The sequence below is a fragment of the Marinobacter sp. V34 genome (assembly GCF_055524115.1).
The window spans coordinates 1-57,671 of record NZ_JBUPZY010000015.1 but is presented as its reverse complement, the minus strand read 5'-3'; the positions used below and the strand labels follow the sequence as shown (position 1 = coordinate 57,671).

The 57,671-nt window shown below is 57.7% G+C and carries 47 protein-coding genes and 2 pseudogenes (1 of these 49 running past the window's edge); 29 read left to right on the top strand and 20 right to left on the bottom strand.

From position 1 onward, the window contains the following. The 5 genes from AC0B60_RS19190 to AC0B60_RS19170 form a co-directional block, all read left to right on the top strand. On the top strand, positions 1-1,104 hold the 3' portion of the coding sequence (locus AC0B60_RS19190) for a marine proteobacterial sortase target protein (protein WP_465087492.1). Its footprint begins 1,062 nt before the window's first position; only the last 1,104 of its 2,166 coding nucleotides appear in the window; the start codon falls outside the window, past its left edge; it ends in the stop codon at positions 1,102-1,104. Continuing rightward, positions 1,101-1,712: a class GN sortase gene (locus tag AC0B60_RS19185; RefSeq protein WP_465087491.1), complete on the top strand. Its 612-nt coding sequence runs from the start codon at positions 1,101-1,103 to the stop codon at positions 1,710-1,712. The genes AC0B60_RS19190 and AC0B60_RS19185 overlap by 4 nt, the downstream gene beginning before the upstream one ends. Before the next feature lie 47 nt (positions 1,713-1,759). Then, positions 1,760-2,470 carry a lysophospholipid acyltransferase family protein gene (locus tag AC0B60_RS19180; RefSeq protein ID WP_465087490.1) on the top strand — a complete coding sequence of 237 codons (711 nt, stop codon included), beginning with the start codon at positions 1,760-1,762 and terminating at the stop codon, positions 2,468-2,470. Between the two features lie 103 nt (positions 2,471-2,573). Further along, the gene (locus tag AC0B60_RS19175; protein WP_465087489.1) at positions 2,574-2,816 is read left to right on the top strand and encodes a GlsB/YeaQ/YmgE family stress response membrane protein; all 243 of its coding nucleotides are present in this window, start codon (positions 2,574-2,576) and stop codon (positions 2,814-2,816) included. Between the two features lie 2 nt (positions 2,817-2,818). Then, complete coding sequence (locus AC0B60_RS19170) at positions 2,819-3,220, top strand: MAPEG family protein (RefSeq protein ID WP_465087488.1); 402 nt, start codon at positions 2,819-2,821, stop codon at positions 3,218-3,220. 54 nt (positions 3,221-3,274) lie between these two features. Here the strand turns inward: AC0B60_RS19170 and AC0B60_RS19165 are convergent, their stop codons facing one another. After that, positions 3,275-3,721: an OmpA family protein gene (locus AC0B60_RS19165; protein ID WP_465087487.1), complete on the bottom strand. Its 447-nt coding sequence runs from the start codon at positions 3,719-3,721 to the stop codon at positions 3,275-3,277. 334 nt (positions 3,722-4,055) lie between these two features. Here AC0B60_RS19165 and AC0B60_RS19160 point away from each other — a divergent pair, with 334 nt between their 5' ends. Continuing rightward, on the top strand, positions 4,056-5,504 hold the full coding sequence (locus tag AC0B60_RS19160) for a rhomboid family intramembrane serine protease (protein ID WP_465087486.1): 1,449 nt from the start codon (positions 4,056-4,058) through the stop codon (positions 5,502-5,504). Between the two features lie 126 nt (positions 5,505-5,630). Here AC0B60_RS19160 and AC0B60_RS19155 read toward each other — a convergent pair whose 3' ends face one another. Beyond that, positions 5,631-6,944: a hypothetical protein gene (locus tag AC0B60_RS19155; RefSeq protein WP_465087485.1), complete on the bottom strand. Its 1,314-nt coding sequence runs from the start codon at positions 6,942-6,944 to the stop codon at positions 5,631-5,633. A gap of 260 nt (positions 6,945-7,204) precedes the next feature. Here AC0B60_RS19155 and AC0B60_RS19150 point away from each other — a divergent pair, with 260 nt between their 5' ends. Then, complete coding sequence (locus tag AC0B60_RS19150) at positions 7,205-9,034, top strand: ABC transporter ATP-binding protein (protein ID WP_465087484.1); 1,830 nt, start codon at positions 7,205-7,207, stop codon at positions 9,032-9,034. 202 nt (positions 9,035-9,236) lie between these two features. After that, positions 9,237-11,996, top strand: coding sequence for an aconitate hydratase AcnA (gene acnA, locus AC0B60_RS19145; RefSeq protein ID WP_465087483.1), 2,760 nt, complete (start codon positions 9,237-9,239; stop codon positions 11,994-11,996). Positions 11,997-12,054: 58 nt separating this feature from the next. Here the strand turns inward: acnA and AC0B60_RS19140 are convergent, their stop codons facing one another. From AC0B60_RS19140 to AC0B60_RS19130, 3 genes are read right to left on the bottom strand one after another with little or no spacing between them, the layout of a single operon-like run. Continuing rightward, a complete protein-coding gene (locus tag AC0B60_RS19140; protein WP_465087482.1) occupies positions 12,055-13,974 on the bottom strand; it encodes an ATP-binding protein in 1,920 nt (639 codons plus the stop codon). A 6-nt stretch (positions 13,975-13,980) separates the two neighbouring features. After that, positions 13,981-16,425 carry an ATP-binding protein gene (locus AC0B60_RS19135; protein WP_465087481.1) on the bottom strand — a complete coding sequence of 815 codons (2,445 nt, stop codon included), beginning with the start codon at positions 16,423-16,425 and terminating at the stop codon, positions 13,981-13,983. Further along, complete coding sequence (locus AC0B60_RS19130; RefSeq protein WP_465087480.1) at positions 16,422-18,230, bottom strand: ATP-binding protein; 1,809 nt, start codon at positions 18,228-18,230, stop codon at positions 16,422-16,424. The genes AC0B60_RS19135 and AC0B60_RS19130 overlap by 4 nt, the downstream gene beginning before the upstream one ends. Positions 18,231-18,336: 106 nt before the next feature. Between AC0B60_RS19130 and AC0B60_RS19125 the strand changes: the two genes are divergently transcribed. Genes AC0B60_RS19125 through AC0B60_RS19100 form a run of 6 tightly spaced genes read left to right on the top strand, consistent with a single transcriptional unit; the run spans position 18,337 to position 23,239 of the window. Next, positions 18,337-20,034: a diguanylate cyclase gene (locus AC0B60_RS19125; protein WP_465087479.1), complete on the top strand. Its 1,698-nt coding sequence runs from the start codon at positions 18,337-18,339 to the stop codon at positions 20,032-20,034. An 11-nt stretch (positions 20,035-20,045) separates the two neighbouring features. Then, on the top strand, positions 20,046-21,191 hold the full coding sequence (locus tag AC0B60_RS19120) for a response regulator (RefSeq protein WP_465087478.1): 1,146 nt from the start codon (positions 20,046-20,048) through the stop codon (positions 21,189-21,191). After that, positions 21,184-21,579, top strand: coding sequence for a response regulator (locus tag AC0B60_RS19115; RefSeq protein WP_465087477.1), 396 nt, complete (start codon positions 21,184-21,186; stop codon positions 21,577-21,579). Before AC0B60_RS19120 ends, AC0B60_RS19115 begins: the two co-directional genes overlap by 8 nt. A gap of 2 nt (positions 21,580-21,581) precedes the next feature. Next, a complete protein-coding gene (locus AC0B60_RS19110; protein ID WP_465087476.1) occupies positions 21,582-21,902 on the top strand; it encodes a DUF2288 domain-containing protein in 321 nt (106 codons plus the stop codon). Positions 21,903-21,920: 18 nt separating this feature from the next. After that, positions 21,921-22,292, top strand: coding sequence for a PA4575 family protein (locus AC0B60_RS19105; RefSeq protein ID WP_465087475.1), 372 nt, complete (start codon positions 21,921-21,923; stop codon positions 22,290-22,292). 35 nt (positions 22,293-22,327) lie between these two features. Continuing rightward, positions 22,328-23,239 carry a LysO family transporter gene (locus AC0B60_RS19100; protein WP_465087474.1) on the top strand — a complete coding sequence of 304 codons (912 nt, stop codon included), beginning with the start codon at positions 22,328-22,330 and terminating at the stop codon, positions 23,237-23,239. A gap of 4 nt (positions 23,240-23,243) precedes the next feature. Here AC0B60_RS19100 and AC0B60_RS19095 read toward each other — a convergent pair whose 3' ends face one another. Further along, positions 23,244-24,452 (bottom strand): HD-GYP domain-containing protein, encoded by a 1,209-nt coding sequence (locus AC0B60_RS19095; protein WP_465087473.1) that lies wholly within the window; start codon positions 24,450-24,452, stop codon positions 23,244-23,246. Further along, positions 24,449-25,258 (bottom strand): TatD family hydrolase, encoded by an 810-nt coding sequence (locus AC0B60_RS19090; RefSeq protein ID WP_465087472.1) that lies wholly within the window; start codon positions 25,256-25,258, stop codon positions 24,449-24,451. The genes AC0B60_RS19095 and AC0B60_RS19090 overlap by 4 nt, the downstream gene beginning before the upstream one ends. A gap of 118 nt (positions 25,259-25,376) precedes the next feature. On the opposite strand from AC0B60_RS19090, the gene AC0B60_RS19085 reads away from it, so the two are divergent. Together AC0B60_RS19085 and AC0B60_RS19080 are read left to right on the top strand one after the other, a co-directional pair. Next, on the top strand, positions 25,377-26,648 hold the full coding sequence (locus AC0B60_RS19085) for a D-amino acid dehydrogenase (protein WP_465087471.1): 1,272 nt from the start codon (positions 25,377-25,379) through the stop codon (positions 26,646-26,648). Next, positions 26,645-27,892 (top strand): methyltransferase, encoded by a 1,248-nt coding sequence (locus AC0B60_RS19080; protein WP_465087470.1) that lies wholly within the window; start codon positions 26,645-26,647, stop codon positions 27,890-27,892. The genes AC0B60_RS19085 and AC0B60_RS19080 overlap by 4 nt, the downstream gene beginning before the upstream one ends. Positions 27,893-27,897: 5 nt before the next feature. On the opposite strand, the gene AC0B60_RS19075 is transcribed toward AC0B60_RS19080, so the two are convergent. Both AC0B60_RS19075 and AC0B60_RS19070 read right to left on the bottom strand, forming a co-directional pair. Next, positions 27,898-28,380, bottom strand: a complete 483-nt coding sequence (locus tag AC0B60_RS19075; protein WP_465087469.1) for a hypothetical protein — start codon at positions 28,378-28,380, stop codon at positions 27,898-27,900. A 22-nt stretch (positions 28,381-28,402) separates the two neighbouring features. After that, complete coding sequence (locus tag AC0B60_RS19070; protein ID WP_465087468.1) at positions 28,403-29,413, bottom strand: LacI family DNA-binding transcriptional regulator; 1,011 nt, start codon at positions 29,411-29,413, stop codon at positions 28,403-28,405. A gap of 258 nt (positions 29,414-29,671) precedes the next feature. Here AC0B60_RS19070 and AC0B60_RS19065 point away from each other — a divergent pair, with 258 nt between their 5' ends. From AC0B60_RS19065 to AC0B60_RS19045, 5 genes are all read left to right on the top strand, one after another. Continuing rightward, entirely contained in the window at positions 29,672-30,730 is a 1,059-nt protein-coding gene (locus AC0B60_RS19065) for a sugar phosphate isomerase/epimerase family protein (protein WP_465087467.1), read from the top strand. A gap of 13 nt (positions 30,731-30,743) precedes the next feature. After that, the gene (locus AC0B60_RS19060; RefSeq protein ID WP_465087465.1) at positions 30,744-31,916 is read left to right on the top strand and encodes a Gfo/Idh/MocA family protein; all 1,173 of its coding nucleotides are present in this window, start codon (positions 30,744-30,746) and stop codon (positions 31,914-31,916) included. Next, positions 31,909-33,435: a sugar ABC transporter ATP-binding protein gene (locus tag AC0B60_RS19055; RefSeq protein WP_465087463.1), complete on the top strand. Its 1,527-nt coding sequence runs from the start codon at positions 31,909-31,911 to the stop codon at positions 33,433-33,435. Before AC0B60_RS19060 ends, AC0B60_RS19055 begins: the two co-directional genes overlap by 8 nt. Next, positions 33,432-34,418 carry an ABC transporter permease gene (locus tag AC0B60_RS19050; protein ID WP_465087460.1) on the top strand — a complete coding sequence of 329 codons (987 nt, stop codon included), beginning with the start codon at positions 33,432-33,434 and terminating at the stop codon, positions 34,416-34,418. Before AC0B60_RS19055 ends, AC0B60_RS19050 begins: the two co-directional genes overlap by 4 nt. A gap of 85 nt (positions 34,419-34,503) precedes the next feature. Further along, positions 34,504-35,472: a substrate-binding domain-containing protein gene (locus AC0B60_RS19045; RefSeq protein ID WP_465087458.1), complete on the top strand. Its 969-nt coding sequence runs from the start codon at positions 34,504-34,506 to the stop codon at positions 35,470-35,472. A gap of 82 nt (positions 35,473-35,554) precedes the next feature. Here the strand turns inward: AC0B60_RS19045 and AC0B60_RS19040 are convergent, their stop codons facing one another. Beyond that, on the bottom strand, positions 35,555-36,763 hold the full coding sequence (locus AC0B60_RS19040) for an OmpA family protein (protein ID WP_465087455.1): 1,209 nt from the start codon (positions 36,761-36,763) through the stop codon (positions 35,555-35,557). Positions 36,764-36,910: 147 nt separating this feature from the next. Continuing rightward, positions 36,911-39,241: an ATP-dependent helicase gene (locus AC0B60_RS19035; RefSeq protein WP_465087452.1), complete on the bottom strand. Its 2,331-nt coding sequence runs from the start codon at positions 39,239-39,241 to the stop codon at positions 36,911-36,913. A 188-nt stretch (positions 39,242-39,429) separates the two neighbouring features. Between AC0B60_RS19035 and AC0B60_RS19030 the strand changes: the two genes are divergently transcribed. The 3 genes from AC0B60_RS19030 (at position 39,430) to AC0B60_RS19020 (ending at position 42,740) form a co-directional block, all read left to right on the top strand. Beyond that, positions 39,430-39,810, top strand: a complete 381-nt coding sequence (locus tag AC0B60_RS19030) for a DUF2237 family protein (RefSeq protein ID WP_465087450.1) — start codon at positions 39,430-39,432, stop codon at positions 39,808-39,810. A gap of 4 nt (positions 39,811-39,814) precedes the next feature. Next, a complete protein-coding gene (locus tag AC0B60_RS19025; RefSeq protein ID WP_465087448.1) occupies positions 39,815-41,971 on the top strand; it encodes a tRNA(Met) cytidine acetyltransferase TmcA in 2,157 nt (718 codons plus the stop codon). 73 nt (positions 41,972-42,044) lie between these two features. Further along, positions 42,045-42,740 (top strand): ankyrin repeat domain-containing protein, encoded by a 696-nt coding sequence (locus AC0B60_RS19020; RefSeq protein WP_465087446.1) that lies wholly within the window; start codon positions 42,045-42,047, stop codon positions 42,738-42,740. Positions 42,741-42,759: 19 nt separating this feature from the next. Here AC0B60_RS19020 and AC0B60_RS19015 read toward each other — a convergent pair whose 3' ends face one another. Continuing rightward, complete coding sequence (locus tag AC0B60_RS19015) at positions 42,760-43,863, bottom strand: enoyl-CoA hydratase/isomerase family protein (RefSeq protein WP_465087444.1); 1,104 nt, start codon at positions 43,861-43,863, stop codon at positions 42,760-42,762. A gap of 136 nt (positions 43,864-43,999) precedes the next feature. On the opposite strand from AC0B60_RS19015, the gene AC0B60_RS19010 reads away from it, so the two are divergent. After that, positions 44,000-44,338: a c-type cytochrome gene (locus tag AC0B60_RS19010; RefSeq protein ID WP_465087443.1), complete on the top strand. Its 339-nt coding sequence runs from the start codon at positions 44,000-44,002 to the stop codon at positions 44,336-44,338. 12 nt (positions 44,339-44,350) lie between these two features. On the opposite strand, the gene ppnN is transcribed toward AC0B60_RS19010, so the two are convergent. Then, positions 44,351-45,745, bottom strand: a complete 1,395-nt coding sequence (gene ppnN / locus AC0B60_RS19005) for a nucleotide 5'-monophosphate nucleosidase PpnN (protein ID WP_465087442.1) — start codon at positions 45,743-45,745, stop codon at positions 44,351-44,353. A 162-nt stretch (positions 45,746-45,907) separates the two neighbouring features. Here ppnN and thiI point away from each other — a divergent pair, with 162 nt between their 5' ends. Further along, positions 45,908-47,362: a tRNA uracil 4-sulfurtransferase ThiI gene (gene thiI / locus AC0B60_RS19000; protein WP_465087440.1), complete on the top strand. Its 1,455-nt coding sequence runs from the start codon at positions 45,908-45,910 to the stop codon at positions 47,360-47,362. Between the two features lie 3 nt (positions 47,363-47,365). Here the strand turns inward: thiI and AC0B60_RS18995 are convergent, their stop codons facing one another. Beyond that, positions 47,366-48,379 carry a histone deacetylase family protein gene (locus AC0B60_RS18995; RefSeq protein ID WP_465087439.1) on the bottom strand — a complete coding sequence of 338 codons (1,014 nt, stop codon included), beginning with the start codon at positions 48,377-48,379 and terminating at the stop codon, positions 47,366-47,368. A 171-nt stretch (positions 48,380-48,550) separates the two neighbouring features. Between AC0B60_RS18995 and AC0B60_RS18990 the strand changes: the two genes are divergently transcribed. Then, positions 48,551-50,005 (top strand): NAD-dependent succinate-semialdehyde dehydrogenase, encoded by a 1,455-nt coding sequence (locus tag AC0B60_RS18990; protein ID WP_465087437.1) that lies wholly within the window; start codon positions 48,551-48,553, stop codon positions 50,003-50,005. Here AC0B60_RS18990 and AC0B60_RS18985 read toward each other — a convergent pair. Both AC0B60_RS18985 and AC0B60_RS18980 read right to left on the bottom strand, forming a co-directional pair. Then, a complete protein-coding gene (locus AC0B60_RS18985; RefSeq protein ID WP_465087436.1) occupies positions 50,002-50,433 on the bottom strand; it encodes a phosphate ABC transporter substrate-binding protein in 432 nt (143 codons plus the stop codon). The two genes, AC0B60_RS18990 and AC0B60_RS18985, sit on opposite strands and share 4 nt — an antisense overlap. A gap of 14 nt (positions 50,434-50,447) precedes the next feature. Beyond that, a complete protein-coding gene (locus AC0B60_RS18980) occupies positions 50,448-51,632 on the bottom strand; it encodes a hypothetical protein (RefSeq protein WP_465087435.1) in 1,185 nt (394 codons plus the stop codon). A 359-nt stretch (positions 51,633-51,991) separates the two neighbouring features. Here AC0B60_RS18980 and uvrD point away from each other — a divergent pair, with 359 nt between their 5' ends. Further along, the gene (uvrD, locus tag AC0B60_RS18975; protein ID WP_465087433.1) at positions 51,992-54,157 is read left to right on the top strand and encodes a DNA helicase II; all 2,166 of its coding nucleotides are present in this window, start codon (positions 51,992-51,994) and stop codon (positions 54,155-54,157) included. 80 nt (positions 54,158-54,237) lie between these two features. Next, positions 54,238-54,864 carry a tyrosine-type recombinase/integrase gene (locus AC0B60_RS18970; protein WP_465087432.1) on the top strand — a complete coding sequence of 209 codons (627 nt, stop codon included), beginning with the start codon at positions 54,238-54,240 and terminating at the stop codon, positions 54,862-54,864. Between the two features lie 100 nt (positions 54,865-54,964). Here AC0B60_RS18970 and AC0B60_RS18965 read toward each other — a convergent pair. The 4 genes and pseudogenes from AC0B60_RS18965 to AC0B60_RS18950 all read right to left on the bottom strand — a co-directional run. Next, positions 54,965-55,287 (bottom strand): annotated as a pseudogene (locus AC0B60_RS18965) (ectoine synthase); the annotation flags it as partial. Between the two features lie 280 nt (positions 55,288-55,567). Further along, positions 55,568-56,014: pseudogene (locus AC0B60_RS18960) on the bottom strand (IS1595 family transposase); the annotation flags it as partial. A 203-nt stretch (positions 56,015-56,217) separates the two neighbouring features. Then, positions 56,218-56,661 carry a MarR family winged helix-turn-helix transcriptional regulator gene (locus AC0B60_RS18955; protein ID WP_465087431.1) on the bottom strand — a complete coding sequence of 148 codons (444 nt, stop codon included), beginning with the start codon at positions 56,659-56,661 and terminating at the stop codon, positions 56,218-56,220. A 403-nt stretch (positions 56,662-57,064) separates the two neighbouring features. After that, a partial coding sequence (locus AC0B60_RS18950) for an alpha/beta fold hydrolase (RefSeq protein WP_465087429.1) occupies positions 57,065-57,671 on the bottom strand: 607 nt, incomplete at its 5' end.

Genomic DNA, 57,671 nt, shown 5'->3' with positions numbered 1-57,671 from the left:
CTGGTGTTCGTGATCGACACTTCCGGTTCCATGGCTGGCGAGTCGATCCGTCAGGCCCGGCAGGCGTTGCTGCGGGGGTTGGACACACTCGATGCCGATGATCGCTTCAACGTTATCCAGTTCAACAGTCAGACCCACGCCCTGTTTATGGAAGCGGTTCCCGCCAGTGGCAATAACATTGCCCGGGCTCGTCGTTACGTGAAAGGGCTGAATGCCGATGGCGGTACCGAGATGGCCCCGGCGCTGGATGCCGCGCTCGAGACGGCCGGTGATACGGCTGGTGATAGCGGCGACGAGTCCCACGCCAGGGTCAGGCAAGTGGTGTTTATTACCGATGGCGCCGTCGGCAATGAAAGTGCCCTGTTCGGAAGAATTCGTGATGGGCTGGGCAGCAGCCGGCTGTTCACCGTGGGCATCGGTTCTGCTCCCAATATGCACTTCATGCGGGAAGCCGCACGCTATGGCCGCGGGACCTACACTGCCATCAGTGACCTATCGGACGTGGCCCGCCCGCTGGACGAGCTGTTCGGTAAGATGGAGGCGCCGGTGCTGACTGATATCGCGGTCAGTTGGCCGGACCAAACGGCTGCAATCGAAGCCTTCCCTGACCGAATTGGCGATCTATTCAGGGGGGAACCCATGGTGCAGGTTGTGCGTGGCCTGCCGGCTGAAGGCGCGCTCGATGTTTCCGGGCGTCTTCCGGATGGCAGTCGATGGCAACAGTCGCTGAGCCTCGAACAGGCCGCCAACGGCAAGGGCCTGCATCGCCACTGGGCAAAACGGAAAATCGATAGCCTGATGGATAGTGGGCTGACCGGCCAGATTGATGACGATGCGGGGCAGCAAGTGACCCGTCTGGGGCTGGAACATCAGTTGATGACAAAGTACACCAGCTTTCTGGCCCAGGACAAAACCCCTTCCAGACCGTCGCAGGAGGCCCTGGAAACCGACAGCGTGCCCACACTGCTGCCCGCCGGGAGCCAGGGCACCATGTTGCGATACCCCCAGACCGCAACCATGTCTCCCCTGCTGATCGCTATTGGCCTGATTGGGCTGATGTTCTCGGCTGCGATCACGCTCCTGAAGCGGAGGGTGTACCCATGAACCGATTAATCCTCCTGTTGGCGACAACGTTTGCGACTGTCCTTGCGGTTGGCCTGTGGATTCCATTCAAGGCCCTCGTGGCGCAGGAGCTTCTGGAGCTGGCTTGGGCCGAAAGCCAGGCACGGCAGCAGGAAACCCGGCCCTGGCCCTGGGCAGATACCTGGCCAGTGGCCCGTTTGATGGTGCCTGAAACCGGTCAGTCACTGATTGTGCTGGACGGAGCTCACGGCGAGAGCCTGGCCTTCGGGCCGGGGCAGGTGGTGGGGAACGACGGCCGGGCGGGCCCGGTGGTAATTGCGGGCCACCGTGATACGCATTTCCGGGGGCTGCAGCACCTGGAAACCGGCAGCCGGGTAAAGTTGCAGGATCGCGATGGCGACTGGCGTTCATTCCGGGTGGACCGTATCCGCGTTGTCGATAGTCGGCACGAGCAGATCAATACCGCGCAGTTGCCCAGGGATTCGCTGTTGCTGGTGACCTGTTACCCGTTTGATGGCCTGGAAAACAATGGTCCGCTACGCTATGTGGTGGAGGCCACAGCCGAGTCCCTGGTGACGGCCGATAAGACCGTTAACGTGCTGGCTCGGGAGACTGTTGCCGGAACCTGATTTTGGCGTACACTTGTGCGCCAAAAATTGCATCAGGATTGTTTTTAATGGGAATGCCGAGAAAGTTGCTGGCCTGGCTGATGGTGCCGGTCATCTGTCTGTTCGCACTGGTTCTGTATGTCGCCCGGCCATTTAATCCGGACAATAACCGCTTGCTGGCACGAACGATTGCCCGCGTCGGTCGTTTGCTCCTGGGTATGGAGCGCCCTCTGGAGGGGGTCGACAACATGCCGAAGGACCGGCCCACGGTTGTTATTGCCAATCACCAGCACAACGATGATCTGTTCGTGATGGGGGATTTGCTGCCACCCCGCACGGTGACGGTGGGTAAATCGTCGCTGATATGGATCCCGTTTTTTGGCCAGGTGTTCTGGCTCGGAGGCAATGTCATCCTCAACCGGGGTCGCTCTCACAAGGCTGTTGCGGTGATGCAGGCGACCAGCGAGGCAATCAGCCGTGACCGCAAGAGCCTCTGGGTATTTCCGGAGGGCACCCGCAGCCGCGGCCGGGGCCTGCAATCGTTCAAGAAAGGTGCTTTCCACGCGGCCGTTGCCTCCGGTGCGCCCATCACCATGGTCTGCGCCAGCCAGTATTATGATCGTACCCTGGGATGGTCCGGTCGTCGCGAGCCGGTTGCCATTCGGGTGCTCCCTCCGATTGAAACCGCAGGGCTCACGGTTACGGATATTCCCCAGTTGATGGCCCAGTGCCGCGAGCAAATGGAAGCAACCATCGCAGACCTCGAACCAACCCTCTGAACGTGTCCCACGAAACTGCCTGCTTCCTTACGGAAGTGCTTGAAGCGCCGAGTAAAACAGGGCAGTCTTTCGGGGACTGTTTCGCTGCTCGGAGATGCATGCAATGAACCTTATTCTGTTTCTGATTATTGGTGGTGTGGCCGGTTGGTTGGCAGGCCTGATCATGAAGGGTCGTGGCTTCGGCGTACTGGCCAACATCGGTATCGGTATTGTCGGGTCCGTTCTGGGCGGTTTCGTTTTCCGACTGTTGGGCCTGGCTGCGCAGGGGGCCATTGGAGAACTGGTTACTGCCACGGTGGGTGCGGTGTTGCTGCTTGCCGTTGTTAGCGCGATCAAGAAGGGCTGATTATGATCGTACCTGTCTCTGCCGTTTTTGCGGCCGTTCTCGGCCTGCTGTTGCTGGTGTTGTCGGGGATGGTCTCCCGTTTCCGTCTGAAGTATAAAAAAAGTCTGGGGGTCAACGACGACCAGGACTTCCAGGCGGCTGTCCGTGCTCAGGCGAATCTGGTGGAATACGCCCCCCTGGGGCTGGTAATGCTCGCGATTGCTGAGTTGAACGGCGTTCCCAGCGGGCTGGTGTACTGGACGGGGATGGCCTTTGTGGTGGGGCGTGTGTTGCATGCCTTCGGCATGATCAATGGCCGGGGTGGCCCCCATATTGCCCGTATGACAGGTATTCTGCTGACCTGGGTTGGCATCCTGGCCATTGCTGTATTGCTGCTCTGGAACGTGTTCCAGGTCTACGGCTGAGTCTCCCGCGGGGGCGACGCGGCCCCCGGATCTCTCATTTGTAAGGCAGGGCTCCTAGAGCGCCCGTGCCATTTCCATGGTGACATATTCCAGTTCCAGCCGGCGGTTGGCGGCGTGGTCTTCCGGGCGCGCCAGCGGGCGATCACTGCCCCAGCCACTCACCAGAACCTGGCTTTCTCTGACGCCTTCGCGAACCAGAAGTTTGGCTGCGCTGCTGGCCCGCAGGCGGGACAGGAAATGGTTGTATTCACTGACGCCGAAATTGTCGGCATGGCCATGGATTCGCACTGAAACCCCCGGGTTGTGTCTCAGGTAGAGCGCGTGCTGACGCAGGATGGCCAGATCCTGCTCATCCAGGCGGTGCTTGTTGAAGCCGTAGTGGAACCGCAGCCGGTGTGGTTTGCGGGGTGTGTCGTCCGATGCCAGTGAGGGCATTGGCAAGCCTGATTCGATGGCCGCTCTGGCAAGTAGATCCGGGTTGTCCAGTATGAGTACAGTCATGGCAGTTTCCTTGGTTGCACGTCCTGTTTTTCTTATTGTCCCGGCAACTATTAGCTGTGGCCGAGACAACGGCAATTGGCGATTGGTCGAAACCCATACTCCGTGCTCGTTTCGAGCATCGTGCGATTCGCCCCTTTGCGGCTGCCCTGATTGAATGTCATTTGTATGACCATCGTGTGACAACCGCAGAGTAGCCTGTTTGTGGTGCCGCGCACAGTTTGTTTTGCCCGTGGCCGGCTAAACCGCTTCAGAATCCATTACAACGCGAAAAACTGGCCATGCTGTGGTAAAAAGCACCTCTCAAGGGACAAATTATGATGAATTGTGACGGCCCATGCTGATTATCCCCGCCGAAAATACCGTGAACTGGAAGCGCCCACCCTGGGTTACCCTCGGGCTGATCACGACGTGCCTGCTGGTATTTTTCTTTTATCAGGGCGATGACAACCGGTTGATTGAAGAGGCCGTCGAGCAGTACCTGGAATCGGACCTGAAGTTGCTGGAAGCTCCGGTGTACGAGGACTACCTGCAACGTCAGATCCGTTTTGAAGGGGATGAAGACCGAGTCTACGAACTGCAGAGTTTCCAGCAGTTACGACAGGAAGGCGAGGACATGTGGCTGGCCTATAGCCTGCTGTCCGACCGTGAGTTCTACCAGTACATGTTGAACAACCAGGATGTGCTTTGGGCACCGGCGGAACGCAGGCGCTGGATGGAGCAGCGGGGCGAGATCCAGGGCCGTCTGATCGACAAGCTCAGTTCGAACCAGCTAGGGCTGGTGCCCGCGGAGTTTTCTCTCTATACGCTGATTACCTACCAGTTCCTCCACGGCGGTTGGGGACACATCATCGGTAACCTGGTATTCCTTTTCCTGCTGGGGTTCACCGTTGAAAAGGCTCTTGGCCCAGGGCGTTTCCTGCTGGCGTACCTGTTGTGTGGTGCATTGTCTGGCGTGGTGTTCACCGCGTTTTCCATGGGTAGTCACATCCCACTGGTGGGCGCATCCGGTTCCATTTCCGGGCTGATGGGCATGTACGTGGCCATCTACGGGCTGCAGAAAATCCGCTTCTTCTATTTCGTCGGTGTGTACTTCAACTACTTCCGTGCTCCGGCGTTGGCAATCCTGCCTGTATGGCTCGGCAAGGAAATCTACGATTACTGGTTCGCCGGGGCCACCGGCATTGCCTACATGGCCCATGCGGGTGGTTTGGTAGCTGGTGCAGGAATGGTCTGGTTACTCGGCAAGAGCTGGTTGCAAGTGAAGGAGGAGTTTTTCGAGCCAGAGGAAGACGAACAGGATGAGCGTTTCACCACCGGCTACAGCCAGGCCATGGCCAGCCTCGGACGCATGGATTTCGACCTGGCCCGGCGCCAGTTCGAGGCGCTGCGGGAGCACTACCCGGACCGCACCATCCTGTTGGAGCATCTTTACCAGTTGGCGAAGTTGCGCCCGGAATTGCCACAATACCGCGAGCGGGCCCGGGAACTGATGAACGAGTCCCTTAGCCGACGCCAGCCGGAGCGAATGGTTGAAATCTGGCAGGAATACCTGGGCAAGGGCGAGGGCCACGCGCCGCTTGACGCAGAGGATCACAACCGGGTGTTGTTCACCTGCCTGCGTAATGACGACCTGAAAGCCGCGGAGAAAGCCTTTGAACGCCTGCGCAGTGCCGGTGATCAGCTCCTGGCCAGCGAAGCCTGCCGCTTGCTGGCCGAGGAGTTCGAAAAACGCGAGATGACGCCCAAGGCTCGCCACTACAGGCAGTTGTTGCAGCAAGCCTAACTCGTTGCTGGACTGCCGAGTGCCGGGGAAGCTTTTCCAAAACCGTGCGTAGCCATGGATGGCGGAGCCGAGCGTACAGGGATGTATTCACAGCGTGTTTTGGTAAAGCTTCCCCGGTACTGGGCTTTACTCCTGAACTGCGAAAGAAGCCTTCGGGCCTTTCAATGGCTCCCGCTTCTCGACCTGCTGCAGGTACACATCGACCTGCTGGTGCAGGGGATGGTTCAGGCATCGCTTCTTGACGAAGTTCAGGAAGGCCGACGCTTTTTCCCACTGCCCCAGGCCATTCGCCAGCGCCTGAGCGACCAGCAGATAAGCCGGGGCCAGCTCCTCGCTGTCCGGGAAGCGCTTGTGGAAATCCTGCAGCAGCTTCAGTGCCGGTTTGAAGTGTCCACGCTGGTAAAGGCAGCGGGCGCAGCGTACCGACAGTTCCGGGTCGTCCAGTCGGAATCCCGGCTCCACTGTGTCGATAGCCGCCAGCAACGCTGCTATACCCTCGCCATCGTTCTGTTCCGCCAGCATGTTCAGTAACCGGGGGTGATACCGATACAGTTCCGGAACATCGTTGCGGGCGGTCAGCAACTGATGCAGTTGTCCCAATCGCAGGGTGTTCTGGGAATCCCGTTTCAGGGCTTCCTTGAGCATAGACTGGACTCGGTCGTAGTTACCGTCCTTAAGGTTCATATCAATGTCGGCGTCAAACCGTTGGGTGCGGTCGCGGTTCTGCATTTCTCCGGCGTTTTCGTCATCCTGTAGATCGCTGGCAAATCCCAGTTCCTCCTGGTACTGGAACAGCAGGTAGCCCAGCATGTGGAACAGGATCAGCGTAAAGGTGCTGTTGAGAAAGCCCGCCAGTGTGCGGGCAACACCCGGAGCGAAGTGGGTGAGGGCGAAATCCTGGGCCGCCCCGGACGCCAGGGTCAGCAGGATCAGGTAGCCATACAGCAGGAAGTAGGGCGTGCCGATGCGCGAGATCAGTACCGCCAGGTTCATGGGGTTTACTGCGGCCATCACCGAGCGCTCCATGGCCAGCACCATGATGCTGGCGGGCAGGGCCAGGATCACGAAGGCCACGGCCAGGAACATCAACAGCGGCCCGCCGACCATGGCAGCGGCCGCCACCATGCCGCCCATAAGCGCAAACACCAGTAGCTGCAGGATCACAATGTCAAACCCGCTGCCGGTGAACGCCACTGCTACCGGAGGCGGTTTCATATGACCCTCGGCGGTGTGGCTGATAACGGCGTAGGTATACTTCAGCAGTGCCAGGGCGAGCACCAGCGTGATAATCAGGCCGATGAGGTTGCCGCTGAGGAGCAAGGGCACCAGCGTGCAAATGGCAATGACCATCAGTGGATCGGTGTGGAACGGGTAGCGGAAGAATGCGCCGATCCGGTTCCAGAATGGCACTGCCTCCGTGGCGGCACCGAGATAGCGCATGGCACGGCTGCAGTGAGGACACAAGGCGTGTTGTTTTCGAGTGTCTGCATCCGGCATACAACGGGCGCAGTAGTGTATCTGGCAATCACCGCAATGCCATTTTGCGGGTTCGCCGGGATGGTAATGGCAGTCGTGTTTCACAATGGGCCCGGTTCTGGTACATCGAGGGTTTGAGGGGCAATGATGGCAGAAGGTCGGGTAGACTGTCACCGAATTTGCTGCGTACCAGTATGGGTGGACATCGCATTAACGGAGGTTTTTTGGAGCAGGCGGCGGATCTGAACCCGGTCGGGCCGGATAGCACTGGTCGTAACGACAATCGGTACACCTGGCGGGGCATCCTGTCCCTGGCCCTCAAACACAAACCGCGGTTGGTGAGAGCGAACATGCTCGCTATCCTGGCCACGGTGGTCAGCGTGCCTATTCCGCTACTGTTGCCGGTGCTGGTGGACGAAGTGTTGCTTGATGAGGCTGGCCCGGTGTTGCCTGTGATGCAGGCGATGCTGCCCGAGGCATGGCACCTGCCCACGGCTTACATTGGCCTGATGGTGTTAGCGGCATTCCTGCTTAGATCGCTGTCGCTCACCTTCAACGTGCTTCAGTCCCGTGAGTTCTCCAAGATTTCCAAGGATGTGGTATTCCGTATCCGTTCCCGACTGCTGGGCCGGCTGCAGCGGGTGGCTATGTCGGAGTATGAAACCCGTGGCTCAGGCGGTATCACCAGCCATTTCATTACCGACCTGGACACCATCGACCAGTTTCTGGGCACTACGATCAGCCGGTTCCTGGTGGCAAGCCTGACGGTTCTGGGCACCGCCATTGTATTGATGTGGGTGCACTGGCAACTGGGGCTGCTGATCCTGCTGTTCAACCCGTTGGTCATCTTCGCCACTATGCTCATCGGCAAACGGGTCAAGGAACTCAAGCGTCAGGAGAATAGCGCCTACGAGGATTTTCAGGGCGACCTGACGGAGACCCTGGACGCAATCCACCAGCTCAGGGCTGCCAACCGGGAACAGCATTACCTGCGCCAGTTGATCAGCCGCGCCCGCACGGTTCGCGACCATGCCATACAGTTTGAATGGCGCAGCGATGCAGCCACCCGCGCCAGCTTTGCGCTGTTCCAGTTTGGTGTTGATACCTTCCGCGCGGCCGCGATGGTGACGGTGCTGTTCAGTGACCTGAGCATCGGCATGATGTTCGCCATTTTTGGCTACCTGTGGTTTATGCTCACACCGGTACAGGAAATGCTGAATATGCAGTACGCCTGGTTTGCCGCCAACGCGGCGCTGGGGCGCATTAACCGATTGTTGGAGCTGGAAGAAGAGCCCCGTTATCCAGCATTGGAGAATCCCTTCCGGGGCCGGCATACCGTTGGCCTGACCCTCAAGAATATCCACTTCAGCTATGGCGAGGAAGCCGTGCTCAAGGGCATTGACCTCCACCTTGAGCCGGGTGAAAAAGTCGCGGTTGTGGGCGCCAGCGGTGGCGGAAAATCCACCCTGGTGCAGGTCATCTTGGGTATGTACACACCACAACAGGGGCAGGTACTGCTTGGCGGAGTGCCGGTTCAGCGCATCGGGCTTCCCTGTCTGCGGGAGAATGTGGCCACTGTGCTACAGCACCCAGCCCTGTTCAACGACACCGTGCGACAGAACCTCACCCTGGGCCGTGACAAGAGCGATGCCGAACTGTGGCAGGCGCTCACCATTGCGCAACTGGACCGGACCGTGGCGGACATGCCCCACCAACTGGACACCATGATTGGCCGCCAGGGGGTGCGCCTGTCCGGTGGTCAACGCCAGCGGCTTGCCATTGCACGCATGGTGCTGTCGGACCCTTCCGTGGTCATTCTTGACGAGGCCACCTCCGCACTGGACGCCGAAACCGAATTTCAACTGCACCAGGATCTGGAGGCTTTCCTGCGTCAACGCACCACCCTGATCATCGCCCATCGTTTGAGTGCCGTGAAACAGGCCGATCGTGTCTACGTGTTCGAAGACGGCTACATCACCGAGGAAGGGCATCACGACGAACTGATTGCCCGGCAAGGGCTTTACGCCCAACTTTACGGTGACCGACAGGCTTGATGGGTGTGTAGGTATTCATCGCCGCAATACCGAACATTCACGGAACCGCAGTTGAAGTCTCGTTAATCGGTGCAATAGTTATAGGAGACTTTCAAAACCAGGGTCTTTGCATCAGTCTATTGCCATCTGCGGTCAGTACGCTGATGCAAAGGCTACTGCTAAGCCTTCCGGAATCTTCGGATAATTAAAAAGGAGGCACCTCATGTCAAAACAAAGCCTGAGTAAAGACAGTCTCAATACCCTTTCCAGCCTGGAGGCTGGCGGCAAGACCTATCACTATTACAGCCTGCCCAAGGCTGCCGACACCCTTGGCAACATCGACAAGTTGCCGTTCTCCCTCAAGGTGTTGCTGGAAAATCTGCTGCGCAACGAAGATGACGCCACCGTGGACCGGGGCCATATCGATGCGATGGTTCAGTGGATGAAAGACCGGAGATCCGATACCGAAATCCAGTTTCGTCCCGCCCGTGTACTGATGCAGGACTTCACCGGTGTGCCCGGTGTGGTGGATCTGGCGGCCATGCGGGAAGCGGTCAAGTCAGCCGGCAAGGACCCGGCAATGATCAATCCGCTGTCACCGGTGGACCTGGTGATCGACCACTCGGTGATGGTGGACAAGTACGGTGATCCGTCGGCCTTCAAGGACAACGTCACCATCGAAATGGAACGCAACCAGGAGCGCTATGAGTTCCTGCGCTGGGGGCAACAGGCGTTTGACAACTTCCGCGTGGTGCCGCCGGGGACCGGTATATGTCACCAGGTGAACCTGGAGTATCTGGGTAAGACCGTGTGGAGCAAGGACCAGGATGGAAAAACCATCGCCTACCCGGACACCCTGGTGGGAACGGATTCGCACACTACCATGATCAACGGCCTTGGCATCCTCGGCTGGGGTGTGGGTGGTATTGAAGCGGAGGCGGCGATGCTGGGCCAACCCGTGTCCATGCTGATTCCCGAAGTGGTCGGTTTTAAAATCACCGGCAAATTGCGGGAAGGCATTACTGCCACCGACCTTGTGCTGACCGTCACCGAAATGCTGCGCAAGAAGGGCGTTGTCGGAAAATTCGTGGAATTCTACGGCGATGGGCTGAAAGATATGCCCGTTGCTGATCGGGCCACCATTGCCAACATGGCACCGGAATACGGCGCCACCTGTGGTTTCTTCCCGGTGGATGAGCAAACCATCAAATACATGCAGCTTACCGGCCGCGAAGATGATCAGCTTGAGCTGGTGGAGGCCTATGCGAAAGCCCAGGGCCTCTGGCGCCAGCCCGGTCAGGAGCCGGTATACACCGACAACCTCGAACTCGATATGGGTGACGTCGAGGCCAGCCTCGCCGGCCCCAAACGCCCGCAGGACCGGGTTGCCCTGAAGAACATGAAGGCGTCGTTTGAACTGCTGATGGAAACCGCCGAAGGACCGGGGGAGTCTCGCGAAGGTAAACTGGAATCAGAAGGTGGTCAGACCGCGGTTGGCGTACAGGACAGTTACCATCATGCCGCCAGTCAACCGATGGAAATGAACGGCACCAAAACTCGTCTGGACCCGGGTGCGGTTGTGATCGCCGCGATTACCTCCTGTACCAATACCTCCAACCCGAGTGTGATGATGGCCGCAGGCCTGATTGCCCAGAAAGCCGTGGCCAAGGGGCTGGACACCAAGCCCTGGGTGAAAACGTCGCTGGCACCCGGCTCCAAAGTGGTGACGGATTATCTGAAAGTGGGCGGCTTCCAGGATGACCTGAACAAGCTGGGTTTCAACCTGGTTGGCTACGGCTGCACCACTTGTATCGGTAATTCCGGCCCACTGCCCGATGCGGTTGAAAAGGCCATTGCCGACGGGGATCTCACCGTGGCTTCGGTATTGTCCGGTAACCGCAATTTCGAGGGCCGCGTGCATCCGTTGGTGAAAACCAACTGGCTGGCATCGCCGCCCCTGGTAGTGGCCTACGCCCTTGCCGGTAACGTTCGGCTCGATCTTTCGAGCGACCCCCTGGGTGAAGACAAAGACGGTAATCCGGTTTATCTGAAGGATTTGTGGCCGAGCCAGCAGGAAATCGCTGAAGCGGTCGAGAAGGTGAAGACCAGCATGTTCCACAAGGAGTATGCGGAAGTCTTCGACGGCGACGATACCTGGAAGGCGATCAAGGTACCTGAAAGCAAGGTGTACGAGTGGTCGGGCAAGTCCACCTACATCCAGCATCCGCCGTTCTTTGAAGGCCTGAAGGAAGAGCCGGATGCCATTGATGATGTCAAGGATGCAAACATCCTGGCGTTGTTGGGGGACTCGGTCACCACCGACCATATTTCACCAGCCGGGTCATTCAAGCCTGATAGTCCGGCAGGCAAGTACCTGCAGGAACGGGGCGTGGAACCGAAAGACTTCAACTCCTACGGTTCGCGCCGGGGCAACCATGAGGTGATGATGCGTGGCACCTTCGCCAACGTGCGCATCAGGAACGAGATGCTGGATGGCGTTGAGGGTGGGTTCACCAAGCACATCCCCACCGGTGAGCAGATGCCCATCTACGATGCGGCAATGAAGTATCAAGAGGAGAGCACGCCGCTGGTGGTGATTGCCGGCAAGGAATACGGCACTGGCTCCAGCCGTGACTGGGCTGCGAAAGGTACCCGCCTGCTGGGCGTGAAAGCCGTAGTTGCTGAGTCCTACGAGCGGATTCATCGCTCCAATCTGATTGGTATGGGGGTGATGCCCCTGCAGTTCCAGGATGGCGTTGACCGTAAGAGCCTGAAGCTGACAGGAGAGGAAACCATCAGCATCAAGGGCCTGTCCGGTGACATCAAGCCGGGTCAGAAACTCGAAATGACGGTGACTTATCCGGACGGCAAGACCGAGACCTGCGAACTGTTGTCTCGGATCGACACCGCCAATGAAGCGGTCTATTACCGCCATGGCGGTATCCTGCACTACGTTGTGCGGGAGATGCTTAAGTCGGCATGACTGTAGGGTTGTAGGGCCCGGCGGGTTCACCTGCCGGGCCTTAATGCCCTGTTATCGATTACCCCGTCACTGGCAGTTCCAGCCAGAATGTTGCGCCCTCGCCCGGCGTGGATTCATAGTCCACCGTACCGTTCATCCGTGTTATCAGCTCCCGTGTGATCGCCAGGCCGAGCCCGGTTCCGCCCCTGGTTCTTCGGTCCGACGCATCCGCCTGTGAGAACTTCTGAAAAATGTGCGCCCGAAAATGTGGGGCGACACCCTCGCCATGGTCTCTGATACACAGACGAACCGACTCTCCACTCTGGCGGGCGAAAATGTCGACGCACGATCCTGCCGGAGAAAACTTTATGGCGTTGGACAACAGGTTGGTGATGGCCTGGTTCAGACGCTGACGATCCACATGCACCGTCAAGGCTGGCAATTCAGACACCTGAAGGTCAATGTCCCACTGTTGGGCGAAGGTTGCGATGTTTTCAACGCTCTCGTGAACAAGGTCCTGCAGAGCATAGTTCTCACTACGGAAGGGCATTTTGCCGGCCACAAGTTTTTCCATATCGAGTAAGTCGTTGATCAGGAAGGTAAGCTGCTGGCTGTTCCGATAGGCAATGTGTGCCAGTTTCGAGGCTTTCTCCGGCAGCTCGCCAGCGGCATTGTTGGCGAGTAGTCCGAGGGAACCAGAGATCGAGGTCAGTGGGGTGCGAAGCTCATGGCTGACCGTGGAAATGAACTCGTTCTTCAGATGATCGACTTTCTTTCGTTCTGAAATATCCTCGGTGATCAGCCAGATAACGGGTTCATTGCCGTAATAGTCCAGTTGCAGCCCATGGAGCATGATGGGGGCGAGTTCGTGCCCAGGCGTCATGAAATAGCCTTCACGGCCGCTGAGTCTGGCGTGTTCCTGAAGGGTTTCCTGAACCCCGGGTTTGTTTGCCAGCGGCTCTCCGTGGACATCAAGCGGTTGGTCGAAAAAATCCAGCGACTGGACGGATTTGCCAAACTGGCTTTCGAACGTTGGATTTGCGCGGAGCAGTCGATGGGAGGTGACACTGAACAGCCCGATGCCCATGGGTGCCAATTCGAACAACCCCCAGAGGCGCCGCTGCATCTCGCGATCCCTCGACATAAGGTTGGTGAGCCAGAAAACAACACCGCCGACAAAGATCAGCATCGCGAACAGGCTGCCACGGAAAAACCAGGGCTGACTGGGGTGGTCTGGCCAGCCTCCGACGGGTTCGGCAAACACCACCCAGGTAGCGCCCCTCATGCGAATCGTGCTTTTGACTGGATCTTTCCATTGAAAGGGGCGCGTTGAGAAAAAAATTGACTGGGTGTCGTTGACGTCGGCCGACGACGAGATCGCGACATTGAACTCGTCTTGCAACGTATCCAGCCCTATCGACGAGTAAAGTTTCTGAAGGTCCAGTATCACTGAAATAACACCCCAGAAATCGCCCGAGGCCTGCTCGAATATGGGAACTCGCCCCGCCAGCCCTTGCCCGCCCTGAACCAGGTCAATGGGGCCGGTGAACACCACGCGCCGGGTGTCGAGCAGCATTTCGATCTGATCTGGCGATAAGCTCTGTGCGGTCAGGTCGAGACCGATCGCAGTCCGATTGCCGTCCAGGGGGTAGACATGTCGAATCACGAAATCCGGAGCCAGGCCAAGATTTCGGAGCTCCGGTGCCAGGCTGAAGATGACCGACGCCAGTTCCCGGAACCGTTGCCCGTCGATATCGGGTTGTATTGCGACGTTGGCGGCCAGCCCCCACACAGTCTGAATGTTCTGCAGGATGGCGCTTTGCAACTTGAGGCTTATCTCATCCGTCTTTTCCTGCCATTGCTGACGGACATCGTTTCGGTGGCTGGAAGAGCTGGACGCATCAAGGGAAACCGCGACAACAATAACCAACAGCAGGGCGCCCAGTCTTGAAGCCCAGATCAAACGATGAAACACGTTGGCCCGCGTTTGTGCCGCCATTATCGATTACCCATCGCTCTCGTCGGGTTTGATATCCAGCCAGAACGTCGAACCGTAGCCCTCGGTCGACTTGAATCCCACACCGCCCCCCATTTGAGACATAATCTCCCGGGTAATCGCCAGCCCGAGGCCTGTGCCACCGCGGCCTCGGGTGTCGGAGCTGTCAGCCTGGGCGAACTTCTCGAATATCCGAGGCCTGAAGGCGTCCGGTATGCCTGTGCCATAGTCCGTGACTTCGATGCGAAAAAGGCCGTCGTGAATGTGTGTGAGTACAACAACATCGGCTTCCTGCGGGGAAAACTTGATGGCGTTGGACAGTAGATTGTCGAGCGCCTGGCCCAGGCGCCGGGCATCGATAACGGCGTTGACCCGGGGATGGTGGTTCTCAAACCGAAGTGAGACTTGCCAATCAACCGCGTAGGTTGACGCCCTGTCCAGGCTGTCCTGAATGATCGCGCTGATGTTTTCGCTGTGCATCCGCAGGTCCATTTTGCCGGAGATCAGCTTTTCCATATCCAGCAGATCATCAATCAGATGCCTTAACTGATCGCTATTGCGAGCCGCGATAGCCACCATGGTCTTGACCTTGTCAGGCAGGGAGCCAAAAACGCCGCCCGCGATCAACCCAAGGGAGCCTGATATGGAGGTCAGGGGGGTTCGTAATTCATGGCTGACGGTGGAGATGAACTCGCTTTTCATCCGGTCCACCTTGCGGCGCTCGGATATGTCCTCGACCAGCGACCACACCAGCGGCTTGCCTTCGATACGTTCGATTATGAAGCCCTGAAAGAGGATCGGGAGCCGAGTGCCGTTCTTGCACATGATTTCCTGCTCGACGGGACCGAATCGCCCGCGTTCCTTTAGATCAATGATAGCCTGCTGTGTTTGTTCGTCGAAGGCTCTGGGCGTGACATCCCAGTAGTTCAGCCCAAGGAATTCTGAATAGGAATATCCCGTAAAATTCAGGAGCGCCGCGTTTACATCAAGGTTTCGGCCGCTCCGGAAATCGGTGAGCAGTATTCCGATCGGTGAAAGCTCGAAGAACGTGCGCAATTGTTGTTCTCGCTCCTGAAGCTCAAGCTGGGCGCGTTTTCTTTCATGAATGTCGGCAATAAAGCCGTGCCAGATCGAGCTGCCGTCTGGTCGCCGCTCAGGGGTTGCCCGGCCCTGGACCCATTTCCAGGACTCTCCCGGTGTTCTGATTCGGTACTGACAGTCCCATACGTCCAAGGTCTCCCGGGATTGACGGATAGCTTCCTCCACGGCACTCAGGTCGTCGGGGTGTATGGTTTCAAAGGCCGCCGTTGCATCGTCTTCGACGTCCTCCGGAGCAAGGCCATAGATGCCTCGGATGCCCTCGCTACTATATAGGAATCTCGAATGGCCACTCTGTTCTTCGAGATACTGATAGAGCATTCCGGGAACGTTTTCCGATAGCTTTCTCAGCGTATCCTCGTGGGCGTTCTGCTGGAGGAGGGATGCCATCCATTGCGCCAGCCATACGATGAATACACGGTCCAGGTCTGTGAACGGTCTTGGCCTTGGCGAAACCGATGAAAAATTGAGTGTTCCGAAAAGTTTGCCATCAAACTCTATTGGCGCGGCGATATAGCTCTCGAGCCCCATTTGGGCATAGCAGAACTGGTTTCGGTATCGAGAATCGGCCATATGGCTGATGGCCAGATGGTCGCCCTTTTCGAGCATCAGAGCGCAATAGGTCTCCTCGACCGGTAATGACAGGCCGACATCCAGCGCTGAATCTTCGGGTGCTCTGAACCATCGAACGGTGTAAACGTCACTGGTGACCTCACTGACAATACCGGTTTCCAGTTCAAGATGTTGACAGCCGAGATCAAGCGCGATGTCTATTTTCTGGTCCAGAGGAGCAGAAGCATCCACTGTCAGGTTGTTTAGTGCACTCAGAACCCGGTTGTTTTCAAACTGTTCATGGCGGAGCTTCTTGGCCTCGAAATCATTGATTTCATTGTCCACGCCCCGTGCAATTTCCAGAAGCAGTGCCCGCTGGGTGTCGTTGAGCGATCTTGGTTGGGTGTCGATGATACAGAGAGTACCAAGGCGATACCCTTCATGGTTGTGGATTTGTGCGCCAGCGTAGAAGCGTATATGAGGTGGTCCGGTAACGAGTGGGTTGTCGGCAAATCGGGAATCTTCGAGGGTGTCCTCAACGATAAACAGTTGATCGCTGAGGATGGCGTGGCCGCAGAAGGAGACGTTTCTCGGGGTCTCTTTGGCATCCAGGCCCTGGCTGGATTTGAACCATTGTCGCTTGTCGTCAACCAGTGATACCAACGCGATAGGTACCTCGAAAGCCAGTTTGGCCATCCGGGTAAAGCGATCGAATCGCTCCTCTGGTGGCGTATCGAGCAGGTGAGTCCGCTTCAGGGCGAGAAGCCGTAGTGCCTCATTGAGTGGGTTTTCTGGGGTTATCATGAGTTTTCTTCCCCATCAGCGATCGCCAGCGATGCTTTGTCGGAAGCGGGAATGTCGACCCAGAAATGCGCACCCTGATCGTTATAGTAGCCAATTTCAGCATTCATCAGTGTGGCCAGTTCACCGCATATGGCGAGCCCCAGCCCCGTGCCCTTAACCGATCTCGTTGTGCCGGTCTCCGCTTGTGCAAATCGTTTGAATACGCTGTCGGCAAAGGAATCGGGCACGCCCGAGCCCTGGTCACTGACGGTGATCCGTACCCATTCCGGAGAAGGGCTTCTGGCGCTTATCCTGACAGCGCCCCCTTTGGGCGAAAATTTGATGGCGTTGCTGATGTAGTTGTCCAGAATCTGCCGTAGCCGGTGTTTGTCACAGAGTACGAACAGCCCATCACATTCCCCTGACGCAAGCTGGACATCATATTCGGTCGCCATGGTGATGTTGTCCTGAACGGCACCGTGCAGGATCGGGGCAATAGCTTCAGTCTGGATGAGTACTTTGAGGCTGCTGTCGGACAGTTTGTTGAAATCGAGCAAGTCCGCCACCAGCCGTTGCAGGCGTTCTCCATTCCTCAGTGCAAGGCTGGCCATTTCCTGGCTTTTGTCGTTGAGCTGCCCGGTTACACCAGAGGTGAGCAGTTTCAGCGCTCCGGTCAAGGATGTGAGCGGTGTGCGAAGTTCGTGACTGACGGATGACATGAAGTGATCCTTGAGCCGGGCCAGGTTGTCTCTTTCTTCCAGAAGTCGGTTGAAGGCGCTGGCCAGATTTCTGACCTCGGGAATACCGGCTTCGTCCAGTCGCATGGCAGAGTCCGGTTTTTCGGCCATACGCCGTATTCGATCGGCCATTCGGTCGAGTGGCGACATGGTGTTTTTGACCAGCAGGTAACTTAACGCGGCGATCACCAGGGTAATCAGCAGGCTGATACTGAAGAATCGGAGAAAAGACTGCCGGGCAGGTGTTGTTGCCTGGTCATAGGGCACGGCACGGACAAATACCCATCCCAGCCGTTGCAGGTGATTGGTGGCGTATATCAGGCGTTGGCCACCCTGGCCAGTGATCTGCCCGAAGGTGATGCCGGATAACGCTGCGTCCGTCAGCGCATCAGCGCCGGGAGATGGCAGGGGTTCGATACTCTGGGAGCCCCTGCCGGAATCAACGTACAGAAAATTTTCTGTGTCGATGATTTTCTCGATACCCTGTGATCCATACAAACCCATGGCGCGTTTTGCCGGTAACAGGCTGGTCTTACCCAGATCGAGGGTGCCACCTGCAAACCCGAGCAAGTCTCCGTCATCGGTTTCGATGGGGGCCAGAAAAGACAGCAGTGGCCTGCCAGTGGTCCGCCCGATAATGGGTTTACTGACTATGGGCTTTCGTTTTACCAAGGCTTCCTGGAAGTGTGGGCGATCCAGATAGCAGGTACCAAGACGATTTGGGACGTAAACATTTTCTGCCACGGCACATCCGTTCTCATCGAAAATGAGAAGAGCCGCCGGAAACAAATCCTGGATTGCCGTTTGGCGATTCAGCGCTATCGCCAGAGCATCTTGGTCTGGAAGTTTGTCGTCGGCAAGTTGTGAGGCGAACGTTGCCAAAGCATTCAGTCGAAGCTGCAGCTTCTGGTCGACCTGCTCCGATGTTCTTGCAGCTTCGAGAATCTGGCGATGGGTTAGCAGGTCTTCGAAGTCCTGCACCAGGGCCTGGTAAGCGATTGCAATAATGGCCAGGACGGTTACAAGACTGCCGCCGCCAATAATCATGGCTACGCGACTACTAAGGGAGAGCGATTTGCCTGATCGCAATGAAGTGCCTCGCTGTTGCGTTTTGCAGGATAATGTTCTGTGATGAAAGAAGATTAGCCTAGTTGAACCGGTTATATTAGTAAAAAATCGAGGCCTCAGACCTTTTATGGGAACAGATCCAAAAGCGGATATCGCGGACAAACTCGCGCAATTGCGACTCAGCTTTCGTGGTAAGGCGGAGGGCGAACTCGATCAGTTGAGCAAAGTCGCTTCAAGGATGACCGGGGGTGGTCAGGGGCAGCGCCTGCTGCGTGGCGATGTGATGGCGGCCTACCAGCTGCTTCATCGCCTGGCGGGTTCTGCCGGGACCTTTGGATACGCAGCGTTGGGGGCGGAGGCCCGTAGACTGGAACAACGCCTGAAGCCATTGGTGGAAAAGTACCCGGTACATGCCGACAACAGCCCGGATGTTCCCGGCGAGGAAACCCCGCAGGTAATAGATACCCTGGCGCAGGCCGGGCACCTGCGTTCTTTGCTGGACGAAACGTTGGTAGCAGCAACCCGCCGCACCAATGATCCTGAGCGACTAAATAATCATTACAGTCTGACGGCCTCGGATATTCATGTGGTCCTGTGTGGGTTGTCAGAAGGTTCGCAGGTGTTTCTGGAGTACGCACTCTCAAACTACGGTTTCTCGATATCGCGCCAGGAGGCCGCCTCGCTCTCACTCAGCGAGACGCCGGGAGTGACTCTTGTGGTGACTGATGAGGACGCACTGTCAGCGGTATCAGCAGCTCTTGATACGAAGGCCGGGAACGAGAACTCACTGAAACCACCGCTCATCTGCATCGGCCGCAGGGATGATTTCCGAAACCGGTATATCCTGGCCGATACCGGGGCAGATGCACTGATTACGGAACCGGTTGATGCGACCATACTGGCGGAAAACATTGAGCGTTTGATCAGCGAACAGAGCCGGACCGTGTCCGGAAAAATCCTGATCCTGGATGACGACGAAGATCTTGCAGGGCACTACCGGGCGGTTCTGGAGGGAGCGGGTTTTATCGTTCGCGCCATCAGCAATCCCGAGACGGTGTTGTCGGAACTTTCGGAATTCTCCCCGGACATCATGCTGCTGGACGTTCGTATGGGGGTTTATTCCGGGCCAACAGTGGCGAAGCTGGTCCGTTTTGATCCCGAATGGGTAAGCCTGCCGATCATCTACCTTTCGTCTGAGCAGGATAAGCAGGTTCAGCTCGAAGCCATGGCAAAAGGGGCTGATGAGTTCCTGACCAAACCAGTGTCCGACAGCTATCTTGTGCGCGCGGCCCAGATCCGCTGCTATCGCGCCCGTCAACTTAACGAGCTCTTGATACGGGACAGTCTTACCGGCCTGCTGAAGCACTCGTTCATCAAGCAGGAAGTTGATAAGGAACACGCCCGGTGCAAACGACTGTCACATTCTTCCGTTGTCGCCATGCTGGACCTGGACCATTTCAAGAAGGTGAATGATCAACACGGGCACAGAACGGGCGATATCGTCATTAAAGCACTCGCAAGCCTGCTCAGGCGACGTTTGCGTTCCACCGACATGATCGGGCGGTACGGTGGGGAAGAGTTTGCGGTGGTTCTGCCGGAGTGCTCGACTCAGGAAGGGCAGTCGGTAATGACTCAGATCTGCGCTGCGTTCGCAGACCTATCGTTCAACAGTGATGGCGTCAGCCTGTCGGTTACCCTCAGCGTCGGTATTGCCGCGCTGGGTTCATTTGAGTCCGGTAGCGATGCGCTCAATGCAGCGGATCAGGCCCTTTACGAACGAAAGAAAGCGGGCAGGAACGGCGTGACCATTTTCCATCAGGGATGAAGCGTAACGTTATGAAGGCACTTATTCTGGAAGATGACACCCTGTTGGCTGATCTGCTGGAAACGGTGGTTGGCGGGCTTTATCCGGGAATTGATATTTTCGTAACGGCATCTGTCCGGGGTGCCCTGGCACATTGGTCCAAACACGGTTCTGACCTGATGATCATCGACTGGAACCTGCCGGATGGCTCCGGCCTTGAGGTTATTCGCGCTGTCCGCGAGAAGAGCAGCAAGACAGCTATTGTCATGATCTCCGGCCGGGCTGACAGGGAATCGGTTCTGAAAGCTGCGCGCTATGGCATCAATGGCTATGTCAGCAAACCGTTCAATGTGGAGATGGTGTACGAAAGACTGACAGCACTGGTGGATCCAGCAGACTTTGATCGGGAGTCGCAACCCGACCTGGAGCCCCTGCTGCAGACGTCGGTGGAGTCCGTTATTCAGCTGCCTTCGGCCATTGATACGGCTCGGGTTCTCGAGTTGATGGAGCGAAAACAGGATATTTCCCCATCGCAACTCGCTGAGCGGTGGAATGGCGAGGTTGCGCTGACAACTCGTCTGCTTGATGTGGCCAATAGTGCCTCGTTCCAGAAAACCGGTGAGCCGGTCCGCAGTCTGCGTGACGGAATTGCAACCATGGGTGTGGATATGGCTTTGCGGCACGCTATGGCAATGTCGCTGGACATCTGCGGCCAGTTACGTGATGCCCGTTTGGCGAAAAAAGCGACAGGCTTTCTGGAAACAGCCGAAAAGGTGGCCCAGGAGGCCGTGCGGATTGCGCTGCGTATCGGAGTCGATCAATCCGAGGTGCATACGGCGGCACTGCTCAGCCGGGTAGGCGAACTGGCTGTGCTCAAGGTGATGCAGCAGTGCCTGGATCGCAAAGGCCGGGTTTCCGATGAGCAGATTGAGGACGGATTAAAGGCCTGGGCTCAGAATTATGGGAATCGTCTCAAAGTGCAGTGGCATTTGCCTCTGCAATTGCGGGAACTGATCGGCGCCGTTCATTTTCTGCCTCGTGACGCCACGAGCGAGTCAAAACTGGTTATGCGTGCCTCCGCCTTGATAGCGGATGGGCAGAATCAGGGCGAGGAGTGTTTGCGTTTGCTGCGCAGACTGGGGGTGGATAACCACGATAGGGAGTCTGACGATGACTAGCCAGGTTACAGAGCTTCAGCGAATTCTGTATGTGGAGGACGATGCCGACATTAGGGCCGTGGCGGAGCTGGCACTGGAAACCGTTGGGGGATTTTCGGTAAAGAGCTGCAGTTCCGGCCAGGAAGCCGTAGCCGAAGCACCGGATTTCGCTCCCGAGCTTATCCTGCTGGATGTTATGATGCCGGGCATGGATGGCCCGTCAACGTTCCATGCGCTGCGGGAAATCCCCGCATTGAGGACGACACCTGTGGTGTTCATGACCGCTAAGGTGCAAACTGAGGAGGTGGCGTTCTACAGGGAGTTGGGAGCGGTTGACGTGATACCAAAACCATTCGATCCCATGACTCTTGCGGATCAGATACGTGAAATATGGACGTCCAAGGTGTGAATATGGTTACGAAAGAATCGCCAGAGGCACTCAAGCACAAACTCAATCTGGAAACGTCCCGGATCAATTGGCATGACCTGCAGGTTTATTATGCACGTGGTCATGTCGTGAAAGTGATCCCGGAGCTGGATCTTCTGGATGTGGCGGCAGAACTGTCAGCGGACAACAAGGCCCAGTTTGAGCGTTGGTTGGCAGACAACAAAGTGGGCGATGTTGCTCCGGATCTTGCCCGCCATTGGTACGATGACAACACGGAACTCTGGGCGGTGGTGATTGCACCCTGGGTGCTGGTGCAGGACAGGTCCGGGCATGTACTTCACTGAAACTCCTGGAATCAGGCTGTGAAACTGCATTATTTTCATGGGCGTGGCCCTCTACGGGCACTGGTCATGGTACGGGAACAGCGCCGGGTAGAGCTTTTCATCAAGCCAGTCGGTGAGGACGTCTGGGCATTGGTGGCACTCAGCGGCTCGGTGGACGGTCAACCAGAGAAGCATCGCTGCCAGGGCCCCTATCGTTCCATTTCCCAGGCTGAAGCGGTGCTGCGCAGTGTCGCGGGTGCGCTGATGGGTCAGGATTACCAACCACAACCCAACGACTATGTGGTCTGGTCGGTGATGGCCCAACGCCTGGCGCGCACCATCCGTACCGATCGCGATGCCAGCGCCGGCAAGTTTCATTTTGATCCCGATCAGTACGAACCTATCGGCTGATCTTTCCCACCCATATACATTTTTTCGAGGACTTCATGCTGACCGGCGCACTGCTGATCCTGGCACCGCTTTTCCTGGGTTTTGCCCTGGCACTTGAGAACCGCCATCTGATGACGGCCATTCACTACGGCGTTGAGGGGCTGGTGTATTTTATCCTCGCACTCTTGGGGCTGAGTCTCGGGCAGATGGAGGGTGTTGGTGGTCAGCTGGCCAGTATGGCGTCCCAGGTTGCAGTGCTCGTGGTGGTACTGTTTGTGGCCAATATGGTGGGGCTGTGGTTGTTTCACCGCTGGCAGCCGATGGCAGTGCGCGAGGATCATGTGGACCAACCTCGTGGCTATCGCCGCCTGTTTCTTGCGGGGTTGAAGCCGCTGTTGGCGGTTGTGGTTGGTGGCTTGGCCGGCTTCTACTGGCTGCCGGATCTGCCGATGGCGGAGGACGTGGCGACCTGGTCGTTAATGCTGCTGCTGTTCCTGATTGGCCTGCAACTGCGCAATGCCGGTCTGTCTCTTCGTAAGCTGCTGCTCAACCGGCAGGGACTGGGCATTGCGTTGGCGCTGGCCGGGAGTTCTCTGCTTGCCGGTTTTGCAATGGTGCCTTTGCTGGACGCCGCCTGGCATGAATCGTTGGCACTGGCGTCCGGGTTTGGCTGGTATTCCTTGTCCGGTATCGTGATTGGCGATGCCCTGGGGCCATCCTGGGGCGGTGTCGCCTTTCTCAACGATGTGATCCGCGAGATTATCGCCCTTGCGATCATTCCACTGTTGATCGGCCAGCGGCCGGCCATGGCGATTGGCTATGGTGGTGCGACTGCCATGGACTTCACCCTGCCGGTAATCCGCAGCAGTGGTGGCCTGGACTGCGTGCCCGTGGCGATTGCCTCGGGGTTTATCCTGTCGCTCCTGTCTCCCATCCTGATGGCGGTGTTCCTATCCATGGGCGGGTGATGTCTCAGGTCAGGAATTTTCTGACGTCGATTTTGTAATCGTCCGGGTCCACTGAACGCAGAATCCGATCCTGGGCACCCGGTTTGGCCAGATCCAGGGTATCGACGGTGATGGGCATGCGAAAACGGGTGTTGTACATCACACGTAGCACCGGCAAACGCTGGTCTTCGTCGTTGGTTTCGATGACGACCCCGAGACGGCCGCTTTCCAGCAGTACCAGTGAGCCAATAGGGTAAAGACCCACACATCGGATGAACTCTTTCACCAGGGCGGCGTCCAGGTGTCCGCCGCTCCACTCCAGCAGTTTCTTGAGACCCTGGGTCGGGGTCATGCCCTTGTGATAGACGCGGTCGGAGGTGATGGCATCGTAAACATCGGTAATGGCTACCATACGACCGTATACGGAGATCTCATCGCCTTTCAGGCCCTCGGGGTAGCCACTGCCGTCCAGGCGCTCATGGTGCTCTGCGGCGGTGACGATGGCCAGCTCGCCAATCCCGTCTGTTGCCTTGAGAATATCCCGCGAATGCCGCGCATGGGCCTTCATGACCTCAAACTCCTCTGGCGTCAGCCGTCCTGGCTTGTGGAGAATGTCGTCCGGCGTGAGTATCTTTCCGATATCATGGAGCAGCGCACCAACAATGGTTTGGTGCATTGCCTCCGAAGGGAGCTTGCGATAGCTACCAAACAGAGACATCAGCACGCTGAGATTGACCGAATGCTCCAGTAGGTAGTTATCCTTTTCGCGGATGCGCCCGAGGCAGCTGAGGGCATTGGCGTTGCGCAAGATAGAGCTCTGGAGCTCGTCGGCCAATTGGTGAATGGGGGCTATATCGATGGCCCCTCCAAGCTTCACGCTGTTCATCAGGTTGCCTACCAGCCCCTGAGCCCGGTTGTGCACCTGCTGGGCGAACACCATTTCCTCGGCAACCGCCACCCGTTTGAAAACGCCGGGCGCCTGCTCACCGGCGCGTTGCAGGGCGGATTCGTTGCGGCGGTCTACCTCATGGGCTGGTTCCGAGTCCTGGGAGTCCAGGCCCTTGGAGACATCGATGTAGACGTAGTCCACCCCCATCCGGCGGATTTTCTCAACGGTGTCCTCTTTTTTGATCACGCCGCGACGTCGCTGGGTGTTGTGAGGAATCCAGTCGTTGTTCAGGTCGGCGATGTACATGCCGACCTTGAGCGCGGAGACGGGGATGCGTTTGATCATTGCCGTTGGAAGAACGTTCTCAGACTGTTGTCATAGGTTGTAGCCAGTACGTTCTCCAGCGGTAGTTGTTTCACTTCGGCGATTTTTTCGGCAACAAATGGTATGTAGAAGGGCGCATTCTCCTTGCCGCGATAGGGAACCGGAGTCAGGAACGGCGAATCCGTTTCCAGCAGGATCTGCCCGATCGGCGCCATGCGCACGATGTCACGGACATTTTCCGCTTTGTTAAAGGTGGTAATGCCATTAAAGCCCAGGCACCAGCCTTCGTCTAGTGCGTATTGCGCGAGGCCCGGGCCGGACGTGAAGCTGTGGATCACGCCACGTCGCTTAAGAGTGCCTTCGAACTCCTTTAGGATGTCGATGGTGTCGTCATCGGCTTCACGGCTGTGGATGACCACGGGCCGGTCGGTGTCGCAGGCGATCTGCAACTGGCGGCGGAACACGTCACGCTGGACGTCCCGGTCTGCGTTGTCGTAAAAGTAGTCCAGACCAATTTCGCCCACTGCCACGATCTTGTCGTCTCCAGCGTGTGCGCGGATTTCGGCTTCGGCGGCATCGGAATATTGTTCGGCATCATGGGGGTGGACCCCTTGCGTGCCATACACCCAGGGGGCTGTCTGGCTCAGTTCACGCACGGTAGCCAGGTTGTCCGGTGACACGGCAATGGTGATCACACGCTCGATATTGACCCGCTGCGCTTCGGCCAGGGTGTCCGCCAAGGGGCGATCCTTGAGGTAGTCCAGATGGCAGTGAGTTTCGATAATCGGTTGATCGAAAACGGGAATCTCGCGACGTTTTTTGCTCATTGTCGGTTACTTCACTCCATCGCAACCATAACGTTGGCTGCTATCCTGAGAACTTGGTCACAATAGTTTATCAGCTTGTTCGATTGTTGACCTACATTGCTGCCATAGGGAGAGGTACATGCACATTATTGTTGTTGGTGCTGGCGTGGTTGGTGTAACCACGGCGTACGAGCTGCAAAGCCGGGGCCATCAGGTAACCGTGCTGGAGCGTCACAGTGCGGCGGGCAACGAAACCAGTATGGGCAACGCCGCCCAGCGCTCCTATGGCGTGGTCTATCCCTGGGCGGATCCATCCATGGTGTTGAAGGCCTTACCCTGGCTGTTCAAAAAAGACGGCCCGTTAAAGATGTCGGTACCGCCGTCCATGGAAACGGTGCGGTTTATGTTGGCGACGCTGCGCTACGCCTGGTCGCCTGGACTGTTCGGCCTGAACAAGCGCGCGATGATGCGCCTTGGCATCCATAGTCGTGAACGCTTCCTGGCCCTTGAAGAGGAGCTTGATCTGCCGTTCGACGGCGGCCACCAGGGCCTGCTTCACCTCGCCAGCACCCCGGAAACCCTGGAAAACTACCGCGAAACCCAACGGCTGCTCGACGAACTGGGTATCCCCTCCCGACTGCTCACTCCTGAACAGGTTCGCGAAGTAGAGCCCGGCATGACCGGGGATGGTCCCCTCTACGGCGCTCTGAGCTATGACACGGATGGCACCGGTGATTGTCATCTGTTCTCCCGTGAGTTGGCCAAGGCCTGCGAAACCAAGGGGGTGCAGTTCCGCTACAACACGGAAACCGAACATCTGGTGGCAGATGATCAGCGGATAACGGGGGTGGCCATCCGCAAGGACGATGGCACATCGGAGACTCTTGAGGCTGACGCCGTGGTTATCAGTGCCGGGTGCTGGTCGGGCCATCTGACCCGTCCTCTGGGTCTTGAATTGCCGATCTATCCGGTGAAGGGCTATAGCTTTACGGTACCTTTGAAAGATCCTGGCCGCGCTCCGGTGTCGACCATCCATGATGACAACTACAAAGTCGTCTCAACCCGTTTGGGCGAGAGGCTACGGGCCTCGGGCTTCGTGGAATTGGACGACTTCAATCGTGATATCCCCGAAGCCCGGCTGGCCACCATTCGCAAATCCGTGGAATCCCGTTTTCCCGGCTGTGCCGATCTCAAGGCCGCTGAAACCTGGACTGGTTTCCGTCCCATGACCCCGGACGGCCCTGCCATCATTGGTCGCGGCCCCCGGGAGAACCTGTTCCTCAACACCGGGCACGGTACGTTTGGCTGGACTCTGTCGGCGGGCAGCGCTTCGGTTATTTCCCAGTTGATTGATGGGGAGACGCCTTCGGTGTGTCTGGACGCTTTTCGGCCTGGGCGATTTGACGAATGACGTTACCTACGGCGGCGAGTGTACACCACGACACTGACGCTTTTTACCGGCGCTGGCAGCGCTTGAACGATTGGCTGGCGCAGCATCGCGAGTTCTGGCATCCGACGCCATTCGCCGACCCGAGCCCGGCCTGGACGAGGAACTGGCCGGCATTGTCGGACCGGGTTGCCCGGCTCTCCGACAGCGACTGTGAGCAATGGGACGATGATCCTGTCGCGCTGGCTGAATGGGTGGCCAGGGAGTTGCCGTCTCTACAGGGCTTCAGTGAACTGACCGACATTCAGCCGCTTGCTGTTGAATCCGTCGATCGGAGCACCTTGCCTGAGGTCCGGGCAACGGATATGCCTGGCCGTAAGCGACTTCAGGCCGGTGCATTTGTAAGCGCTATCCAGCCCCTGAAGCAGGACGTGCTGGACTGGTGTTGCGGTAAGGGCCACCTGGCCAGGACCCTGGCGCCCCTGTGCGATGGTGACGTAACAGGGTTTGAATGGAACGTCACCCTGGTTGATGACGGCAACCGCCTGGCCCGGAAGTTCGGGGATGCGGTTACCCTGAAGTGCCAGGATGTCATGGCGGATAGACTGACGATGCCGCCCGGCGTCCACGGCGTCGCCCTGCACGCCTGTGGCGATCTCCATCGCAGGTTAATGCATAAGGCGGCTAGCGATGGGCTGCCAAGGGTGAGCTTTTCACCTTGCTGTTACCACCTGACGGAAGCGTCGGACTACCAGCCTCTTTCCAGGCGCGTCGAAGCTTCGGAGAATGGTTTGGAACTGACCCGCAACGAGCTGCGACTGGCTGTCAGGGAAACGGTTACTGCTCCGAAACGGGTGCGTGAGCAAACCCGCAGGATCAGTCGTTGGCGTCTCGGGTTCGATGGCCTTCAGAGGCAGCTTCGAGGCGTGAATGCTTACCTGCCGCTGCCGTCGCACCCATCGCGCCTGATGAACGGCGATTTTGCCAGCTTTTGTCGCTGGGCCGCTGGCAATAGAGGGCTGGAATTACCCGGGGACACAGACTTTGGCGCTTGGGAGAATCATGGCGAGCGGCGAAGGCAGGAGGTGCGCCGCCACGAACTTGTACGCCACCTTTTCCGGCGGCCACTGGAACTTTGGGTGGTGCTGGATTATTCCATGTTTCTTGAAGAACAAGGGTATGACGTTCAGTTGGGGACTTTTTGTGAGCGCCAGCTGACACCGCGCAATTTGCTGATCGACGCCGTAAAGAAAAATTCGGGCGGCTAAAGTGCTCAGGGCTTTCGGTACACCACGTTTTCCACGCAGCCGTCCCGAAAGTACACGTAGGTCAGCTCATAAAGGGCCCCATAGTACTTTGTCTGGTACACCCAGGTTTCCTGCGGCGTGGGGTAGGTTTCCGGGGGCCGGCCGAAGGCTTTTCGCACATGCTCTTTGGTCATGCCTTTCACCACTTGCTCCCGTACCAGATAGCGCCGCAGGTCAGTGGAGTTAATGAAGCGGCAGGTATCGCCTGTTGCCTCCGGTGTGTTCTTTTCCTGTTCTTCCACCGTGTCATCAGGCTTGGGTGGCGGAGGGAGATTCTGACCAAAATTCCCGCCAATCTGATTGTCCCGGATTGTCACTGTTTCGGCGTTTTCGCCGCAAGGCTGGTCGGAAAAGCGGATGTCATCGTCGGTTTCACAGCGATAGATCTCGGCCCGGCCGGAGGCAGGCAAAAGCAGCACAAAGATCAACAGGAGCAGGGGGTGCTTCACTGGAACCTCCACTCTACACGTTTCAGTTTTTTGGCGCCCGTGCGGTGCTTCCGCGTACAACAAGCTGGGTCTTGAGCGACTGATCAAGTGGCACATTGCGCTGTTTGAGAATGTCCAGCAACAGCTTCATGGCCGTGCGGCCAATCGCTTCACGAGGTTGATGCACAGTGGTGAGTTCCGGCTCACAGTATTGGCTAAACCCGATGTCATCGAAACCAATCACCGATAGCTGATCCGGCACCACAACGCCTGCATCACGCGCCGCCTTGAGTACACCGATGGCCATTTCATCGTTCTGGCAAAAAATCGCTGTGGGGCGCTCGTTCTCTTGCTGCAGCAGGGTTCGGCCCTGCTCATATCCTGAATGGAAGGTGAAGTCCCCCTCCACAACCCAGCCTGACGGAATGCTTAGCCCAACGTCTGCCAGTGCGCGATGAAAGCCACCAAGTCGGTCCTTGCAGATTGGGTTTCGGGCCGGCCCGGTGATCGTGGCGATGCGCTGGTGCCCCAGTGATACGAGGTAATCGGTGGCCTTGTGAGCGGCTTGTTCGTTATCAATATGTATGGTGGGCATCGACAGGTTGTCGAAGTACTCGCAAGCCACGACCAGGGGGAAACCGGAATCGACCTGGCGCTCCTTGACCAGCGCCATGGGTACGTCGGTGGATAGCAAGATAATGCCGTCTGCCTGATTGGAGGGAATCAGGTTGAAATACGAAGTCACGCGATCGGGATTGTTTCCCGCATCGCCCAGCAGAACCTGATAACCCGCTTGATGGGCCACCGATTCCAGGCCGCTGATCACGTCGGAAAAGAATGGATTGGCGATGTTTGGCAGGATAACCACGATGGTTCTGGACTCGCTTCGCCTCAGGTTTCGCGCCGCTGCATTCAAGGAATAACCCACCTCGGCCACCGCCTTGGCGACACGCTGCCGGGTGGCGTCGGAGACTTTTTCAGGATTGGCCAGCGCACGGGACACAGTTGCTGTGGAGCAATTGGCCGCCCTGGCAACGTCTTTAATCGTCGGCATGGGATGACTTCTTCTGTGCGAGTTGCGCGATGTTACCACAGTCTTTGCGTGCCCCGTTCCTGAGAGTGCATGAGTGCAGGTTACTGATAATAGTGCAATCGATTACATAAATCTAAGGCTAATACTTCTGTTTGCGTTAACAACAAGCTTTTTTGGCGACTATTCACTCAAAAACGTATTATTTCATGGCTTGACGTCCGGGTTTTGGATTGCTTTAATGTAATCGATTACAAACAAAAACAAGCAAGGCCGATTATTATGAAAACCATCCAGGGGCCAGGGCTCTTTCTGGCACAGTACGTCAATGACGAAGCACCCTTTGACTCGCTTCCCGCGCTTGCCAAATGGGCATCGGATCTTGGTTTCAAGGGGGTTCAGATACCGACTTGGGATCAGCGGCTGTTTGATCTCGAACGTGCCGCGGAGGATCAGGGGTACTGTGATTCCATACGGCATATGCTCAGTGCGCAGGGGCTGGTAATTACCGAATTATCGACGCACCTCCAGGGCCAGTTGGTCGCGGTTCATCCAGTTTACGATTCGCTGTTCGATGGCTTCGCGCCGTCTTATCTCCAGGGCGATCCGGAAGCCCGCCAGGCCTGGGCGGTGAATCAACTGAAGCTGGCCGCCAAAGCCAGTCGCAATCTCGGGCTCAGGGCCGTCGGTACCTTTTCTGGTGCGCTTTTGTGGCCGTTCCTGTACCCATGGCCGCAGCGGCCAGCGGGGCTGGTTGAGGCTGGTTTCGAAGAACTCGCCAAACGCTGGTTGCCAATTCTCGAGGCCTACGATGACGCGGGCGTTGATCTTTGCTACGAAATTCATCCAGGTGAAGACCTTCACGACGGCGCCACCTTTGAACGTTTCCTGAACGCGACGAAGCACCATCCGCGCTGCTGCATCCTCTATGACCCGTCGCACTTCGTGCTGCAACAGCTCGACTATCTGGCGTTCATTGACCACTTCCGCGATCGCATCCGCATGTTTCACGTCAAAGATGCCGAATTCAATCCTTCTGCCCTGCAGGGGGTTTATGGCGGTTATTCATCCTGGGTGGAACGTGCGGGCCGGTTCCGTTCACTGGGTGATGGACAGGTGGACTTCAAGGGTATTTTTTCCCGGCTGACCCAATACGATTTTGATGGTTGGGCGGTGATCGAGTGGGAATGTGCATTGAAGCATCCCGAGCAGGGTGCGGCAGAAGGTGCGCGCTTTGTGAATGAACACATCATCCATGTGACCGACCGCGCTTTCGATGATTTCGCTGACGCCGGTGTGGATGACGCGGAAAACCGTCAACTGTTAGGTCTGAAAGACTAGGGAGAATGCTGTCATGACGATCACCAAGCGCATTCGACTTGGCATGATTGGCGGTGGTCAGGGAGCCTTTATCGGTGGCGTCCACCGTTATGCCGCCCGACTGGATGACCGCTATGAACTGCAGGCCGGCGTATTCAGCAGCCGGCTTGAGGTTAATCGCGCCTCTGCCGAAGAATTGAGGGTTGATCCGGCCCGTTGCTATTCCAGTGTGTCCGATTTGCTCAATGGCGAATCACGACGCGACGACGGCGTTCAGGCTGTGGCCATTGTCACCCCGAATTTCCTTCATTTTGAGGCCGCCAAGGCCTGCCTGGAAGCGGGTCTACATGTTATCTGCGAAAAGCCGATGACGGTCACTGTCGACGAGGCGCTTGCTCTTGCAGCGTTGGCCCGGGAAAAGAAGGTTCAGTTTCTCCTGACCCACCCCTATGTCGGCTATCCCTTGGTGCAGCAGGCTCGGGTGATGGTTGCTCGGGGCGATCTGGGGGCGTTGCGTATGGTCAATGTGGAGTATGTGCAGGAGTGGTTGTCGGAACCGCCCGGGCGAAACAACAAACAGGCCGACTGGCGGCTCGACCCGGAGCGTGCCGGTGCAGCTGGCTGCCTGGGAGATATTGGTACCCATGCGTACCAGCTTTCCGCCTTTGTTTCGGGCTTGACGCTCGATTCCGTCAGCGCCGATCTCGGCGCTATGGTTGAAGGCCGTCAACTTGACGACAATGTACACGCACTGCTGCGCTATACCTCGGGCGCCAAGGGAATGCTCTGGGCCAGCCAGTGCGCGCCGGGATTTGAGAATGGCTTGCGTATCCGGGTGGTCGGTGAGCAGGCATCACTGGAATGGGCTCAGGAGAACCCCAATGAACTCTGGTATGCGCCGCTGAATGCACCGCGCCAACGGATCACCCGGCGGGATGACTGGTTGGGTGTCGACATCAATCGCGGTGTCAGGATTCCGGGCGGGCACCCGGAGGGGTATATCGAGGCGTTCGGGAATCTTTATCAGGGTTTGGCCGATCAGTTGAGCAGCCACGTTGATCACGGTCTTCCCGATGTCCGCACCGGCGTTGATGGATTGTATTTCATGGATGCTGTGCTGCGCTCCAACCGGGCCGATGGTGCCTGGGCGACGCTGCCACCCCCAATAGGCAGGGAACCAATGATAGGGAGGGGCGGCGATGAGTGATCCCGTTATTCGAACTCATCATCTGTGCAAGTCGTTCGGGCCGGTCAAGGTGCTCAAGGGCATTTCGCTCGATATTTTTCCGGGCGAAGTGCTTGGAATATTGGGTGAGAACGGCGCTGGTAAGTCCACATTGCTTAAGCTGATCAGTGGTGTCTATACGCCAACCAGCGGCACTATCGACATTCAGGGGCAATCTTTCGATCAGTTGGACCCTGTGCTTTCGCGGCGCATGGGTATCGCGATGATTCCTCAGGAATTCAACCTGGTGCCGACGTTGAAGGTTTACGAAAATGTCTTTTTGGGGCAGGAGCGTCGCCACAAAGGGCTACTCGACAAAACCACCATGCGGGAAGAAACCGCCAAAGTGCTTGCGTCGCTGGACGTTAGCCTTGACGCCAATGCCACCATCGGCGAGTTGAGCGTCGCCGAGAAGCAGATGGTGGAAGTGGCCCGGGTGCTGACGAATGACGCCAGGGTAGTCATTCTTGATGAACCCACGACCGTTCTGACGGATCGCGAAGTCACCGTACTGTTCAAAGTCGTCCGTGCCATGCAGAAACGTGGTGTGGCGGTGTTGTTTATCTCCCACAAACTCAAGGAAGTAAAGGATCTCTGCCAGCGCCTACTCATCATGAGGGACGGCGAACAGGTAGAGCTCTGCGATGTCGGCGCCCTGAACGAAGACGATATGGCGCGCAAGATGGTGGGCCGGGAGCTGTCGCAGACCTTCCCGGATAAGCAGGCACACCCAACCACCGCCGCATTGGACGTCAAAAACCTCCAGGTACCGGGTGTGGTCAAGGGCGTGAGCCTGACGTTGCACCACGGGCAGGTACTGGGGCTGTCTGGTCTGGTCGGTTCGGGCCGCACCGAGATCGCGGAAGCGCTGATGGGGCTGCGCCGACATTCCCGCGACCGGCTGGTCATCAACGGCAGGGAATGCGTGATTAAGTCACCTGGTGACGCCCACGAGCTGGGTATGGCGTATCTCTCGGAGGATCGCCAGGGCAAGGGCCTGGTGATGAACTTCAACCTGATCGAGAACATCACGCTGCTGAGTCTCAAAAAGTACGTTTCCGGCCTGATCTGTTGCTCAAAAGAAAGGGAGAAAGCCGAAGCGTTCCAATCGCAGCTCGCCATCAAAGCCGCCAGTCTGGATACCCCTGTTGGTTTACTCAGTGGCGGTAATCAGCAAAAGGTTTACCTGGCCAAGCTGCTGGATATTGAACCGGATATTCTGATTCTGGACGAGCCCACCCGTGGTATCGACGTCAACACAAAACGAGAGATTTATTACCTGATTCGCGGCCTGGTTGACCGAGGCAAAGCGGTGATCGTCATCTCCTCTGAACTGGAGGAAATCATCGGATTGTGCAATCACGTGCTGGTCATTCGCGAGGGGCGGGTGGCGGCTCAGTTGAGTGGCGATCAGATCAACGAAGAAGACATCATGCTCTACGCGGCTGGCGCCCGAGACCACGAACGCGAACCAACAGAACAACAAGGAATCGTATCATGAACCAGGCCAGACTCGCCGGTGCCCGACTTTCGGATCGTATCCGCAACAGCGGAATCGATCTCAGTATTCTTGCGCCGCTGATTGCACTCATTGTGTTGCTGGTTATCTCTTCGATTGCCAGCGAATACTTCCTGGATTTGCGCAACCTGACCAACATCATGAGGCAGGTGTCCTACACCGGTATTATCGCTATCGGCGTTACCTTCGTGATTATCGCGGCGGGGATTGACCTGTCTGTCGGGTCAATGGTCGCGCTGGTGGGCGTTGCGTTGGTTTATACCATCAACCAGTTCGCTGATCCCGTGCAGGGGGTTATTGTCGGCCTGATGATGGCTATTCTGACTGGTGCGCTGTTTGGCCTGATCAATGGTGCGCTGGTGACCTGGGGACGTATTACACCCTTTATTGCCACGCTGGCGACGATGTCGATCTATCGCTCGCTGGCGTTGTACTTCTCCGATGCGGGCGAAATGGTTTCCACCAACCCATTGTTCCCGGAGATTGGCGGCGGCTATTTTCTCGGATTGCCGATCCCGGTCTGGACGTTCCTGTTGGTTGCCATACTTGCGCACATCCTGCTTGCCCATACGCCTTTCGGGCGGCACCTGTGTGCGGTTGGCTCCAATCCGCAAGTTGCTCGTTACTCCGGTATTCGTGTGCAGCGGATCATCTTCACGACGTTCGTTATTGCCGGTGCCTGCGTGGGGCTTTCGTCCATCATGCTGGCTTCGCGCCTGAATTCCATCAGTCCCAGTGATGCCGGTGTGTTCTACGAGTTGGATGCCATTGCGGCGGTGGTCATCGGTGGCACTGCACTCTCCGGTGGCCGTGGCTCGATCTGGGGCACAGTTCTTGGTGCCCTGATTCTTGGCGTTATCAATAACATGTTGAACATGCTAGGAATTTCTCCCTACTTGCAGGGTTTGGTGAAAGGTGGAGTCATCCTGATCGCGGTCTTGATGCAATACAAACAGGACCGGTAACAGCAAGAAAAGGTGGCAAACGTCACCCGATAAAGCCGGCGCGTGGTGCGCCGGCCCACAACAACAAGACAGAAGGGAAATTGCTATGGGTATTACTCGCTTCCTCAAACGTGCCCTGCTCATCGGGGCTTTGGTTATCACCCCGTTCGCCGTCAGCCAGGCGGAGTACCGCATCGGGGTCAGTGTGCCGGCAGCCGACCATGGCTGGACCGCCGGCCTGCTATGGTGGGCCCAGAAAGCGGCGGATGATCTGGGCAAGAAGTATCCGGACACGGAATTCTTCGTGGTCGCGGCTAACTCCGGCACCAAGCAGGTGGCCGATGTAGAGGATCTGATGGTTAAGCAGATCGACGCGTTAGTGATCCTGCCGCATAACCCTGCCACGCTGCAGCAAGTGATTTCTGAAGCCTACAGCAGCGGAATTTACACCGTGGTTGTTGATCGTGAGCTGGAAAAAACAGCACAGAACGTGTTTTTGGCAGGGGACAATGCGGGTATGGGCCGGGAAGCTGCCAAGTTCATGGCCGAAAAAATGGATGAAAGCGGGAATGTCATCGTGATCGAAGGCATGCCCATTCCCATCAACACCCAACGTGTAAACGCCTTTAACGAGGTCATGGCTCAACATCCGGATATTACGATTCTGGACTCACAACCCTCTGACTGGTCGCCTCAGAAGGCGCTGCGTGTGATGGAGAATCTGCTCCGTAAACATCGTGATGTGGATGCCGTCTGGGCCGGTGATGACGATGTGTTGAAAGCCGTGATGCAAGCCATTGAGGAAGCTGGGCGCGAAGACATCAAACTGGTGGTCGGTGGCGGCGGCTCCAAGGATGTGATTGGTATGATCAAAGACGACCATCCGGTAGTGCAGGCAACTGTCACCTATCCGCCATCCATGGTGGCCTCTGCCATTGCTCTTGCCAATACCGGCGTTCGAGGTGGGACATTGGGCGATATGTACCATCATGTACCTGCCCGTATTGTGCTGGATGCGGAGCTGATCACCGAAGGAAACGCCGATTCCTATTACGTGGAAGATGCTGCGTACTGAAACCTATCCACGTAATCGCTCCCAATGAAAAAAGCCCCGGAATGGTACTTCCGGGGCTTTTTGATTTTCCGGTCAATATTGCTTAACGACGAACCTGAATACGAGCCTCAACCCGACGGTTCTCCGCGCGACCTGCTGCCGTCTCGTTATTGGCAACCGGTTCGGATTCACCGTAACCAACGGCGTTCACACGATCCGCACTGATGCCGAGGGCATCGGTCAGCCGGGTGGCGACAGCCTCAGCACGACGCTGGGACAGGAAGCGGTTGTATTCCGCCTCGCCAGTGCTGTCACTGTGACCGGCGATTTCCACGTTGGTTTCCGGATACTCAAACATGAAATTGGCGACGCGGCGAATTTCATTGTCGAAAGCGTCGCCGATCACCGAGCTGTTGGTTGGGAATTGTACGTTCAGCTCAATGGTCTCGACGGTTTCTGTTACACCTTCACAACCCATCGCATCCACGTCTGCGCCTGCGGTTGTGCCGGGGCACTGGTCCGCGCTGTTAACCACGCCATCGTTGTCGCTGTCCAGCTCACAGCCGCGGCTGTTGACGCTGGCGCCGGCTGGAGTGTTGGGGCACTGGTCCATACTGTTGGCAACGCCGTCACCGTCGTTGTCACGCTCACAGCCATTGCTGTCGACGCTCACGCCAGCAGGTGTTCCTGGGCACTGATCGCGGCTATCGGGCACGCCATCGTTGTCACTGTCTGCCGCTTTGCGCGGTGAGGGTTTCGAGTCCGCTACGGTGCGAGAGAAGGCAAAGCTCAGGCCAAGGGTTGCCTGGGTATCGAAGGTGCTCTCGTCAATGCCATGGAACTCGCGCAGGTCCGCGCGGATGGAAACGCTGTCACTGACGTTGTATCGGAAGCCCGCCCCGACGTTGACACGGGTCTCGTCGTGATTGGAGCCGGCGGTCTGGTAGCTCAGGACATCGTCGCCGAAGTCAGCGTGGCCGGCACCGGCCGACACGTACGGATTCCAGGCTTCGTCCTGGCCGGCAAAGTAATAGAGGCCGTCCAGTCGATATTCTTCGAAGTCGCTGCTGCCACTTACGTATTTGCGATCAGCATCCGCCTTGGAGTAAACGCCTTCCACGGCCCAGTTGGGGTGGAAGCGAAATTCCGCACCAATGCCCAGGGTGCCGGTTTCACTCAGGTCGCGTTTGTCGTCAAACAGCTGGAAGCCGGCAAATGGGTTCAGGTAAATGGTTTGCTCGCGTTCGGCGACTGCGGGTGTCGCCAGGGATGTCGTCAGGGCCGCAATGGCCAGTGGGCGCACGATGTTCATGCAGAACCTCCTGTTCAATTATCGTTGTTTAAAGTACTCGCGTCGTACTTTCGCATAAAGCATTGCTACTGCGTACTTACGTGAAATTTAAGTCAGGGGATTCAAAAAAACAAAAAAAGAGAGCCAGTGTTACGTCCGCAATTGTACTCAGGCCTTTGATGACATGGAGGTAAAATAAAGATGGGCACTTTTCTTGCTGAAATTCAGGGTGTCACCGTTGTCGAAAGCGACTTCGAAGGAACGTTCGTCCTCCCCCGTCACTGAGCCCGCACCAAAGATGGCGTGGCTGAGACGGGCTCTTGCCCAGAGCGGTGTCGTCTCCTCGGTCGTTGCTTCCGCGTTTGTTTGCAGTGTGACGCCTTGAAGGTGTGCATAGCGAAGACCGGTCGAGGTCAGTGGCACGTTTGCCGTCAGTGCGGCAGCGCTGCCGGTGGCCTGTTCGTCCAGCCAACGGCCAAACTCTCGGGATAACGGAAAACACAGCTCATCCATAAACCGGCTGGGCCCCTGGTCGCCCTCAAGATGCCGTTTTTCACTGAACGGGCGAGTGATCAGGTGGAGTTGATCCCGCGTGCGGGTCATGGCCACATAGAGTAGGCGGCGTTCACTCTCCAGGAAGGCCTTGGGATCGTCCTGTGCCCGGGGGCTGTAGGGCAGGTATTTCTCCTGCAGTCCCGGCAGGATAACGGTCGACCACTCCAGGCCCTTGGTACGGTGGATGGTGGAGAGTAAGGCGCCGCCCTGGCGATTTTCGCCCGCCTGTTTCTTCAGTGCCTTCAGGTGTTCCAGCGCACCGTCAATGCTGACATCAAGCCCTGACAGGTACAGCCGGAAGCCGCGGATGGTCTCGATGCGCTCGTCCGCGGTTTCATGGGTCAGGGCCAGGCTGCGAATGCCCTCATAGAGCTCGGTTTGTTCCGCATAGCGGGTAACCAGGTCCGCCACGGAGCTTTTGAAGCGCTCCAGCTGTGCCAATGTTTCCCCCAGCTTGCGGAGCTTTTTGGCCGCCATGGGTGCCAGTGCGTCAAAGTCCATGGCCAGCAGCCGCTCGTGCCAGCCCTCGCCGAACCCCGCCAGGAAACGGGCCAGTTGTTCGAGTTCGGGCTCCTTGAGGCCAACATGGGGGAAGCGCAGTAATTGCCGGGCAACATCAAGCCGGTCGTCGTCCGGCAGGTTGCAAATCCGGCCCGACACCACCATCAGCAGGCTGGTGATGGCCTGAACCTCGCGGCTGAACAGAGCACCCTTTCCAGCGTCGATACGATAGGGCACTTGCCGGGCCAGCAGTTTCAATTCGATAGGTACGCTCTGGCTCCAAACCCTGAACAGGATCGCGGTGTTGCCAAGAGCCTCCTCGTCCATGGGCTGGAGCAGTTTAAGGACGATGTCGCTGTCGTTTTCCTGCTGGTGCAGGGTGATGCCGGTCGCCGGTGTGGACGGATGGGAATGGCAAAGTACGTCCTTGCGACCGGTGTTGTGGCAGATCAGATGATTGGCCAGCAGCGCCACCTGATGACCATACCGGAAGGTATAGCTCAGGGTCTGCTCCAGTGGGCTCTCGAATTCTTCACTGAAGCGCTTGAGAATGAAATCGGGCTTGGCGCCCCGGAATTCGTAGATGGTCTGGTCCGGATCGCCCACCACGGTGACTCGCGCCCGGTCGCCGGCCACGTATCGCAGTAACAGATGCTGGATTTCATTGGTGTCCTGATACTCGTCCACCAGTACCAGGTCCATCTTATTGCCGACCAGGCGCTGTAAGGGCGGGTTCTGGTGGATGGCCATCACTGGCTCATAAAGCATGTCGGCGTAGCTGATGCGGCTCTGGGATTTTCGCCACTGTTCAAAGCTGTGGAACAAGTCGATCAGGTAGCGGTGCTTGTCGGAGTAGCCCAGTTCCTCGAAAACGATGTCCACCGGAGACAGGGTGGTTTTTACTAGGTCAATGAAGTTGACGGCGGTTTCGACAAAGTCTTTCTTGTTACGGCGGATCTCGTCGGCCAGGTCCTCGGGGGCCAATCGACGCGTGAGCTGCCAGGCTTGGTAGCTGATTTCCTGGTCGGTGAGGATTTTGTCGGAAAACCCTGGCAGGAAACCCTCCCGCACGAACCGTTTGTACAGCCGCAGGCCCATGGCGTGGTAGGTGCGAATTTCAGGTGTCGCCAGGCCCAGGTTGCGGGTTACTTCCTGCAGTTTGTGCTCAAAATCCACGCGGGCGGCGCGATTGAACATCAACACCAGTATGCGGTCTGGGTCGTGTCCTTGCTCGAGTAGGTAGCGGATGCGCCAGGCCAGTGTGGAGGTTTTTCCGCTGCCGGCAACGGCGGTAATCACCGCATGTTCAAATCCTGCGGTGATGATGGCCCTTTGCTCATCAGTGAGGTACTCGGGCAGATTGGAGGTTTCGGGTATTTGGGGTGGGGGCGACATGCTGTGTATTGTACCCGGCGACTGGTAGTGCTGATACTGGTGCCGCATAATCTTGATAACTTTTGCTTTTCTGCTGGTCGGGATTGACCGCATATTGGGTGCAGGAGGGTTTGGGGGTTCTCTTCCAAAACACGCTCAAGCACATCCATGTGGCGCTTGGGCTCCGCCATCCATGGCTCCGCACAGTTTTGGAAGAGAACCCCCAAACCCTCCCTCTGAATTTGGAGAATGATGTTATGGCTACAACTGCAGAACCGGTGAACGTGCTGGGTGAGAAGTTGGAAATTTGTGGTACGGATCCGGAAACCGGTTTTTATCGGGATGGGTGTTGTAACACCGGCCCGGATGATCTGGGGGCTCATGTTGTCTGTGTCGTTGTCACTGATGTTTTTCTGGAATATTCCAGTGCTCAGGGTAACGACCTCAGTACGCCGCGGCCTGAGTTTGGCTTCCCGGGGTTGAAAGAGGGGGATTCCTGGTGCTTGTGTGCCTCCCGCTGGCAGGAGGCATTTGAGGCCGATAGTGCGCCCCGTGTAAAACTGCGGGCCACTCATCGTTCGGCGCTGAAGTATTCGAAGCTGGAAGACCTCAAGCGCCATTCCGTGGATTTGAGCTGAGTGAATGGTTGACCAAACCGGGTTGAGCGGGCCTGATCTGGCCGGGTGGCAGACACTGCAAGCCGGATTGCGGGCTGCGGGGCATCGGCGGCTAGTAGTTCTGGAAGGCGAGCGGGACTCATCTCTTGCGTGGTTGCGAGCGCTGCTCCCTGTGCTGTCGGTTGCTCCCGGGGTTTGGACCGGGCCGATTGATGATCAACCTGAAGCGTCATTGACGGCCATTAAACCGGTCGAGGGTCGGCGCTGGCTGGGGCAGGAGCTGGCTTGCGTGGTCTGGGATGGCTGGCGCGGGAATCCGCCGGACGGTTTTGCGGCGTTGTCGGGAACCCTTGCGGCCGGTGGTCTGTTTTTCTGGTTGATGCCGACGCTGGAAGAGTGGGCCGGTTTTGATGATCCGGACTATCAGCGTACTGGTCTCGATGGAGCAAGCCATCACCCGTTTGCTGGCCGTTTGGCCAGTGTTGTATCCGCTGATTCTGATGTTGTCCGTATCAACCCCTCTGTGGACCCTCAGCCCCCACTACCACCGATTGTGTCGCCGCGCGATGCCTTTCGGGTAGGCGCCACCGCTGATCAGCGTGCGCTTGTGGAGGAGGTTGTCCGAACGGGGCTGGGGCGTCGTCGGCGGCCGTTGGTGGTCACCGCGGACCGGGGGCGGGGAAAGTCTGCGGCGCTGGGCCTGGCGGCGGTTCGTCTTCTGTATGAAGGGCGTCGGCGTGTGATTGTGACAGCGCCAGGGCCGGATGCGGTGAAGACGCTGTTTCACCACGCCCGCCTGGCCTGCGGGCGGGCGTCTGACTCTGACTCTGACATGGGCACGGACGATGTTGTGGTAGGCGATCAGGGGAGGCTGGAATACTGGCCCCTGGATCGGCTGCTTGCTGAAAAGCCGGAGGCGGAGGTGGTGATGGTGGACGAAGCCGCCGCCATACCGGCAGACCTGCTGAAGCAGATTTTGCTGGGCTGGCCAAGGGTGATTTACGCTTCCACGGTGCATGGTTATGAAGGTTCCGGTAGGGGCTTTGCCATCCGGTTTCGCTCGGTGCTGGATGCTGAAACGCCTCATTGGCGCAATACATCGCTTTCCACGCCCATACGGTGGTCGGCCTCTGATCCCCTGGAGCCATTAACGCGTCGGATGTTTTTGTTGGATGCCCAGGCGCCTGCAGTCAGTCATGACGATGTGGATATCGCCGTTGAACGCTGGAACCCGGGTACCGCAGAAGACAGCGAATTGGAGGAAGCCTTCGGTTTGCTGGTGGATGCCCACTACCGTACCTCTCCCGGCGACTTGCGCCAGTGGATGGACGACCCTGCCGTTGTGAGTTGGCGCCTGACACGCGGTGGCGTCCTGGTCGGCGTGCTATGGGCGACGGTGGAAGGGGGGCTGGACAGCGTGCTTGCAGAGCAGGTCATGTTGGGCAAGCGCCGCCTGCGGGGGCATCTCTTGCCCCAGTCCCTGGCGACCCACAGTGGATTTGCCGAGGCAGCCTGCCAGCGCCTGTTGCGCATTGTCCGAGTTGCCGTGAGTGCCGAGGTTCGCGGTGAAGGTCTGGGGCAGACACTGGTGGCGGCTGCAAGCGACTATGCACGCAAGCAGGGGCTGGACGGTATCGGTACCAGTTTCGGCGGTAACGCAGGGCTGTTGTCGTTCTGGCAGCGGTGCGGGTTGGAGCCAGTGCGGCTGGGCCTGAAGCGCGAAGCCAGCAGCGGAGAGTATCCCCTGCAGTTGCTCACTGGAGCGTCTGCGCATGGTAAGGCGCTCACGGATCACTTGCGTCGCAGGTTGGCGGAGCACTGGCTCACCCTTGTGCCGCGCAACTGGATGGACGCTGAGCCGGAATTGATTCTGCGGGTAACCTGCAGCCTTCCCGCTGGCAGACCGCTCAATGAGGATGATTTCAGGGATCTGCACAGTTTTGCCAATGGCTATCGGGGCTTCGATCTGGCCCTGCCGGTACTGAGAAAGCTGTCATTGCAGGCAGGTGTAATCGGCGTGTTGGCTGCGGAGCGTTCGCGCTCCCTTTGGGCCAGGGCCGTGCTGCAGGGCTGGTCGTGGCCCGAGTTGCAGGCGAAGGGGGAGTGCAGGGGCCGGGAGGCAGGCGAAGCGGAAGTGCGCTCGTTGGTGGTCGATATTTTGCAGAACCGGCCCGACTTGTGAACCGCTCGCTTTCATTGCCGCCCGCGACTGACCAGAATATCCGCAAAAATAAATCAACAGAGACTGAATCACCATGGCCCAGGGAACCGGCACTATTCTCGTGAGATTTCTGGCTGTCCTGATCACAAGCGCGCTGATGACGGCGTGCGCGACCGGCACAGATCCATCCAATCTCGAACCGCGTCGCGCGTCGGTGGCGGATACGCCCCTGATGGCGGCGGTTAGCAACGGAAACCTTGAACGGACCGAGTCGCTTGCAGCCTCTGGCATGTCTTTGAATACACTGACCGAGGCCGGTACACCGCTCTCGGCTGCGGTCAGGGCGGGCGAGGACCGAATTGTCTGGTTCTTGCTCAGCGAAGGTGCAGCGCCGGACCTGGCGACGGCGAGTGGCGTAACGCCACTGATGATCGCTTCAGGAGATGGCCACCGGCGGATCGTGCAGCTGTTGTTGTCTGCCGGCGCCGGCGTGAATGCGTCGGACGGTGAGGGTGCAACGCCGGTGATCCTTGCCGCCCGTAACGGTCATCTTTCCGTAGTGAAAGTTCTGTTGGCCGCCGGGGCGAATGTCAATGTGAATCAGGACGGTCATTCGCTGCTGATGCACATTGTTGACGGTGGGGATTTACTGACCGCCGAGATGCTGCTGGCGGCGGGTGCCGACGTTAACTATCGCGGTAGCGATGGGCGGACGGCGCTGGATTTGGCGCGTGCCAGCAACAACCGGGATATCGAGATGTTGCTGATCCAGGCCGGCGCCGAGCTCTGAACGCGGGCTTGCCGCCCGTTCAGAGCAGCGCCATGGGGTCGTTGCTATCGTCCAGTTCCGGTTCGAAGTGTTCTTCAATGACAGCATCAGGCACGTCCCTGACGGTCGGGAATGACCAGGCCGGCTTGTGATCCTTGTCGATCAGCCTGGCCCTGATACCTTCCCGCAAATCTGGTCGCCGGGTGCAGCGGGCGGCCATGGTGTATTCCATCCGGAATACGTCCTTCAGTGACATTTGCTGCGCCTTCTTTAGCTGGGTCCAGACCAGCCAGGCAGTAACCGGACAACCACCACGAAGGTTTTTCATGCAGCCTTGCCACCAGTCGCTGTCAATCTCCGCCGCCAGGAGGCTTTCAACTATGGCCGGTAGCTCATCGCCTGCGCTGAGCCTGGCGATGTCCTGCTCATGCCGCGCCAACTCACTGGTTGGCAGCGCCCTGTAATCCGGATGCTCAAGTTGCTTGACGAGCCGAAACAGACGGTTGTCATCAGCCGCTGATTCACCGGTCCAGCGCTCCTCCTTCAACCGCTCGATCAGTGAATCCACCTGGTCTGGCAGAATGGCCATGTCAGCCAGGCCGACCCTTAAAGCATCAGAGACGTTCAGCCGGGCTCCGGTCAGACCCATAAACAAACCAATGCGGCCTGGAAGACGATTAAGAAACCAGCTTGCACCGACATCGGGAAACAGGCCTATGGTGATTTCCGGCATGGCCAATGTGACATCGGGCGTTACCAGACGGTAACGGCAGGCGGAGAAAATGCCGAGACCACCGCCCATCACCACTCCGTGGCCGATGGCGATCACCGGCTTGGGAAAGCAATGAATGGTGTAATCCAGGCGATACTCGCGGGCAAAAAACTCGGCCGGTGCGTCTGGGTCTTCGTCGCCGGACAGGGCACCATAGAGTTCGCGGATATTGCCGCCCGCGCAGAACGCACGTTCACCGGCGCCGCGGAAAATAACCAGGCTGATGTGGTCGGCTTCGGCCCACTGATCCAGTACCGCCTGGATCTCGTGAATCATCGACGCGGACAGAGCGTTCAGGGTGGCAGGGGTATCCAGAGTGACCAGACCGATGTTGCCTTCCCTGCACGCGATTTCCTGAACCTGAATGGACATGTCGACTTCTCCGCATCGAATGGGGTGATTATTGATCCATCACATTTGAGCTTTGTTCTTGCTGTGCTATAAATTCACGCAACTTGCGCACCGGCAGGGTCCTGTCGGGCTATAAAACGATGAGAGGGTAAAACCAATGAGACTGAAATACCACACCCTGGCCGCCCTGTTTGCGTTGGGGGCTGCCGCTCCCGCCGTTACGATCGCCGCTGGTGATGCTGAGGCCGGCAAAGCCAAGGCCGCCGTGTGCGCAGCCTGCCATGGCAAGAATGGCATTGCGGCCATTCCGGGTTACCCCAACCTGGCAGGACAGAACGAGCAGTATCTGGCGTCGTCGCTCAAGGCGTACAAAAACAAGCAACGTAACGGCGGCCAGGCCGCCATCATGCAAGGCCAGGCGGCGGGCCTCAGTGAGGAAGACATTGCCAACCTGGCCGCCTACTACGCCAGCCTTCCGGCGGGTGGTGGGGAATAATCCCCATCATCGTCAGGGCATGGCAGGCGTTGCTTCGCTGACAATCCGGTAACTGGGTTCGTAAGCGCCGGAACCGGGCAGTTTCATCCGGTCCTGGGCTACGAACTCTTTCAGCATCGCTTCCAGGGGCGCCAGTAGCTCCGGGTCGCCAGAGATTTCAAACGGCCCTTTGGCCTGCACGTGGCGTATGCCACTTTCCTTGACGTTGCCGGCGACGATGCCACTGAACGCCTTGCGCAGGTTGGCGGCAATCAGGTGAACCGGCTGCTCCCGGTGCAGCGACAATGCCCGCATACTTTTGTGGGTGGGCTCGAACGGCATCTGGAACACCGGGTCGATCTTCAGCATCCAGTTGAAATAGTAGGCGTCCTGCATGGCCCGGCGGAAGGTCTCTACGTCCTTCATGCCCTGTTTCATCGTGCGGGCGACTTTGTCCGGGTCGTCGATGATGATTTCGTACTTGCTGGCGGCTTCATCGCCCAGTGCATTGCGAATGAACTGGTCGATCATCTCAAAGTATTCCGCATTTTCCTGTTGGCCGGTAAAGACGACCGGGAAGGGCAGGTCGGCGTTGTCCGGGTGCAACAGGATGCCGAGCAGGTAGAGAATTTCCTCGGCTGTACCCACACCACCGGGGAACACAATCACGCCGTGGCCCGTCCGAACGAAGGCTTCGAGGCGTTTCTCGATATCTGGCATGATCACCAGCTCGTTAACAATAGGGTTCGGCGCTTCGGCACCAATGATGCCCGGTTCCGTCAGGCCAATGTAGCGGCCGTTTTTCACCCGCTGTTTGGCGTGGCCAATGGTGGCGCCTTTCATTGGGCCTTTCATGGCGCCAGGGCCACAACCGGTGCAAATGCTCAGCCCGCGCAGGCCTAACTGGTGGCCCACTTCCTTGCTGTACTGATATTCGCGCTCGTTGATGGAGTGGCCACCCCAACACACCACCAGGTCCGGATGACGCCCTGCCTGCAGCACGCGGGCGTTGCGGAGAATGTGAAAAATCAGGTTGGTGATGCCCTCAGGGTCGTCCCGGCGCAGTCCCTCTGCGGACTCGGGGATGGAATAGGAATAAATGATATCCCGCAATACCGAAAACAGATGTTCCCGAATGGCGCGCAACATCTGCCCGTCCACAAACGCATGGGCCGGCGCATTGACCAGTTCCAGTTTGAGGCCGCGTGGTTGTGGAATCAGGCGAACGTCAAAGTCGGCGTGGGCTTCCATCAGGGTTTTACCGTCGTCGGTTTCAACGCCCGTATTGAGCACGGCCAGAGCGCATTGCCGGAATAGCCGGTACAGGCCCCCTTCGCTTTTGTCCTTAAGTCGGTTGACTTCGAAGTTGGAGAGGATTTCCAGGCTGCCTTCTGGAGAGACCAGGGCATTGATGGTGGATTCGGTCATGAACGGAGAAACTCCTGAATGTGCTGCGGGCCCAAGGTGATAGGGCGTTCCTTTTTTGTTTCAGTATAGCGGGTCTCGGGAATGCCCGATTTTGAGGCAAACCGTGAAACCGTTACACTAAGCGCTTTACTGTAATTACGCTACCCGACAGACGTCCGATTTATGAAACTCCTTATACGCCCCGCCGCTGAAGTGGCCATCAAGAGTAAACCCGTTCGCCGGCAACAGATGCGGCACCTGCGGCAGAATATACGCAAACTCCTGGCACGTCTGGACAACGATATTCACGTTGAGGGCTCCTGGGACCGGGTTGATGTGGCCATCCCTGATGGGCGCGGTCTGGCGGGCCCAGTGATTGAAGAGTTGTGTCGCATTCCGGGTATTTCGACCATCCAGGAAATAGGTGTATTTCCGTGGATAAGTATGGACGACGTGGCGGAGCAGGCGGTGGCAGCATATGCAGACCGTATCCGTGGCAAAACGTTTGCGGTTCGGGTCCGCCGCCACGGTAATCACGGGTTTCGCTCGATTGATCTGGAGCGTTTTGTCGGAGCCGCCCTTTTTGAAACCTCCGAGCCCAAGGGCGTAAACCTCCGCAACCCGGATATTGAAGTGCGTCTTGAGGTCAACGAGGACCATTATCACATTGCCCACCGCAAACACCGCGGTGCGGGCGGCTACCCGTTGGGCGCGGTGGAAACGGTGATGACCCTGGTTTCAGGTGGTTATGACTCATCGGTGGCGGCCTACCTGATGATGCGTCGGGGGCTTCGCTCTCATTTCCTGTTTTTCAGCCTGGGTGGTCCCGCCCATGAGATTGGCGTGCGCCAGGTGGTGCATTACCTGTGGGATCGTTACGGCGCCTCCCACGGCGCCAAGTTCATTTCTGTGCCCTTTGAAGGCGTGGTGGCTGAAATCATGCGTTCGGTTAACCATCGCCACTGGGGGGTGGTACTCAAGCGCCAGATGCTGAAAGCCGCTTCCGAAATTGCTGCCGCCAATAATGCCTCGGGCCTGGTGACCGGTGATGCAGTGGCACAGGTGTCCAGCCAGACGTTATCCAACCTCAACGTGGTGGACCGGGCCAGCAACGAGGTGGTACTGCGGCCACTGATTTCCATGGACAAGGAAGCCATTATCAACATCGCCCGGGACATCGGTACCGAGCCGTTTGCTCGCATCATGCCGGAATACTGCGGTGTGATTTCCCGTAAACCGGCTACCCGCGCCAAGCTTCATCGGGTGGAGGAAGATGAGGCCGCTATGGACGCCCGGGTTCTGGAGCAGGCCATCGCCAGCCGTCAGGACACACCGGTCAACCGCCTTCTGGAGACCACCCAGACGCCAGAAGAGGTGGAACTTGTACATACACCGGCTGTAAACGATGTAATTATTGACGTGCGCCACCCTTCGGAAGGTGAGCAGTCACCGCTTCACCTCACCAGCAATCAGGTGTTGGAGATTCCATTCTACGAGCTGAATGAGCGAATCCAGTCTATGCCGGGCGACAAGCAGTACCTGCTGTACTGTGATCGCGGCACTATGAGCCGCATGCACGCCTGTCATCTGAAAGCCGAGGGCCACACCAATATCAAGGTGTATGCCCCGGCGAACTGATGGTTACCCTTCCAGCCCCTTGAAGAACTGCTGCACGTTAGCGCTGAGAGCATCAAGGTCATAACCGCCTTCCTGCACAACCAGGGTGGGAAGGCCTGTGCGACGGATATCGGAACCGAGGCGACAGAAGCCTTCCGTGGAGACAGATACCTTGGCCTGGGGGTCGTTGTGGTAGATGTCGAATCCCAAGGTAAGTATCAGAACGTCTGGTTGGAACAGTCGAATGGATGCCAGTGCCTCGTCCAGTTTGTCGAAAAAATCTTCCTCCGAGGAGCCATGGGGCATCGGCAGGTTGATGTTGTAGCCAAGACCCTCTCCTTCACCACGCTCATCTTCATAGCCAGTGACCACCGGGTAGAAGTTGGTGGGGTCACCATGAATCGAGACATAGAGAACATCGCTGCGGTCGTAGAAGATTTCCTGGATACCCTGGCCGTGGTGCATGTCGGTGTCCAGGATGGCAATCCTGGGATAACGGGGTTTCAAGTGTTCTGCGGCAATGGCGGCATTGTTGAGGTAGCAGAAGCCGCCGGCGGCGTCCTTTCGAGCGTGGTGGCCCGGTGGGCGACAAACCGCGTAGGCATGGCGCTCACCGGCAACCAGGGCATCTGCAGCGCCGAGTGCCGTCTGGGCAGACCAGTAGGCCGCGTCCCAGGTGTTCTCCCCGATGGGGCAACTGCCATCGGCCTGGTAGCGGGCGGCTTCGGCGAGGATGCCTTTGAGGGCATTCGGTGATCGAACGAAGATATTGGAAATCACTTCGTCACCCCAGTCTTCCATTTTCGACCAACGCCGGTGGGCAGACTCCAAAAAGCGCAAATAACCCAAATCATGTACCTTTGAAATCGCCCCGGCACCCTGGTCTGCCGGCTGCAATACCGGAATACCCATGGCCTTCAGCCCTTCCAGCATTTGTTCGGTACGATCAGGAACTTCCTGGGGCTGACGCATCTGGCCGCGAGTGAAATAGGTCTTCGGAAGATGCTGATCCTGAGAGGGATGAAAAAACGCCTTCATGTTCCTGCCTCCTGATAATGACATGGTTCGAGTATAGGCCCCCGCCGGCGCTGGTCAAAACACCATGGTCTGACTTTACAGTGGCGGTTTCTGCATCCACTATGAGAGACATATCACACTGACGCAAACCCCAATTTATACATTCCGAGAACATTGCAAAAAGGAGCCGAGATGATCGAGTCACCACTGCTTCCCAAGCTGACTGGCTACATCGGCGGTCGCTGGTCTGAATCGCCGGACGGTAACACCTTCGATGTCTATAACCCGGCCACGGGTGAGGTGGTTGCCAGTGTGGCATCGATGTCTGAAAGTGAAGTGTACAAGGCAGTTGAAGCGGGCAAGTCTGCGCTTCGTTTAACCAGTCCCTATTCCATCGAAACCCGTCGCAAGTGGCTGGAAGATATTCGTGATGCGCTCAAGGCCAATAAAGAGGAAGTGGGCCGTATCCTCTGCATGGAACATGGCAAGCCGTTGAAGGAAGCTCAGGGCGAGGTGGATTACGCCGCCGGGTTCTTCGATTATTGCTCCAAACATATCCAGGCTCTGGACGCTCATACCCTGGCGGAAAAGCCCAAGGACTGTACCTGGACCGTGCATTATCGCCCGATTGGTGTGGCAGGCCTGATCACGCCCTGGAACTTTCCCATTGGCATGATCGCCAAGAAGTTGTCCGCCGCCCTGGCGGCCGGGTGTCCGTCGGTGATCAAGCCGGCCAGCGAGACGCCGCTGACGATGATTGCGCTGTTCGCGCTGATGGACAAACACGTCGACCTGCCAGACGGCATGGTCAACCTGGTTATGGGCAAGGCCAGTGTGATCGGCAAGGTGTTGTGCGAAAGCCCCGACGTGCCCATGCTCAGCTTCACCGGCTCTACCGAAGTGGGCCGCAAGCTGATACTGGATACGGCAGATCAGGTCAAGAAACTCGCTTTGGAGCTGGGTGGCAACGCGCCGTTTATCGTCTTTGACGATGCTGACCTCGATGCTGCCGCCGATAATCTGATTGCCAACAAATTCCGGGGCGGCGGGCAAACCTGTGTCTGTGCCAACCGAATTTTCGTTCACGAGAAAGTGGTGGATGACTTCGGCAAGAAACTCGCAGACCGGGTCAATGGCATGACCGTGGGTAATGGTTTGACGGAAGACGTTGACCTTGGCCCGCTGATCAACAAGGCCGGATTCGACAAAGTAAAGCGCCACGTGGAGGACGCCATGGAGCGGGGCGGTGAACTGGTGGCCGGCAAGAAGCCTGCAGACCTTGGCGATGGCCACCTGTTCTTCCCACCGACGGTTATTTCCGGTGTTACCCGGGATATGTGCTGTTCCCGTGAGGAAACCTTCGGTCCGCTGGTGCCGATGGCGACCTTCCGCACTGAGGAAGAAGTCATCGACGCCGGTAACGACACCGAATTCGGCCTGGCATCCTACGTGTTCACCGCCGACGCTGAACGCGCCCAGCGGGTGGCCGCCGGGCTGCGTTTCGGCCATTGCGGCTGGAACACCGGTACCGGGCCCACGCCGGAAGCGCCGTTCGGTGGCATGAAGGCGTCCGGCACCGGCCGCGAAGGTGGTCTGGAAGGCCTGTTCGAATTCGTTGAGGCCCAGACCGTTCCGCGCGGGTTTTAAGGTTCCGGCGTCAACAGGACCTTCACGGAGTCATCCACCAGGGTGGAATCGAGATAGCCGATACTGCCCAGAGTGGATGACACCACGCTCTTCATACTGTTCGCCGAGGATACCTCCCTCGGCGGATGGCCCTTTCCGGTCAGAACCTGCCGCGACCAGAACGACTTCAGCCAGGCGTCATTGCGCTCGGTGATCAGGTCATTGAACTCATCCCGCATGCTGTTGCCCGCTGGAAGCTGGAACGCGACCACGCGCTGGCCGTCAGGCATTCGTGAGCTGCGGTTCAGGTAGATGTCCTTCACCTGCTGCACGGTGATGGAATCCGGGCCACCGTGGTGGCCGATGATTACCAGTTCTGCCCGGGTGACGCTGCTCAACAGGCACAACGCGATGAGCAATGTGGGCACGGATACGCGTCGAATCGCCATGGTGTCCCTCCTGATCAAAATGCGGCATCAAGCCGGACGGTGTATACGTCGGTGCTGTCGAATCGGCCGCCGGGATTCCCAGCCAGGGCATCCAACTGGTTGCCAATCAGGCCCCCAGTGGTCTTGCCAAAGCCCCGGGCGTGGGTCCAGTCCACCTTCATGGCTACCGAGGTGGTCATGTCCCAGCGGAATCCCAGGCTGTAGGCCTGGCGGCGTACGTCCAGAACTTCAAGTGGAGTGCCGTCGCGCTCATAGTTGTCCTGGCTTTCGACCCACGAGGCCGTTACATAAGGCGTGACTTCCTTCACCCGATAGCCGAGGGTGATGTAGGCAGAGTCGGTGTCCTGGTAAAAGCCCTCTACCTCAACGCGGGTCAGTTCCGACATCAACAGCCAGTTGCCATCGTCGTAGGACAGGCCGAGCCCCATGAACTCTGTTTTCTCTTCGTCACCCAGAGCTGGTGTTCCGCCGATGGTGGCTTCTGCATGGGCGTAAACACCACGGAAGGTCCACAGGTAGTTGGTCCAGTTGGCGGTCAGGCCGGTGATGTTGCGCAACTCTACACTCACGGTCTGCCCCAGGGATGCGGCATCATCGTCGAGATGGCCGGCAAAGGCGCGGGCCTGGATAGAAGAACCTGACAGGTTCAGTGTGTAGGCAGCATCGGCGCCCAGGTAGCTACGAACCGGCACTGGGTCGTAAACGGCTTCGGGCGGGCGTGCCCACGGCTGACCGTAGCCGATTTCCAGCGTTTCGGATTCCATGAACAACGGCAGGCGCATTTTACCGGCGCGCAGTTCGGAGCCATTGGCGAATTGGTGGCGCAGATAGCCCCACTCCAGTTCCGTGTCCCAGTCTTCGCTACCACGGGACACCAACTGCAAGACCGCATTGGTATTGCGGCCAAGGGCAAAAGTGCTTTGCAGGCCGAACAGGCTCAGGGTCTCCAGGTCGGACTGTTCCGTCGCCTCGTCGTAACCTGCGTCGTTATTGGCGCGGGTATAGCCGGTGCTGAAAAAACCGTTCAGGCGAACCTTTTCCAGGCTCGATTCGGTCATCTGCTTCTGCATGGAATCCAGCCGTTGTTCCAGCTGGTCAATACGCTGGCTGTCATCGGCTGTGGCGGGAAACGACAGGGTGGCGGTCAGTGCAAGGGAAGTAAGGGTAACGCGGGTAGTGCTTCGGTATACGGAGTACATCGTACATCATCTCCTTTGATGTCTGGTCGCAAGATGCGGGCGCCTTCCTGGCTTCAGGGGACTTATGTCTTGCCCCTGCAATTTGTCTGGTGCGGGAAAACGGTGGCCAGCGGAGGAACAAAAGGTTCTTCCGGGCAACCCGCGGCGGGGAGTATACCCAAGTTGACGCCAGTTTCATAAACAGTGTTCACATTTTCTGTATCGCCACCCGACAGGTACGCGCATAAATAAATCGTAGGTCGGATTAGGCAAAGCCGTAATCCGACAAGCCAGCTCCATCAAACCCACATCCGGCAAACCCTCCTTTCTCCTGTTATAATTCTGCACCTGTTCATTTAACCAGTAGCGACCGGATCTCTATGGATGTCTCCCACATTATCGACGCCCTCAACGACGCCCAGCGCGAGGCAGTCACTGCCCAGAACGACCATTTGCTGGTGCTGGCGGGTGCGGGCAGTGGCAAGACCCGGGTGTTGGTGCACCGAATCGCCTGGCTGATGCAGGTGGACAAAGTACCGCCCACGGGCATCCTGGCGGTGACCTTTACCAATAAGGCGGCCAAGGAGATGCGTTATCGCATCGAGCAGATGATGCACATTCCGGCCCGTGGCCTCTGGTTTGGCACGTTTCACGGTATTGCACACCGACTGCTCAGGGCCCATTACCAGGACGCAGGCCTGCCGGAGAACTTCCAGGTGCTGGACAGCGATGACCAGTTGCGTTTGATCAAGCGGGTGATGCGGGAGCTACAGATTGATGAAAGCCGCTGGCCGCCGAAGCAGGCGCAGTGGTTTATCAATGGCCAGAAGGATGAAGGGCTGCGGGCGGAGCATATCCAGGAGAATCCGGGCGACCATTTTACCTCGACCATGCTGACGGTTTATCGCCAGTACGAGAAGCTCTGCAATCTGAGCGGCCTGGTGGATTTCGGAGAGTTGTTGCTGCGCTCTCATGAGCTGTGGCTCTATCGCCCAGAGCTGTTGAGCCACTACCAGAGCCGCTTCCAGCAGATACTGGTAGACGAGTTCCAGGATACCAACACCATCCAATACGCCTGGCTCCAGATTCTGGCAGGGAATCGGGTGCCGCTGACGGTGGTGGGGGACGACGACCAGTCCATCTACGGCTGGCGGGGCGCGAAAATCGAGAACATCCAGCAGTATCAGCGGGATTTTCCCAATGCCCGGCTGGTACGGTTGGAGCAGAACTATCGTTCCACCCAGCTGATCCTGAAAGCAGCCAACGCTGTAATCGCCAATAACGTCGGCCGGCTTGGGAAGGAACTCTGGACTGACGGTGTCGACGGCGAACCGATAAGCCTGTACGCGGCGTTCAACGAGCAGGACGAAGCCAACTATATTGCCGACACCATCAGCAGTTGGGTCAGTGAGGGCAACCTGCGCAGCGAGTCGGCGATTCTCTATCGTTCCAATGCCCAGTCCCGGGTGCTGGAGGAGTCCCTGATTCGCCAGGGCATTCCCTACCGCGTTTACGGCGGCCTGAAATTCTATGATCGCCAGGAAATCCGCAATGCCATCGCCTACCTGCGCCTGGTGCACTATCGCCGTGATGATGCTGCCTTCGAACGGGTGGTGAACATTCCGGCTCGCGGTATTGGTGCCAAGAGCCTGGCCGACATGCGGGCGTTTGCCACCGAGCGCAGTATTTCCCTGTGGGAGTCTGCCGAGCGGTTGCTGGAAGCCGGACAGGTTAAAGGGCGGGCCAAAACCGGTTTGCAATCCTTCATGGGCATCATTGAACGCCTGACGGAAATGGTGGACGACGCTTCCTTACATGGGTTGATGAAGACAACCCTGGAACTGAGCGGCCTCAGGGATTATCACGCTAACGAGAAGGGAGAAAAAGGCCAGGCTCGGGCAGAGAACCTGGACGAACTGGTGAACGCACTGTCGGGCTTTGAAGTGGAGGAGGGAGTTGATCCGCTGTCGGAATTTATCGCCCAGGCGGCGCTGGATGCGGGTGAGACCCAGGCGGAAGCCAACGAAGACTGTGTCCAATTGATGACGCTGCATTCAGCCAAGGGTCTGGAGTTCCCGCTGGTGTTCCTGGCCGGTGTAGAGGAAGGTTTGTTCCCTCACAGCATGTCGCTGGAGGAGCCGGGAAGAATGGAAGAAGAGCGCCGTCTGGCTTACGTGGGCATTACCCGGGCAATGCAAAAGCTGGTGCTCACTTACGCCGAATCCCGCCGCTTGTATGGCCAGGAGAAATTCCACGCGCTGTCCCGCTTCGTTCGTGAAATTCCGGGTGACTGCATTCAGGAGGTGCGGTTGCGAAACACGGTCAGCCGGCCAGCCATGGTAGCCCGGCCAAACGAAAGCCTGTTCAGCCAGGAACCAGACGTTGGCACGGGTTTCAGCCTGGGCCAGCGGGTACGCCATCCCAAGTTTGGCGAGGGTATCGTGATGAACTCCGAGGGTTCTGGCCATCATACCCGGGTACAGGTGAACTTTGATGAGGGAGCTAAGTGGCTCGTTCTTGCCTATGCGCCGTTGGAGGCATGCTGAGATCGGGAGTTGGCCCAGGCTTCAGTGGCCTTTCCAAAGAAGCGATTGAGCCATCTTAAATCGCTTGTCTTCCGACATCCATGGCTCCACAAATTTTTGTAAAGGTTGCCCCGTACCGGCGCTGGTGGTGGATGACTCTGCCGCGCTCGAAGACGGATCAACAAGGTGATGGGCTGACACGGGCCCTGCCTCGGAGCAGCGAGCCAGTCTTCCCGGTCAAGGCCCTCGACGACTGGCTGAAGCATGCAGGCACTCACGAAGGCCCCGTCTTTCGAGCCGTCAACCGCTGGGATCAGTTACAACCTCAACCCCTCTCGGGCGGGTCGGTGAACCGTGTCCTGAAGACACTGGGCAAAACCTGCGGCCTGGACTTCGCTCCAACCCTGAGCAGTCACAGCTTTCGGCGCGGTCTATCCACCGCTGCCGCTCGAGAAAAAGTGGATTTCGCACAGATCAAGGGTCAGGGTGGCTGGAAGCATGATGCAACAGTCCGGGGCTACATTGAAGACGGCGAACAGTTTAGGGAGAATGCTGCGAATAGCTTAATCGCTCAGGTAGCCGAGCTGGTCGAGAAGGGGGTTGGGTCCAGGCCCCGGCCGGTAACGCCGATCACCATGGCCAGCGCGAGGGTGTGTCGCGGGCCAAGGCGAAAGATGGCCAGTGAGCCGGACATGAAGCAATGGCTAGCATCGGCAGAGTGGCTGTAACTTATTGTTTAGCCATGGAAAAAACGGATCAGCCTTCGCTGGTATCCGCTATATAGGCACCGTCCTCGTCGTGAACCTCACCGCCGGTGACCGGTGGGTTGAAGGAGCAGATCAGGCGCATGTCTTCGGTTCCGCCATAGAGCGTGTGCCGATCATTTTTGTCCAAGGCGTACAGAGTGCCGTCCGTAATCTCATGGACTTCGCCGGTGACAAGGTCCTTGATGCGACCGTTGCCAGCAACGCAATAAACCGCTTCCAGGTGATGTTTGTACCAGAATGTGTGCTCAGAGCCGGCCTTGATAATGGTCTGTGGAAGGAGAAACCCATGCCGTCTTTCTTCAGCAGCAGGCGGCGACTGGTCCATTGCTTGTCGCTTACCTCACGCTCGGTACCAATGATGTCCTGTACTCGTACAATCTTCATTCACATTCCCCATTTTGTGATCGAACAGCTTTTTAGGCACGACGTTTTGACCTGCGCCCCTCAATGCGGCTCTGTTTAAGGGGTTGTTTACCCACCCCAACGATAACCCACGATCGTTGAGGACGTCCAGGTCAAAACATCACCTGACTACGCATAAGAGTCAGCTATCTTTAAAAGGCGGAAAGGCATAGGCGGCGACCGTCGGGAACCGAGAGAGCATGGCTTTGAGATCGTAACGACGGACATGCTGGCACGGTCGCCCCAGTGACATGGCGCTCGTGTCAGAGGCCCTGAAACAGTTGAGACCACCGCTGCCAATTGGCTCCCTGGCGCAATGGCCTGCTGGGCATAACGACGCACCTCGGTCAGTGTAAAGCCACTCACACGGCGAAGCTGAACCCGCATCGGGTGGCCCTCGCCATAGGTTTGCACCGCAGCGACAAAGGGGAATTTATGCTCGGCACCACGACCCGGTTTTCCCGACCGTTCCGCCGCCCAGATAGGCGTCATCAATCTCGATACGGCCGCTGAGCTTCTCTGTCTGGTTGTGATCGTGCATGACCTGCAGCACCTTGTGTTTGAGCTTCCAGGCTGCGTTATCAGCAGCGCCGAGATCCCGAGACAGCTGCAATTCCGAGAGACCGCTCTTGCGCTGGGTCAGCAGGTAGATAGCCAGGAACCGGGTGGTCAACGGCAGGTGCGTGGCATGAAAGATAGTCCCGGCACAGGTGGCAGACTCCCTGAATGGATGTGCCAATGACTGACCGGTCACCTGCCAAAACGTGGTGGCGCGGAGGTGCGCACCGATCTCAGGGCCTTTTTTCACTACGCCTACAGTCAGCGCTTCGCCGACTTCTTGTGCTGACTATCAGAACATCAAATTGTACTCGTTTGCGTTCCACGTTGGTTTTCGATAGTCAATTGAAAAGATTACGATTTTGAGGCGCTATAAATCCTAGCCAACAGCTGCTCGATCTGATCAATCTGTTCTCCATCAATGCAGATGAAAAGCGTCTGGTAAGCGGATTCGTAAATGTCGTCTATTCGGGAAAGTAATTCCCTTCCTTTTGGCGTCAACATTAGCACGTGTTTTCGGCGGTCTCCCGGATAAGGCCTTCGCGTCAGGAGCGTAAGCTCCTCTAGCCGTGCTACAAGAACAACAAGGGTGGGTTGCTCTATCTCCATGCTTTCGGCAATTTCCCGCTGGGTTGAGCCTTCGCCGAGCAATTCGAGGTGTAGCAAGACAGTGGCCAGCCCATGGGTCATGCCTATCTCTGAAAGCTGTTTTTCAAACTCCTTCGTCCACAGGCGATGAAGCTTGACGACGTTGAAAAAGAAATGCGGGGTTTTGTGCATTTTTTCGCCCTTGGCCATGGCCTGACTCAGCGACTTCGCAGCGCAAAAAAATCGCCCGGGTAGCAGTAAAGCCAATATGCAGCAGAGCTTCATTAATTCCAAGCAATTGGTGTCCGCGATGCGCAGACAGCGCCGGTTTCCTGAATTCAAACAGCTCGAACCTCTCTCAAAGCCTGCAATACCGGGGCTTTGGGCATATAATAGCACCTGACATCCATTCGCTCAGTCCGTGCTCTCAGTTCATACTGACCTTCACTTTCCGACAATCTCGAACTAAACTCTATACGCGCCCATGGCGGCCAGGCTAGGTGGGCCACTGCCTGAAGCAACATATGTCCCTTACCAAAAACGCTTACATATCCACAGCCCGCTTAAGATTTGGAAATAGCCGTGGAGAAAGGTGCGACTGCGTTTTTGATGCCTATTGCAAACCTTGCAACACGGTATCGCAAACCGCATCCGGTCGCTCCATCGGCAGGAAGTGGGTTGTTCCGGAAAGAATGCTCACGTAGGCTTCAAGCCATGCCTCGGGCCAGGTCTTGAAGCCGCCGCGGCCACGATAATTGCTCAGGGCCATAGCGTGCGACTCGAATACACTGCGCCGACGTGCTGCGCCGGCCGCCAGCGCAAAACGGTGAGACCGGCGTAGCCGCTTGGCCAACCAAAACATCCGGCCCTGCCAGGCATCCATGATCACGGGCTCCGCAAGAATCAGACCGCGCACTTTGTCTGGTCGTCGGGCGGCCGCCATGATGCTGGTGGTGGCTCCAATGGAATGGCCAGCAAGCCAGATCGGTTCATCCAGGCTGTCCAGTAGAGCGGTCAGGTCTCGATAGTAGATCTCCCAGCCTTGTAACATCGAAGCTTTTGCCGCACCGGCACCGGCACCGGCACTGGCCCTGTGCCCTCGCATGTCCCAGGCTACAACATTAAAAGAGTCGGTCAGGTTCTCCAGCAACGGCGTGTAAAGGCGGCCGTGGAAACCCGTCGCATGCGCCCAATGCAGAGTTGGCCGTCCCGGACATTGG

Excerpts from the sequence above, each read along its gene's own strand:
- AC0B60_RS18970 (WP_465087432.1), top strand. The coding sequence starts at position 54,238 with ATGGCTCCACAAATTTTTGTAAAGGTTGCCCCGTACCGGCGCTGGTGG.
- acnA (WP_465087483.1), top strand. The coding sequence starts at position 9,237 with ATGTCAAAACAAAGCCTGAGTAAAGACAGTCTCAATACCCTTTCCAGC.
- AC0B60_RS18980 (WP_465087435.1), bottom strand. The coding sequence starts at position 51,632 with ATGTACTCCGTATACCGAAGCACTACCCGCGTTACCCTTACTTCCCTT.
- AC0B60_RS19015 (WP_465087444.1), bottom strand. The coding sequence starts at position 43,863 with ATGTCCATTCAGGTTCAGGAAATCGCGTGCAGGGAAGGCAACATCGGT.
- AC0B60_RS19095 (WP_465087473.1), bottom strand. The coding sequence starts at position 24,452 with ATGATCAAACGCATCCCCGTCTCCGCGCTCAAGGTCGGCATGTACATC.
- AC0B60_RS19060 (WP_465087465.1), top strand. The coding sequence starts at position 30,744 with ATGACGATCACCAAGCGCATTCGACTTGGCATGATTGGCGGTGGTCAG.
- AC0B60_RS19175 (WP_465087489.1), top strand. The coding sequence starts at position 2,574 with ATGAACCTTATTCTGTTTCTGATTATTGGTGGTGTGGCCGGTTGGTTG.
- AC0B60_RS19155 (WP_465087485.1), bottom strand. The coding sequence starts at position 6,944 with ATGCGCTATCTCGGTGCCGCCACGGAGGCAGTGCCATTCTGGAACCGG.
- AC0B60_RS19180 (WP_465087490.1), top strand. The coding sequence starts at position 1,760 with ATGGGAATGCCGAGAAAGTTGCTGGCCTGGCTGATGGTGCCGGTCATC.
- AC0B60_RS19090 (WP_465087472.1), bottom strand. The coding sequence starts at position 25,258 with ATGAGCAAAAAACGTCGCGAGATTCCCGTTTTCGATCAACCGATTATC.
- AC0B60_RS19030 (WP_465087450.1), top strand. The coding sequence starts at position 39,430 with ATGGCTACAACTGCAGAACCGGTGAACGTGCTGGGTGAGAAGTTGGAA.
- AC0B60_RS19080 (WP_465087470.1), top strand. The coding sequence starts at position 26,645 with ATGACGTTACCTACGGCGGCGAGTGTACACCACGACACTGACGCTTTT.
- AC0B60_RS19185 (WP_465087491.1), top strand. The coding sequence starts at position 1,101 with ATGAACCGATTAATCCTCCTGTTGGCGACAACGTTTGCGACTGTCCTT.
- ppnN (WP_465087442.1), bottom strand. The coding sequence starts at position 45,745 with ATGACCGAATCCACCATCAATGCCCTGGTCTCTCCAGAAGGCAGCCTG.
- AC0B60_RS19135 (WP_465087481.1), bottom strand. The coding sequence starts at position 16,425 with ATGATAACCCCAGAAAACCCACTCAATGAGGCACTACGGCTTCTCGCC.
- AC0B60_RS19085 (WP_465087471.1), top strand. The coding sequence starts at position 25,377 with ATGCACATTATTGTTGTTGGTGCTGGCGTGGTTGGTGTAACCACGGCG.
- AC0B60_RS19110 (WP_465087476.1), top strand. The coding sequence starts at position 21,582 with ATGGTTACGAAAGAATCGCCAGAGGCACTCAAGCACAAACTCAATCTG.
- AC0B60_RS19165 (WP_465087487.1), bottom strand. The coding sequence starts at position 3,721 with ATGACTGTACTCATACTGGACAACCCGGATCTACTTGCCAGAGCGGCC.
- AC0B60_RS19045 (WP_465087458.1), top strand. The coding sequence starts at position 34,504 with ATGGGTATTACTCGCTTCCTCAAACGTGCCCTGCTCATCGGGGCTTTG.
- AC0B60_RS19020 (WP_465087446.1), top strand. The coding sequence starts at position 42,045 with ATGGCCCAGGGAACCGGCACTATTCTCGTGAGATTTCTGGCTGTCCTG.
- AC0B60_RS19140 (WP_465087482.1), bottom strand. The coding sequence starts at position 13,974 with ATGGCGGCACAAACGCGGGCCAACGTGTTTCATCGTTTGATCTGGGCT.
- AC0B60_RS19065 (WP_465087467.1), top strand. The coding sequence starts at position 29,672 with ATGAAAACCATCCAGGGGCCAGGGCTCTTTCTGGCACAGTACGTCAAT.
- AC0B60_RS19055 (WP_465087463.1), top strand. The coding sequence starts at position 31,909 with ATGAGTGATCCCGTTATTCGAACTCATCATCTGTGCAAGTCGTTCGGG.
- thiI (WP_465087440.1), top strand. The coding sequence starts at position 45,908 with ATGAAACTCCTTATACGCCCCGCCGCTGAAGTGGCCATCAAGAGTAAA.
- AC0B60_RS19035 (WP_465087452.1), bottom strand. The coding sequence starts at position 39,241 with ATGCGGCACCAGTATCAGCACTACCAGTCGCCGGGTACAATACACAGC.
- AC0B60_RS19010 (WP_465087443.1), top strand. The coding sequence starts at position 44,000 with ATGAGACTGAAATACCACACCCTGGCCGCCCTGTTTGCGTTGGGGGCT.
- uvrD (WP_465087433.1), top strand. The coding sequence starts at position 51,992 with ATGGATGTCTCCCACATTATCGACGCCCTCAACGACGCCCAGCGCGAG.
- AC0B60_RS19160 (WP_465087486.1), top strand. The coding sequence starts at position 4,056 with ATGCTGATTATCCCCGCCGAAAATACCGTGAACTGGAAGCGCCCACCC.
- AC0B60_RS18955 (WP_465087431.1), bottom strand. The coding sequence starts at position 56,661 with ATGGCCAAGGGCGAAAAAATGCACAAAACCCCGCATTTCTTTTTCAAC.
- AC0B60_RS18985 (WP_465087436.1), bottom strand. The coding sequence starts at position 50,433 with ATGGCGATTCGACGCGTATCCGTGCCCACATTGCTCATCGCGTTGTGC.
- AC0B60_RS19125 (WP_465087479.1), top strand. The coding sequence starts at position 18,337 with ATGGGAACAGATCCAAAAGCGGATATCGCGGACAAACTCGCGCAATTG.
- AC0B60_RS19100 (WP_465087474.1), top strand. The coding sequence starts at position 22,328 with ATGCTGACCGGCGCACTGCTGATCCTGGCACCGCTTTTCCTGGGTTTT.
- AC0B60_RS19120 (WP_465087478.1), top strand. The coding sequence starts at position 20,046 with ATGAAGGCACTTATTCTGGAAGATGACACCCTGTTGGCTGATCTGCTG.
- AC0B60_RS19040 (WP_465087455.1), bottom strand. The coding sequence starts at position 36,763 with ATGAACATCGTGCGCCCACTGGCCATTGCGGCCCTGACGACATCCCTG.
- AC0B60_RS19115 (WP_465087477.1), top strand. The coding sequence starts at position 21,184 with ATGACTAGCCAGGTTACAGAGCTTCAGCGAATTCTGTATGTGGAGGAC.
- AC0B60_RS18990 (WP_465087437.1), top strand. The coding sequence starts at position 48,551 with ATGATCGAGTCACCACTGCTTCCCAAGCTGACTGGCTACATCGGCGGT.
- AC0B60_RS19070 (WP_465087468.1), bottom strand. The coding sequence starts at position 29,413 with ATGCCGACGATTAAAGACGTTGCCAGGGCGGCCAATTGCTCCACAGCA.
- AC0B60_RS19050 (WP_465087460.1), top strand. The coding sequence starts at position 33,432 with ATGAACCAGGCCAGACTCGCCGGTGCCCGACTTTCGGATCGTATCCGC.
- AC0B60_RS18995 (WP_465087439.1), bottom strand. The coding sequence starts at position 48,379 with ATGAAGGCGTTTTTTCATCCCTCTCAGGATCAGCATCTTCCGAAGACC.
- AC0B60_RS19170 (WP_465087488.1), top strand. The coding sequence starts at position 2,819 with ATGATCGTACCTGTCTCTGCCGTTTTTGCGGCCGTTCTCGGCCTGCTG.
- AC0B60_RS19025 (WP_465087448.1), top strand. The coding sequence starts at position 39,815 with ATGGTTGACCAAACCGGGTTGAGCGGGCCTGATCTGGCCGGGTGGCAG.